Source organism: Acidobacteriota bacterium (assembly GCA_016715115.1).
Classification (GTDB): domain Bacteria; phylum Acidobacteriota; class Blastocatellia; order Pyrinomonadales; family Pyrinomonadaceae; genus JAFDVJ01.
The window spans coordinates 922744-980414 of the sequence record JADKBM010000011.1 but is presented as its reverse complement, the minus strand read 5'-3'; the positions used below and the strand labels follow the sequence as shown (position 1 = coordinate 980414).

Here is a 57671-nt window from a genome sequence, read left to right as displayed (position 1 = left end):
TGCAGAACGCGGAGCAGTTTGACCTGCATCGCCGGCGACATTTCGCCGATCTCGTCGAGAAAGATCGTGCCGCGATGCGCCGCTTCGAATAACCCCTTGCGGTTGGTGTTCGCGCCCGTGAAGGAGCCTTTCACGTATCCGAACAGTTCCGATTCGAGCAGTGTTTCCGTGAACGCGCCGCAGTTGATCGAAACGAAGGGCTTTTCGGCCCGCGGGCTGAGGTCGTGGATCGCCCGCGCGACGAGTTCTTTTCCGGTTCCGCTCTCGCCGGTGACGAGCACCGTCGATTGAACCTCGGCGACGGTCTCGATCATCTGATAGACCGCCTGCATCTTGTCCGATGTGCCGATGATGTTGCGAACCGAACCGCGCTCGCGCTGGGCCCGCTTGAAGGCGCGGTTTTCGTGGATCAGAGCCTGTTTCTCGAACGCCTTCTTGACGATCACTTTCAGCTCTTCGACATCGAACGGCTTTTGAATGAAATCATCGGCGCCGAGTTTGAACGCTTCGCGCGCGGTGTCGACGGTCGCAAAGGCCGTCATCAGGACGAATCCGACATCCGGAACCGACTCGCGAACGGCGTTGAGCAGTTCGATGCCGTCCATATCGGGCATCTTGACGTCCGAAATGATAACGTCGGCGGCCTCATCCTCCAGCATAAACAAGGCTTCGCGCCCGTTCATCGCAGTTCGGATGTTGTGGCCGTCGCCCTCAAATACCAGCTTCAAAAGCTGTCTGTAGCTTTGCTCATCATCGACGATCAAGAGATTTGCCATAGGAAGTTCCAGGTTGTGTTTATTGCCTGCGCGGGATTGGAAGAACGGTCGCGGCAAAAGCCGTACGATTATTTTGACAGAAAACGCGCGTCATTATCAAGAAAGAATATTATTCGTCGTCCGATCCGGCGATTAATGTCATTCCTTGATATTCAAAAAGCCCTGAAGTCTTGACGATTTGTATTCGCGATCGTTTTCGCCGCCCGGCGTCGCTTGACGCTCCGGTTCGGTCGGAATTTCAACGGTGATCGACGTTCCTTCATTCTCGCGGCTGCGGACGTTGATCGTGCCGTTATGATCGCGAACGATCTGATAAACGATCGAGAGTCCGAGCCCGGTGCCGCCGGTCGTCGATTCGGCAAACGGCTCGAAGAGCTTTTCGACCTGTTCGGGAGTCATCCCGCAGCCCGTATCCGAAAAAACGATCCGAACCCGGTCGTTCGACGATCGTTCGCTCGTCACCGTCAAATCGCCGCCGTCGGGCATCGCGTTCAACGCATTTCGCGACAGGTTCCAGAAGATCTGCTTGAGCTGCGTCGGGTCGGCGGAGATCTTGATCGGTTCGGCCGGCGGGACGTAAACGAGCCGGTGACCGTCCTTCACATCCGGGGAGTGTTTCAGGAGCAGAAACGTCTCTTCGATCGCTGCCCGGACATCGACCTCCGAGAAGTTGTTCACCCGGGGCCGTGCGTAGGTCAGGAAATTCGTGATGATCTTGTTGAGGCGGTCCGATTCGCGCAGGATGATCTCCATCAGGCTCGCGTTGGACGATTCAGGCGGCGTGTTGATCTGCATCACCTGGATCGCGCCGCGCATCGCGCCGAGCGGATTGCGGATCTCGTGCGCGAGTCCGGCGGCGACGCGTCCGACGGCCGCGAGCCGGTCCTTTCGCCGCACGCTCTCCTCCATTCTCCGGATCTCGGTCAAATCCTGGAACGTGATGATCAGACCGGGCTTCTCGCCGGTTTCGCTGATCAGCGGCGTGATCGTATAGCCGATCCGGACGAACAATCCGTCCGGCGTCGTTAGATCGGTCTCAAATCGGGACGGGTGTTCGAGCGGATCAACCTGATCGATCGACGTAGAGATCTGCGCGTCGATGTCGCCGAGGAGTTCTCTGATCGAACTGCCGATCACCTTTTCCGAGGAAAAGCCCGTGATCTCGGCCGCCGCCGCGTTGAATGTGAAGATTCGACCCTCGAGGTCGGTCGTGATCAGACCGGAACGAATCGATTCAATTATCCGTTCGTGCTGAACCTGGAGTTTTGCCAGCGACTGCTTGGCCTCGAGGAGTTTTTCACCGGAAGCCTGGCGGTCCGATAATCTCGACGCGAGCAGCCCGACGAGCAAGAATGCGATGTCATTGAAGCTTATGATCTGGATCGCGCGACGCGTCTCGGGCGTCGCGCCGAACGTCGACAAAATCTCGTTAGTCGTCAGGATCGAAAGAAACGTGAAAAGCAGGACGCACCAAACGGCCGAAAAGATCGTCTCCATCGACGACAGGAAAAAGCCGGCGACGCTGATGAGGACGATGTAGAGCATTATGTACGGCGAAGTCAGATCGCCGGTGCGCCAGACAAGCCAGGTGATCAAAAGGGAATCGAGAAAAAACTGAACCCGCACCTGCCAGCGGTAGTTCTGGCTCATCCGAAGGACGAAAAAATACACGATCGTCAGGCCGACCGAGATCAGGAAGACGAAAAAGAGCCCGCGCGGAAACTCGTCGAAGGACAATTTCAAACGGCCGCTGTTCCAAACCCAGCTCGCGACGAGCAGCAGAAAAGTCGCCAGCAACCGGCCGATGATGAGATTCTGAAGCTTGCGCGTCATTTTGCCTTCCGTCAGCCAGCTTGTTGCTTCGTCGAACATTGTTTCGCCCTCTCGAGTGACGCTGATTTGACAATGCAAACCGCGTTGACTGATAAATGTTTAGTTATGAATAATTCCGACCAACGCCCCTGGGGAAGTTACACGATCCTCGACGAAGGCGACGGGTTCAAAGTTAAGCGTATAGAAGTTTTGCCGGAAAAGCGCCTGAGCTATCAAAAACACGCGCGGCGTTCCGAGCATTGGTTCGTCGTCCGCGGCACTGCTAAAGTAACACTAAACGGCAACGAAATTCTAGTCCGATCGGGCGAGAGCATCGACATCCCGGTCGGCGCGGCCCACCGGGTTGAGAACCCTGCGGCAGATCTTCTCGTATTCATCGAAGCGCAAACCGGAGATTATTTCGGCGAAGACGACATTGTCCGGCTCGAAGACGATTACGGACGCACCAACTAACGACGGATTCCCCCAAACGGTTCAGCAATTATGTCAATCGTTTTGGAAAAAACACTTCCGTGGATATTGATCTTCGCGCTTCTGATGCTGGCGATGATCGGCTATCTCGCGCATCAGAATGCGCTTTCGCTCGAACAGGCAATCAACTGGGAGAAGAAAACGCAATCGATCCTCCTCGGGCTCGACGAGACGCTCGCCGGCACGATCGATATCGAGACCGGCGGACGCGGCTTTCTGCTCACCAAGAACGACGAGTTTCTCCGCCCGTTCGAGAACGGGAAGCGCTCCGCGCTTGAAAAGATCCAGGAACTGCGCGATCTCTTTCGCGACAGTCCGCAGCAGGACGAGCAGCTTTCGGAACTTGACCACGGGGTTCGCGAGAAGATCAGATATACAGAGCGCTACATCGCATACCGCCGAACGCTTGATCTCGAACGCACCGTAGCGGAAATGCAAAAGGTCGAGGAACGCGACCTGATGGACCGCATCCGGGCGACGGTCAACGAAATGAAGTCCGAGGAATTGAGGCTTCTGAAGACCCGTGAGGACAATCTCCAACTCACGCTCAAAAACAATTACTGGATCATGATCGTCGGCACGGCAGCCGGCACTGCGACGCTCGGACTTGCGATCCTCGTCGTATTGTTCGAAATCCGGATGCGGAACCGCGCGGAGCGCGCCCTGCGGGAAGTGAACGCCGGTCTTGAACTGCGCGTCGAAGAGCGCACCGACGAATTGCAGCAGGCGAATGTCGAACTGCTCAAGAACGCCGCGGAACGCGAACTTCTGCTTTCAAACGAAAAAGGCGCGCGCCACGAAGCGGAGATCGCGAATCGCCAGCGCGATGAGTTTATGGCGATGATCTCGCACGAACTTCGAACTCCGCTCAATTCGATCCTCGGCTGGGCGCAGATCCTCAAGACCGGCGAGGTTGACAAGAAAACGCACGAGAAAGCGATAAATACGATCATCAACGGTGCCGAGAATCAAAGCCGCCTGATCAAGGACCTGCTGGACGTCGCTCGAATAATCTCCGGAAAGTTGACGCTTGAGACGGTAAGTGTCAATCCGGCCGAGCTCGTGCGCAGCGCGATCGAGACGGTCAAACCGGCGGCCGAACAAAAGCGGGTCGCGCTCAGCGTCGAGATCGCGGACGCGGCGAAGAACTGCCGGATCGACGGCGATCCCAATCGATTGCAGCAAGTATTGTGGAATCTCCTCGCGAACGCGGTGAAATTCACACCGGAAGGCGGCCGGATCGATGTCGCGATGAACGCGGAAGACGGGCGGCTTTCGATCGAGGTCAAGGATACGGGAATCGGGATCAAACCCGAATTCCTGCCGTACGCGTTCGAGCGATTTCGGCAGGATCGGATCGGTACAGGGCAGGCCGGAGGGCTCGGGCTCGGGCTCGCGATCGTTCGGTATCTGACCGAGATGCACGGCGGAACGGTGAGCGTCGAAAGCGCCGGCGAAGGTCGCGGTGCGACGTTTCGGGTGAACCTCCCGCTCGCGTCGGTTCGCTCAGTCGCGGTCTGATTCGAGTATAAACGCCACCACCTCAAGCAGGTTTTCGGCAATTATGTCGGGTTCACGCTCAAGATCGGCGCCGTGAACGATTCCGTAACCGGTCTTGACCATCGCCGTCCGTATCCCGGCATTGAATCCGAGTTGCACGTCTAGCAGTTTGTCGCCAACCATCCACGAGTTTGCCAGATCGATCGCGAATTCGGTCGCGGCTTGCTCGATCATTCCGAGTTGCGGTTTGCGGCAGGCGCAGCCGGCGTCGGGCAAATGGGGGCAAAAATAGAATGCGTCGAGCTTTTCGGACAACTCGTCCTGTATTCGGTCGTGAATCGCGTGCATATCGTCGGCCGTGTAAATGCCGCGCCCGATGCCTGACTGGTTCGTCACGATGACGACCAAAAAACCGGCTTGTTTGAGCCTGCGCACGGCCTCGTCCGTGTAGTCGAAAAAGCTCAGGTCTTCGAGGCGGTGAAGAAAGTTCACTTCCTGAATGAGCGTCCCGTCGCGGTCGAGGAAGACCGTCTTTTGTCCTTTCGTTTCCTTCATTCGGTATTGGTTCCGAGCATTTGCACGGCTTTCGCAAAAACTTCCTCGGGCGTGATCGACGTCATACAACGATGGTCGATCGGGCACTCTCGAAGCATACACGGCGCGCAATCGAAGGGCTTGCGGATGATCTCCGAGCCGATCGGGCGCGTTGTCCGGTCGTTCGTCGGACCGAAAATGACGAGAGTCTTCGCGCCGACCGCCGGAGCAAGGTGTGCGAGTCCCATATCGTTCGAAACGACGAGGTCGCAAACGCTCAGGATCGCCGCCGCTTCGGCGAGACCGGTTTCGCCGCTCAAGATCAACGGACGCCGATCCGAAAGTCCGGCTACCTCGGCGGCGACATCGACCTCGTCCCGTGTCCCGAGCAGAATCACCTCTGCGTCGAGACGGGTTTTGAGCAGATCGTTGAGGCGCGCATAACTCGTCGCCGGCCAGCGCTTGGCATTCGAGTTCGTCGAACCGGCGCCGAACGCGATCAAAGGTTTCGACCGTTCAATTCCGCGATTTCTCAACGTTTCAATCGCTGCCTGACGCCGCGACCCGGCGATCGGCAACGCCGTCGACTCGTCAAATTCGGACGGGCCGCCATCACACAAACGGACCGTTTCGCGGACCAGATTCAAGTAATACTGTACCTCGTGCCGTTCGTTTTTCCATTCCGGGATCGGAATCGCGTCGGTGAGGAGGATCCCGCGGCCCTCCTTCGCGTAGCCGATGCGGCGCGGAATCCGGGCGAGACTCACCGCGAGTGCGGACTCGAACGAATTCGTGAAAAGAACCGCGATGTCGAAATCCTCGCCGCGCAACAAACGCCTTTGAGACGCAAGATCGCGACGTTTCGAAGGCGTCGCGTCAAACGTGATGATGCGGTCGATGAAATCAGCATCCCGAAAAACGCCCTCGGCCCAGGACCGCGTCAAAGCACGATCTCCGCGTGCGGAAACGCGACGCGCAACGACCGCAAAGCGGGAATCGTCATCACCGCGTCGCCTACCCAATTTGTTCCGCGAACGACGATCTTCATCAGTGGAAAAGCGTGATCAGCCCGTCTTCGAGCGAAATCGTCGGCTGCCAGCCAAGCTCCTGGCGGACAAGACTCAAGTCCGAAATGAAATTCATCGGCACCGGCATCGGCAGCGAATTGTCCTCATCCACCAACGCCTGAAGCCCGGAAACCTCTTCGAGTTTCGATACCAGTTCACGCAGCGTCAAAGCGTTTTGGACGCCGCCGCCGAGATTGTAAAGTCCGTGCCGAATCACCGATTCCGAGAACGCTTCGCACGCGAGCGCGACGTCGCGAACGTGAAGCAGATCGCGGCGCGGGGTTCCTTTTCCGGGGAGCCTGATCGGCTCGCCCTTATTGATCGCTTCAGCGTAACCGGTCACGAAATTCGGTGTGTTTCCCGGCGTATTCTTAACGTACGGCGACGAAAGCCTGAAAATGCACGAACGGAAATGATTCAAATGCGCGTAGTACTCGACATAACGCTCAGCGATCAACTTCGACCACTCAAGCGGAGATTGACCGGCATAAAGCGTCGGACAGGTTTCTGGAACCTCGGCATAATTGTCCGCGAAGCGCCCGTAAACGTCCTTCGTCGAGGCGAAGATAAACGTCGCGCCGGAACGCATCGAACGCAGAAGATTGACCGTTCCTTCAACGTTGGTCAGGAATACGGACTCCGAGTTCTCCGCCGATTTGTCCATTTCCGCAGCGAAATGGATAACCACGTCGTAATCGGCGGCGATCTGCGCGTCCTGCATATTCAGAACGTCGCGCCCCGAGCGGCGCGAAAGATCGTCGGCATTGAAATAATCGCGGACGTGCGAGCCGAGATAGCCGCTGCCGCCGGTGACGAGTATTTTCATCTGTCGTTACTTGTTGCTTTCCACCAAGGCCTTCATCGAATCGGCCTTGCCGACGACGATCAACAGATCGCCTTCCTCGATCATCGTGTCGCCGACCGGATGAAAATGCAGATGTCCAGACTTGCGCCGGATGGCAATGACGATGATGCTGAGTTCGCGGCTCAGATTCGTTTCCTTCAGTTTCTTTCCGGCGATCGGGGAATGCGACGTGACCGACACTTCCTCGAAAGCGAGATCGAGGGTCTCGGCGACGATCGAGTCCATAAAATCCGCGATCGCCGGTTTAAGCAACGCGCGGGCCATCGATTGACTGCCGATGATAGTCGGCGCAACGACGCGATTCGCTCCGGCGCGGATCAACTTCGGCTCAGCCTCTTCCTCGACCGCCCGCGCGACGATATGCATATCTTCGTTCAGGCCGCGCGCGGTCAAAACGACGTAAACGTTGGCCGCGTCGTCCGCAAGACAAGTCGCAAGGCCCTGCGCGTGACGCACGCCGGCCTGGATCAGGTTCTCCTCGAGCGTTGCGTCGCCGACCAGTATGTGGTGATTTTCCGTATCGAGATCGACGAGCTTTCTTTCGTCGTTTTCGATTATCACAAACGGCAGGCGTTCCTTTTGAAGGTTGCGGATGATCCTTCGTCCGACGCGCCCGGCGCCGCAGACGATGAAATGATTTTTGAGCTTTTCCATTTGCTTAGACTTCCGGCGGATGTTCAGCGCCTCGAGGATCTGGGATTCAACGATTGACTGGACGAGGTTTGTCAAGGCAAAAAGCACGGTGCCGACGCCGAGCAACATAAACACCATTGCAAAAAGTCGTCCGCCCGAACTCTTCGGAGGAATATCGCCATAGCCGACGGTCGTGACGGTCTCGATCGCGATGTAAAAACTCTCGAGCCACGTCCAGCCCTCGAAGTACCTGAAACCGACAGCCCCAAAAACGATCATGAACAAGATCGCGGCCGAGGCTATCCCCAAGCGCCGCCGCGTCGTGTTTTCAATGTTTGCTAAGGTCGTCATCTCTGTCCGATCGGCGAAAAACGCTAGACATCAAGCTGTCAAATTAACTAGAATCTATAGGGCAACCACAGCGTGCAGGACCTACACTAATTCTCATACAAATAAGCGCAAAATGCCAAACCGGATATCATCACAGAGCCGCAAACCGCGAAAACCGCCGAAGTATTGGCGCGAACGTCATCCGATCAAGACGATGGCGGCGCCAAAACCGCCGTTTTACAAACGAATCTGGCGGATGATCTTCAACGCGTACACGCTTTCTTTCGCCGGCTTGGCCCTTCTTTTGTTCTTTCTCGCGGTGGCGTTCTTCTGGTTCGAATACTCCGACATAATTGACCGCAAACTGTTGAGCGGCGACGTGTTTACGCGAAACGCCGGGATTTACTCGGCGCCAAAAACCCTGCGCAACGGCGAGGTGATCGCGCCCGAGGAATTGATCGCATATCTCAGATCCGCCGGCTACATCGAAAAAAGCAATCAGGCCGATCCGTCCCGCAGCCGTTTTACGGTCAAGTCGGATCTGATCGACATCGAACCCGGAATCACCGGGTTGATCGATGGCGCGAAGGTCTTTCCGGCGCTCGCCGTAAGATTCGACAAGGAACGAAAGCAGGTCGCGGCGATAATCGATAAGGACGCGTCGAAGGAAGTCCCGAGCGCAAAGCTCGAGCCGAAACTGCTCAGTTCGATCGCCGAAGAGTCGAACGCCCGCCGCAAGGCTGTCGCGTTCACCGATCTGCCGGCCCACCTGGTCAAATCGATCACAGTCACCGAGGACCGGGCGTTTTTCGAGCATTACGGCGTCAACCTGCGCGGCATCGCGCGTGCGCTTTGGAGGCGGTACGAGAAAGACGAGGACAATTCGCCGATCGCCAATCAGGGCGGGTCATCCATCACGCAGCAGTTGGTCAAGAACTTGCTGCTCTCGAATGAGCAAACCCTCGAACGCAAGGCAAAAGAAGCGTTCATGTCGGTGATTCTCGAAACGCGTTTGACGAAGCAAGAGATCTTCACGCTGTACGCAAATCAAATCTATCTTGGCCAACAAAACGGCATTTCGATCTACGGGGTCGGCGAAGCGTCAAGCGTCTATTTCGGCAAAGACGTGACCCAGTTGACATTGTCCGAGGCGGCTTTTCTCGCCGGGATCATCCGAAGCCCGAACCGCTACAACCCCTTCAAGAATCCGGAACGCGTTGCCGAACGACGGAATCAGGTGCTCGATTCGATGCTCCAGGCCGGAGAGATCTCAGCGCAACAGGCCGAAGAATCAAAAAAAGCGAAACTCGAACTCAAACCCCTGACAGCGGCGAGGGACCTCCAGGGAATGCCGTATTTTTCGCAATACGCGATCGAAGAATTGCCGAAGATCGTCAGTGATCCCGAAGCCCTCCAGCATCTGCGCGTCTACACGACGATCGACCCCGACTTGCAGAAAAAGGCTTACGAGATCGTCAGCAAGCGTCTCGAGAAACTGGACAAGAGTTTTCCGAAGCAGCCGAAAGGGAACCTGAACGCCGCGCTCGTCGCGATCCGTCCGAAAACCGGAGAGATCGTCGCGATGGTCGGTGGCCGCGACTATCTGGACAACCAGTTCAACCGTGCGACGAGCGCGATGCGTCAGCCGGGTTCGGTCTTCAAGCCATTCGTTTACGCCACCGCGCTCGGCACCGCATACGAGGCGAACACGCGTGTACTGACCGCGGCGTCGATCTTCAAAGACGAAAAGAAGGTTTTTATGGTCGGGACGGAAATGTATGCTCCCAACAACTATGGCGACACATTTTCCAACAAGGAACTGACGCTTCGCGAGGCGCTCGTCAAAAGCAAGAACACGATCACCGTCGGACTCGGAATGGAGCTGAACATCGGGAAGGTAATGAATCTTGCGGCAAAGGCGGGTTTCCCGAAGGTCGAGAAAGCGTATCCGTCGATGGCGCTCGGAACTGCCGAGGCGACGCCGCTTCAGGTTGCGACCGCCTATACGATGTTCGCCAATCTCGGCGAGCGGGTGCTGCCGGCGCCGATTGGTCGCGTCACGACCGGCGACGGGCGGACGGTCAGCGAACCGGTCGCCGACAAAAAGTCCGTCATCCGGCCCGACGTTGCCTATCTTATGGACGACATTATGAAAGATGTCGTCAACAAGGGAACCGCCGCCGAACTCCGCGCCTGGGGCTTTCAGAACGTGGCCGGCAAGACAGCGGTCGCGGGCAAGACCGGAACCTCGCGGGACGGTTGGTTCGCCGGTTTTACTCCGGATCTCGTATGCGTAGTTTACGTCGGGTTTGACGATAATGCCGATCTCGGAATGAAAGGTTCGGATTCCGCAATGCCGATCTGGGCGGACTTTATGCGCGCCGCGCTTGATCAGCATCCCGATTGGAACGGCGACTGGCAAATGCCGCCGAGCATCAAAAAGGCCGAGATCGACATCCGCAACGGAAGTTTGATCCGCGAGCTTTCGAACGAGGAAGCGGACAACGTAAAGGCGCAGCAGGACGCCCTCAAGAAAAAGGCGAATTCCAACTCGAATTCGAGCCTCAATCCGGATCCGAACGCCGAAACCCAGGAAATGCGCGAGATCTACGTGACCGACGTCCCGTTCGAGTTTCGGCGCGTCGAACTCTTTATTTACGGTACATTGCCGACCAAAGCGCTGCTCCCGACCGACGGTGATCTTAGCGATCTGCCGAAACCGACGCCTTCACCGACGCCGTTCACAACGTGGCAGGAGGAAGGGGCGACCAATCCGTCGACGGTTCCGCGAGAAGAAAAGAACGACGGCGATCTGGAAAGCAAGATCACCTTGATGATCTGTCCCTTGTCCGGAATGCGCGCAACGGTCAACTGCCCGAATAAAGAAGCGAAGGTCTTTTCCCAAAAGCAGGAGCCGAAAGAGTTTTGCAACCTCCATCGCGGCCAATGACGGGGTTCGGGAAACGATGAACAATGATTTCCGATTCGCGTCGAGAACGCGGACAGAACGGACAGGACTGGTTTTGCACGCGAATTCTCGCGAATGAACGCGAACCGTTGGCTGCGAAATTCGGCAGTTCTCGTTTTTGAACACGGTGCGCCGGATCACCCGGAGGATCAAGAAAGACAATTCGCGTCGATTCGCGGGCAATGCGGGCTAACCTCTAATCTTGACGTAAACCGAAAATAGCGCCATTCCGATCATCGCTCCGCAAATTCCACCGATCGCTCCCGCAAACGGCCCGGAACCCCCGAACACGAACATCATCAGCGAAAGTCCGATCACGATCCCGACGCCAAAACAGGCGGCCTTGATATATTTCAATTTGGTTTCTTCGTCTGCCATAGCTTTCCTATTTTCGGCCGAGTCGCCGCAAAGCCTCGACCGCGAGCGGGAGAATTTCCATCACCCGGTCGACGTCCGCGTCGTCGTTTTGCTTTCCAAAACTGAACCGAACGGCGCCGCGCGCCATTTCGTCCGTCACACCAAGCGCGCGGATAACGGGCGACGGTTCGATGCTGCCGGAACTGCAGGCCGAACCGGTCGATACCGCGACGCCCTGCATATCGAGATTTATCAGCAGGCCCTCGCCTTCGATGCCCGCGAACGATATGTTCGCGATGTTCGGCAGACGTTCCGCGCTCTGCCCGTTGACGTGCGATCCCGGGATGCTTTCGCAGATCGCGGTTTCGAACCGGTCGCGAAGCGTTTTGAGCCGGCCGCCCAGTTCATCGACCGATTCGCCGGCCATCTCGCACGCCCGCCCGAGCGCGGCGATGGCCGGCAGGTTCTCGGTTCCGCCGCGTATTCCGCGTTCCTGGCGACCGCCGAGGTTTTGCGAATGCAAACGCGTTCCGCGCCTGACGTAGAGGAGACCGGCGCCTTTCGGGGCGTTGATCTTGTGTCCGGAGATCGAAAGCAGATCGCAGCCGATCGCCTCAACATCAAGTTTCAACTTTCCCGCCGCCTGAACCGCATCCGAATGAAAGCGGATCTTCGATCCCGCGTCGCGGCGGCTTTTGACGATGCGGCCGATTTCGCTGACCGGCTGGAGCGTTCCGAGCTCGTTATTGGCGGTCATTATCGAAACCAGGATCGTCTCGTCGGTGATCGCGTTCAAAACGTCCGCAACACGCACGACGCCGTCCGACGTGACCGGGACGATCGACACACGAAAACCGCGCGCCGCGAGATCGGCGCAAACTTCCCCGACGGCCGGGTGTTCGATGTTCGTCGTGACGATGTGATCTCCGTGTTTCCGGTTCGCTTCGGCAAATCCTCTGATCGCGAGGTTGTTCGATTCCGTCCCGCCCGAGGTGAAGACGATCTCAGCCGGCCGCGCGTTGAGGAGATGCGCCGCCTGATGGCGCGCGCGGTCAAGCGCCGCCCGGGCTTCCTGACCGAAATGATGAATGCTCGACGCATTGCCGAACTTCTCGTTCAGAAACGGAAGCATCGCCGCGAGCGCTTCGGGGTCGACCGGCGTCGTTGCGGCATTGTCGAGATACACTCTCCGAAACATAGTCTGCTATTGTAGCGAAGTTCGCGAGCGATTTGCGAATCCGATCTTCGGTGTTGAGACGCCGTGATAAGATCACGGACAGTCGAATCGACGCCGAAACCATCTTATGTTTGAACTCTTCGGGCGCAATACGCTAAAGTAAGTTAGTGACGCGCAAATGCGCCATTTTAAGGACAAAACAATGGATTTCGTAACCAAGGAACTTTTCAAGCGATACGCGGGTATGGTTGTGGGCCGGCCGGCATCGCCGGTCTTTTTGAATATTCTCGTCACGAGCGTCTGCGATATGCGCTGCACGCATTGCTTTTTTACTGAAGAGCTTGACGACCGGCCGCGCAAGAAACTGCAGATGAAAGCCGAAGAACTCGACAAGATCTCGCGTACTCTCGGCGGCAATCTCGGTATCCTCGTACTCGCCGGCGGCGAGCCGTTCACGCGCAAGGACCTGCCGGCGATCGTTCGGTCGTTCTACGAGAACAACAAGCTGGACTCGGTCTATCTGATGAGCAACGGTCAGATCCATCCGCGAATTTTCCCGGACGTGACGCAGATCCTCGATGAATGTCCGAATTTGAACGTGACGGTCGCTCTCGGCATCGACGGTATGAAAGAAGCGCACGAGCAGATCCGTCAAAAAGAGGGAAGTTGGGACAAGGCGATCCACACCGCGCGGACGTTGCAGCAAATGAAGCGCGAACAGTATCCGCGGCTCGACATTCAGACCTGCACGTGCGTGATGAATTCGAACCAGGATACGATCTTCGAGTGGTACGATTTCCTGAAGTACGATCTTAAGCCGGACAAGGTAAACATCAACTACATTCGTCCGCCGTCGAAGGATCCGAAGGAACTCGACTTTGATCCGGCAAGGTACGCGAAGCTCTCGGCGATGATCCTCGACGACGTGAAGAACGCCGCGTTGAAGAACAACTATGGCGGCAAGTCGGGCTATTTCAAGGCCGCGGTCGATATGTATATGCATGACCTGATCTCGAAGACTGCGGAAGAGAACAAAGCGCAGCTCAAATGCTATGCCGGCAGCGCCGGCGCGGTGATCTACGACAACGGCGCGTTGTCGTCGTGCGAGAACAAGCCGGATGTTCTGAATCTTCGCGACTACGATTGGGATTTCCAGTCCGCCTGGCGTACCGACCTGATGAAGGATCGCCGCAAAGAAGCCGGCGCGGGCTGCTACTGCACCCACGAGTCGAATTGCTTCTACCCGAGCTTGCCGTTCAATTTGAAGCACTTGGTCAAGATCAAGAAGCTTGAGAAGGATATGAAGAAAGCGGCGAAAAGCCTTCACACTGGCGCGACGAGTCAGGAAGGCGTCGCCGTGAAAGTCTGAACGGAACGTTTGATCGCTGATCGGTAACGTTTGCCGGAGCGAACGGTTTCACCGGGAGGCCGCTCGGTCCTTCGCGGTCGGATTCCGGAAAAGCCATTCGATTCGGCTGACGACCTTGACATCCCAATGCCGCAAAACACCCCCAAGATCCTGATAATTTCGTCCGACACCGGTGGTGGTCACCGGTCGGCGGCGCAGGCGATCTCCGACGGACTCCACAAGTTCTGGCACGGCAGGTCGGTCGCGGTCAGGATCATCAAAGCGGTTGAGGAATCGCATCACGTTGTCGAGAAACTGGTCGGGGTCTACAACTGGATCCTGCGCAACCGGCAACATTGGATGAAGTACCTCTACTGGGTGATGAACAAAGTTCGTCCCGAAACGCGGGAGTTTTTTCAAAAGCGATGCATCGGCTACGTTCGCAATATCTTTGAAAAATGGTGCCCGCACATCGTCGTCAGCGTTCATCCGTTGACCCAGCATATCTTTGCGAGAATCCTCAAGGAACTGAAACTGTCGGATCAGATTCCCCTCGTCACCGTCGTTACCGACCCCTGTTACGGTTTCTGGAAAGGCTGGGCGTGCGACGATGTTTCGCTCTATCTCGTCGCCAATGACGACGCGCGTCGGCAGTTGATCGATTACGGGATCAATCCCGAAAAAATCAAGATCTCGGGAATGCCCGTCAATCCGAAATTCCACGAAGTTACGGAAAAGGACGCGCAGAGCGTTCGCCGCGCATTTGGCCTGAATCCGGACAAGTTTACGGTGTTTGTCAATGCCGGTTGGATCGGCGGCGGCAACATTCCGCAGATCTTTCGCGAACTGGTCCGCGGCGATCTTGATGTTCAGGCGATCTTTCTCGCCGGTAAAAACGAAGAGCTGTTGAAAGAGGCAGAAGAACTTGCGAAGTCCGCGAAGTTCCCGGTCAAGGTCATCGGTTATTCGGATGAGATCGAGAAGCTTATGCAGTCCGCGAATGTGATGGTCAGCAAACTGGGCGGGCTGACGACATTTGAAGCGCTCGCGTGCCGACTGCCCATCATCGCTGATGCAACGACGCCGCCGATGCCGCAAGAGGCGGGAACGGTCGCGCTTCTAAAGTCGCGCGGCGCTGGGATCATGCTGGAGAATTCATCGGATATCGTGCCGACGATCCGGCATTTATTGGCCGATAACGGGAAATACGCAGATATGAAGGCTGCGACCGAAGGGCTTACGATTCAGAATTCCACGCGCAACATCATCAATGAGATCGCTGCTTTGCTTCCCAAAGAAACTGCGCGTGCGGGCACTTAGAGATCGGGCGAGACGTTGATGCCGGCCCGCGAGAGATCGGCCATCGGACGCCCTTCCGAGTTGGTGACGATAACGGTTTCGATTCTTGACGGAGCCGGAACCGAGACCAACTTACTGATCGCGCCGCGCTTCTCATCGTCGGTCAGAGTATCCCAGGATTCCTTCGTGATCACGAAAAGCGTCGTGCTGTGACGGTATGCTTTGAGCAAATGCTCGCTGGTCGGCAATTCGGCAACGTTCAATTCCTCAAAATCCTGTGATTTAGGCACGAATTCTTCAAGCTGCCCGGCGAGGAAATATACTCCCCCACTCGCAAACGCTACGAGCACTGTCACCAACATCAGCCATCGGCTGACGCGATGCGGTTTGACTGCCTTGACCGCCGTTTGCGCCGTCACCGCTTCGGAGACCCGGCTGTCCTCTTTCTTTTCAGCCCTTTCGGTCTTGATCAAACCGAGATGATGGTTGCTGAAACGAACGATCGTCCGTTCTAGCCTTAAACGCGTTTCGAGGAATTTGTTCGAAACGACCAGGAGCCGGTTCTGAAGAGTACCGGTATGGCATTCAAGCAGTTTCTCAAGGCAATCGCCGAGTTCGAGCGACTTCTGGAAGACGTCAGAAAGTTCATCGAAGATCACCTGCCGAATGTCCTTCGGTTGATTCAGTTCGTGCGTGCAAAGTTCGTCCGCGATCAGAATGACACGCAGTACATCGCGGCAGAGCCGGTCGAGTTCCGGCTCGTCGTTGCGAATGAAGTCGTTAAGGTCGATTGTCCAAAGTGACTTCGACCTCTGTGTGTATTCGCGGAGCATCCGGACGTCAGGCTCCGTTTCGTCCAATGTCAGAAGCAGCGGCGCGATGCGTTCGGACGGGGTCAACTGCTCGAACTCAGGAGTGAAAGATGTATCGACTCCCGCCTCGTCGCCTGAAGCCGGCGAGGTTTCGGAGACAAGGCCGAGGAGTTCCCAAATATGCTCAACTTCCTGCCCGCCCGCCTTCGAATCGTGAAGTTCGGCTTCAGTCCGGATCTGATTCAGAATCTCCGAGACGTGAGCGCGTGTTTGCGGCGATGTATCGTGAAAAGCCCCCGCGAAATCGAACGAGGCGCTAAGCTTCTCGCCAAGATTCTGGTTCGCGCGAGTCAAAAGTTCGTTGAAGATGTTTCCCAGTACGAGATTGGATTCGACTGAAACTGCAACGACTTCAGGCTCGAAGAACAATCGTCCGAGTTCGCGTTTGAAGGCTCGGAGCCTTTCGAAGATATTGCTTCGGATTAGCCCCTCGAAGTCGACCAGCGTTTCGGCCTCGAACATAAATTCATCGAGCCGAACGACGGCGTCGCCGGTTCCCGGCAATGACGGGGCGGCGTTCCCCTCATTGCCGTCCCAGCGGGCGAACATCGTCCTCAGTTCCTGCGTTCGTTCCGCTCGGCTGAGACGGGCCTCGCGTTGGTTGTGCGGCCCGAGACTGTAGAGCCGGGTCGCGACGAGGTCAAACTTGCTCAGATGAGCGATCTGAGACGCGGAACTGCGATAGAAGTAAGCGAGGGCGATGAAGATCGCACGGTCAAACGTTTGATTCGCAGAATCGAAGAACCGGCGCAAGTGGTACGTCTCGATCTTTCGGTCGCGTTCTTCGAGCAGTCCGCGCCAAAGATTGAATTCCTGATCGAGTGAGAATTCGATCTGCAGAAAATCGTCGGACGATGTCTCCGGCGGCAGGCTTTTGAGTTTTTGGAGGTTGGTCCGGACGAATTCGATGTCGAACGGCGTCTGATCGGTTGTAAAAAGACGCTTCTCGATCTCGGTCAGGATCTTCTCCGTCACCCGAAGATTGATAGCCACGTCACCGACGCGATTCAGGAATGAACCGGCGGTGGTCTGCCCAAAGGTAAGAGACGCTTTCATTGCGAAATTCATTGTTCAACCTCGAGATGTCTACGGAAGGAGCGCTTGAATCGCTCCCGACTGATTCATAAAGAATGTTGGATAATTGATGCGGTTGTCGATGCGATACACAACGATCTGGTAACCGTTGACGAGGCTCGCATCGGTCGGCGACGGTGACATCAGGAACATGTAGTTCCCGCGGTAGATTCGCGATCCGACGGTCGTGCCGAAGGTCTGGTGGAATTCGGTATTCAGCTCACTTAGCCGCGCGTAGCGTCCGACGCGTGTAAAGTACATCAGCTGGTCGGTGTGCATCGTGCGGAGGATCCCGACGGCGGCGCCCTTCTCGGCGGCTTTGCGCGACTTGAGCGCCGACGGCACGGCGACGGCGGATAGGAGTCCGACGATGACAACGACCAACAGTAATTCGATCAACGAAAAACCGCGGTTTGTGCGTTTGGGGTACATGATCAATCTCCGATGTAAAGGGCCGAGTCGATGGGGAAGTGCTAAGATTTGTCAACGATCGACTGACAAAACTTAGTACATTTCGGGCAAATGACTGTTCGGCGCGGCTACGGAACACAGCGTTTTCGGTAGTCTGATGCCGATCGGGCGCCGGGTCACACTTCTCATAAAGCAAACCGCGTGCCAGTTTGCCGGTCGCGCGGATTTCAGGAAAAATAATCCGGTTCGCAACTTGTCAGTTACTTTCAATTTCATTAACCTTCTTGTTTGACCTTTTTTGAGGTTCATTTGGGTGACCGGGGGAATCAGTTTTGACGTTATTGCTTGAGGGAAAACGGGCGTTTGTGACGGGTGGGACGCGTGGCATCGGCGCGGCGATCTGCGAGGTTTTCGCGCGCGAGGGTGCTGATGTCGCGTTCAACTATAATTCGAGGGACGATCTGGCCGAAGTGGTTTCGAAAAAGATCGAGGGCTACGGGCGACGGGCGCTGAGCTTCAAGGTGTCGGTAACCGACCGTTTGGGAATGAAACGGGTGGCTCGTGAGATCCTCGACAAATGGGGCGCCATCAACGTTCTCGTGAACAACGCCGCGGTCAACAAGCCCGACAATTTTGCGACCACTACAGACCGCTCTTGGGATTGGGTGGTCGATACCAACGTCAATAGCCTGTTTGCGGTGACGAAACCGTTTTACAAGCAAATGATCCGAGAGCGCGGCGGCTCCATTCTCAACGTCACTTCGGTCGGAGCGATTCGATCGCTGCCGACCTCGGTGCATTACGCGACTTCGAAGGCCGCAATGATCGGTTTCACGAAGTGCCTTTCGCGCGAGGCCGCGAATTTCGGAATAACCGTCAACGCGATCGCCGCCGGAATTTTCGACACGGACCTCGGTCAGACCCTCCCGCCGCGGCTGCTTCAGATGCACGACTTTTGGGTTTCGAAGGGGCGCGTCGGGCAACCTGCTGAACTCGCTGAGTTTGCGGCGTTTCTGACGAGTGACCGGAACAGTTTTATGAACGGCGAGATCGTTATTGTGGACGGCGGGGCCGTCACTTAATTGGCTCGCTAATTTTGAAAAGCCTGTAATCAGGTAAGGAGTTTGAGATTATGGCAAGGGGTGAATTGATCGAATACCTGAACGTCGCGCTTTCGTATGAGCTGGCCGGCGTGATTCAGTATATGCAGCATAGCTTCCTCGTTACCGGCGAGGATCGCGAGGTTTTCAAAGCGTTCTTCCGCGGGCAGGCGAACGAGGCTCATTTGCACGCTGAGATTCTCGGTGACAAGATCGTCGCGCTCGGTGGGACGCCTGCGGTCGAGCCGGCGATCGTCCGGCAATCGTCGGATCTGCTTGAGATGCTCAATCAATGTCTGCAGCTTGAGAGGGAAGCGATGGCGGCTTATATGAAAGCCTGGAGTGCCTGCGACGAGGTCGATCTGCCGCAGAAATTTTGGGTCGAAGGCCATATCGCGGAAGAGCAGACGCATATCGAAGAACTCGAAAAACTGACTTCGGATCGCCAGGCTCGCGCCGCGAGATGATCGCATTCCAAGTGAACAAAAAGCCGCGGACGATGTTGACGTCCGCGGCTTTTTTCTTTGCCAAGAAAACTATTTCTTGTTTTTCCATTCGGCGAGCGTCTTTTCAAAAGCTGCCGTATTGGCCGGCGGAGTTTGCGTTTTGCCGACCGCGACGGCCCGTTCGCCGGCCTCAATGGCTTCGGCGACACGGCCCATTTCTGCCAGAACGCGGGCCTTGGCCGAAAGGTTGCCAAACGTCTCGCGCGTCTTGATCGAGGCCTCAAGCCAGGTCAGAACCTCAGGAAATGCCGCGGTCATCTTCTGACCGAGAACGTAGTTCGCCAGTTGAACCGGTTCGGTCGTCATTCGTCGGCGCATATCACCGACGAGTCGTCCGTTCATATCGCCGACGTCGACGGTGAAAGGAACCGCGATCTTTTCCCAACGGATCGCGACCTTTGCCGCGGTCGCCGTAACATCGTCGATCGTGATCGTCATCGTTTCGAACATTCCCCCGGCCTCGGGTTTGGCCTTAATGCGAAGCGCGTCTTCCTTGACGTCGTAGTTGAAACTGCCCCATTGGTTCCAGGTCTTGTTGAAGATGATCGTCCATTCGTCCTTGTCCGGAATCGAAAACAGAGCGTACTTGCCTTTCGGGAGTTTTTGTCCGTTGATCATCAAATCGGTCGTCGTTTCGAAGACGGTGGCATCGTTTGCGCCGGTTCTCCAAACCTGTCCGTTCGGCACGAGACAAGGATACGTAACGCCGCCTTTCGGGATGACGTCGGTCGATGTGCAACCCCAGAGTACGCGCCCTTTCGAATTAGGGCGAAAGTAAGAGATCGAGATCTTCGCGTCGCCCACCAACTGCGTGATCTCCTGTTTCGTGCTTTCGCGCGGGATCGTCAGTTGCGCCGATGCGACTAGTGTCATAAGGCTCGTCGCGAGCATCAAAAAGAATAGTTTTTTCATTGTTACCTCTCAAGTTTTTCCTTCGCTTTGTTAATGAACAGTCTGATCATTCCGGCGACGTGCTTGGTCATTTCCGCACTGATCATATTCTCGCCGGCGACGCCGGCAAGCAGATGGAGTTCTTTGGCCGAGCGTCTTCTGAGTTCGACCATTTGCATATAATTGACGAGCGTCGTACTCGGGTTTCGTTCCAAAAAATCCGCCGAGTACCGCAGGAAATTGTGGGTTTCGTTCAATGCCGGCATCCATTCGATGCGTTCCGGCGCGTCTTCCGTCTGCGTCACCGCGAACCTCTGGGAAAAGTCGCCGATCAACGGGACCTGAACCGCGATCTTCCAGTGATTGACGCCTTTCGTGTCGGAAAAAACACTCTCGACGCCGGGCATTAGTTCGACAAAGTTGCGGATATCGGCAAAGAAGCCGCGAACATTGTCGAGACTCGAACGAACTTCAATCGTATCAACGCAACGCGCGCGAATTGTGAACACTGCTCTCCCGGGTGCGTGGCGATCTCCGCTTCACATCGCCGACGCGGTTCTGAAAAAGAAAAGATAAAGTTGAATTGATTGTAAAGAGCCGAATCGCGAACCGTCAAATTTGAAAAAAACATTGACGCAATAAACACTTAGCGTTTAGAATTTACGTTGGATTCAAGGCGTATGCATATCTTCCGGGGCATTTCTCAGCGTCTCGTTCAGGAAAACAATCTATGTCGAGCAGAATTGACGATTTATTGCGGATGACGGTTAGTTTTGGTGCGTCGGATCTGCACTTGCGGGCCGGCGCCTTCCCGATCATTCGCGTCAACGGCGAACTTCGGCCGTTGAGCGGAGTCGAACGGCTCGGACAAGAGGAGACCCTCGAAATGGCGTTTTCGATGATGTCGAACCGCCAAAAGCAGCATTTCAAGGAAGCATACGAAGTCGATATCGGATACGGGATTTCGGGACTCGGCCGTTTTCGCGTCAACATCTTCCAGCAGCGAAGTTCGATCGGCCTTGTCGCGCGCGTCATTTCGGACACGATCAAGAATTTCAACGAACTTGGGTTGCCGCCGATCCTGAACAAGGTCGCCGAAGAGCATCGCGGGTTGATTCTCGTGACCGGAACCACCGGGTCGGGAAAATCGACTTCGCTCGCGGCGCTCGTCGATTACATCAACCAGACGCGCAACTGCCACATCGTCACGATCGAAGATCCGATCGAATTCCTTCACAAGGACAAGAAATCGTTCATAACGCAGCGCGAGGTCGATGTGGACACACGCAATTTCGCGGAAGCGCTGCGCGGTTCGCTGCGCCAGGACCCCGACGTCATTCTGGTCGGCGAAATGCGCGATCTCGAAACGATCGAAACGGCGTTGGTTGCGGCCGAAACCGGCCATTTGGTGCTTTCGACTTTGCATACGCTTGACGCCTCGGAAACGTTGACGCGGATCATCTCGGCGTTTCCGCCGTACCAGCAGAAGTCGATCCGGATCCAGCTTGCCGGACTGCTGAAGGCCGTTGTCTCGCAGCGTTTGATGAAGTCCGCACGCGGGAATTCCCGCGTCCCCGCGGTCGAGGTCCTGATCTCCACGCCGCTCATTCGCGATTATATTTTGCACGAGGACAAGACCTCGTCGATCCGCGACGCCATAGCCGCGGGCACGTCGCAGTACGGAATGCAGACGTTTGACCAGTCTCTCTTCTATCTTTATCAATCCGGTCTGGTTTCGCTTGAGGAGGCGCTCCACGGCTCGACGAATCCTGATGAGTTCCGCCTGCGCCTGGCCGGGATCCAGAATACTTCGACGATCGCGAAAGAGGAAATGGAGCGTTCGAGCGGCGTCAATTCGATCAGCGATATGATCACGCGAAATTAGCGGTCGGACGTTGATTGGGTTTGGCGCGCATCCGGCCGAACCGAAAGTCTCCGGAATAGCTTCAAAAGCGAACCTTTGTCTTGACAGATAAGCGTTTTCGCCTGTAAATTTAAGTTTTGTTTGGTCAAAGGTGCGAGTGTGGAATTAAAGCAGAAATAGGTTGTCCTTTGTTCTCTCTTTTCTTCTCATTATCTTAGAAAACTTTCGACGAGTTCGATCTTCTTTCCAACCGCACCGTTCAGGGCTATAATTGACTGACCCGCGCTGTCAATTACTATTACGTCCGATCAGGCAGATGCGGGGCGCGCTTTAAGTTAAGCAGCTTTATCGATAAGGAAATTAACACAAACATAAATGTCAAACGAGGCTATTAAAGAGACTGAAGAAAACGCTATTGAAAGATCTTCGGTTTCTGAGGTTGAAACAAATACGGCTTCCGTCGAAAACGCGGCGGATGAAACTTTTACTGAACCGCAAATGTCGGCCGAAGAGGATTTCGGCTCGATTCTTGAAAAGTTCGAACAGGATCAGGTCGTCGTTCATCCGGGCGAGATCGTGACCGGTAAGGTCATTGGTGTCTCGGAGCATGGCGTGGTCGTCGATTTCGGCTACAAGGCCGAAGGCATCGCGCCGCTTGAAGAGTTCACCGCACCTAACGGAGAAGTGACGGTCAAGACGGGCGACGAAGTCGAGGTCGTGATCAGGCATATTCCGTCGGGCGACAACCCGCCGGTGCTTTCTTTTCACGACGCGCGGCGCCGAAAGATCTGGGAAGATCTTGAACTTGCTTTCAAGGACGGCACACCTGTAAAAGGCGTCGTTGTCGATAAGACGAAAGGCGGACTCAATATCGACCTTGGCGGAATCGAGGCGTTTATGCCCGGATCGCTGGTCGATTCGCGTCCGGTTTCAAATCTTGACTCGTTCAAGGGACAGGAGATCGAAGCTGTTGTTATCAAGTTCAGCCGCAAGAAGAACAATATCGTTCTCTCGCGCAAGGCTCTGACCGATGAGGTGATCGGCGCTCAAAAAGCGGAGACGCTGGCGAAGCTCGAACCCGGATTCGTGGTCGAAGGGGTCATCAAGAATTTGACGGATTACGGCGCTTTCGTCGATATCGGCGGAATCGACGGCCTGCTTCACGTCACCGATATGTCTTGGGGACGCTTGCAGAATCCGTCGGATATGTTCAAGGTCGGCGACACGATTCAGGTCAAGGTTTTGAAACTCGACAAAGCGAAGGAGAAAGTTTCGCTCGGATTCAAGCAACTGTTGCCGGATCCCTGGTCCGCGGTTGTCGAGCTTTACTCCGTCGGTTCGCGTATTCCCGGCAGAATTTCGAGCGTGACCGAGTACGGCGCGTTCGTTGAACTCGAACCCGGTGTCGAAGGTCTCGTTCACGTTTCCGAGATGTCCTGGTCAAAGCGCGCACGCAGTCCGAAGACTTTCCTTAAATCGGGTGACGAGGTCGAAGTTCAGGTTCTCGGCGTCGATACGGACGACCGCCGCATCAGCCTCGGGATGCGTCAGCTTCAGCCGAATCCGTGGGACAACGCCGCGGCGCTCTATCGCGTCGGCACGACTGTCACCGGAAGCGTCCGCAACCTGACTGATTTCGGAGCCTTTATCGAACTCGAGGAGGGAATCGATGGTCTGGTCCATATTTCCGATATTTCGCGCTCGAAGAAGATCAAGCATCCGAAAGAAGTTCTGAAGAAGGGACAGGAAGTTCAGGCGGTTGTTACCAGTCTTGACGTCGAAGCGCAGAAGATGTCGCTTTCGATCAAGGAACTTGTCCCGAGCGTTTGGGAATCGTTCGTCGCGAGTCACCGGACGGGCGACACCGTCAAGGGCAAGATCTCGCGCTTCGCCGGATTCGGCATCTTTGTCGAGTTGGAAGAGGATCTGGAAGGACTTTGCCACATTTCGGAACTTTCGGACGAACGGATCGAGAATCCGGAGAAGATCTTCAGCGTTGGCCAAGAGCTCGATTTCAAGATCCTCCGAATCGAAAGCGACAATCACAAGATCGGTCTGTCGCATCGTGCGGTCGGCAAGGACGACGAGCCCGTCGTCGATTACAAGAGCTATACGACCGAAGCCAAGGGTGGAATGGCGTCGCTCGGCGAACTCGCGAATTTGAAGTTCAGTTCGGCTAAGGTGGAAGAGCCGAAGGCGGAAGAACCGAAAGCCAAGGAACCCAAGGCTGAGGCGCCGAAAACTGAAGAGCCGGCGGTTGAATCCGCGCCTGCGGAAGTTGAAGCTCCGGCCGCGGAGGAATCTGAAGTTCCGGCGGCGGAAACGGAAGCGCCGACGGCGGAAGAAGTTGAGGCACCAACCGCGGAAGCTGAAGCTCCCGCAGTTGAGGAAGTTGCTTCGGAGGTTTCCGCCCCCGAAGCCGAAGCGGAAACGGGTGAAGTCGCGGTTAAGGAACCGGTTGCGGAGACGGGCGACGCGGAAGCGGCATCTTGATACGCGGCGCATTCCGGGAGCAGTGGGGATTGTTTTTTGAGTTCCAATTTTGTTAAGGGTCTGAAGAGGAGAAAAACATGACGAAGGCTGATTTGGTAGAACGAGTCGCTAAAGAGGCGGAGCTTACCAAGAAGGACGCGGAGCAGTTGGTCGAGATCGTTTTCGACAGCATTGTCGATTCGCTCAACGAGGGCGAGAAGATCGAACTTCGCGGCTTCGGCAGTTTTCGTGTCCGCCAACGTAATGAACGCAATGGCCGAAATCCGAAGACCGGCGAGGCGGTCAGCATTCCGGCCAAACGAGTCGCGTATTTCAAACCCGGAAAGGAACTCAAAGAACTGATCAACAAGAGCAAATAGAGGTTTACTCCGTGGATCTTTTGTGGAGTCCGTGGCGTTACGACTACATCACCGGCGATGTCTCGAAGGACAACGGCGAATCCGTCGGATGCGTTTTCTGCACGATACTTAGAAGCTCGGCCGACGATAAAGAGAAGTTCATTCTTTATCGGGCCGAGCATAATTTTGTCATCCTGAATGTCTATCCGTACATCACGGGCCACCTGATGGTGGTCCCGTTCGAGCACTTGGCGAATCTCGACGACCTCTCAACGTCAGCATCCAACGAAATGACCGATTTGACGAAGCGAAGTCAGGGGATTCTCCGCGAGGTCTACCGTCCCGAAGGGTTCAATATCGGAATCAACATCGGAAAGGCCGCCGGCGCAGGAGTTGCCGGCCATCTCCACCAGCATATCCTGCCTCGTTGGACGGGTGATTCCAACTTTATGACCTCGATCGGTCAGACTCGAACGATTCCGGAAGATCTCAACGTGACATTCGAAAAGCTTGTGTCGAGATTCCAGATCTCTTCATTGCAATAGTCTACAATGCAACCGCGTACCAAGCGTCAAAAGGAAATTCTTGAATACATTACGGGTTTCATCGAAACGCGCGGGTTCAAACCTTCGTATCAGCAGATCGCCAAACACTTCAATCTCGCGTCGAAAGCCGCGGTCGCAAAACACATCGAATCGCTCGAGAAGCAAGGACTGATCACGCGGCGACGCGAAAACGGCAGCTTCAGCCTTGAATTGATGCCCAAGGAGGCCGCCACCGACCTCGTTTGCGAGATCGAATGGCTTGAAATGCCTCGCGAATTCCTGACGCTCGACGACTATCTTGACGAAACCGTTCTCGTCCCGATTTTCCTGCTCGGGTTTTACAAGCCGGAAAAGCTGAACGTATTTCTTGTTCAAAACGATTCGATGCTCGAAGAGAGTATCCGCGAGGGCGACATCGCGATCGTCGAGCGCCGTTCGTTTGCGCGTGACGGCGACATCGTCGTTGCGATCATTGACAACGAACGGGCTGTTCTCAAACGAATCTACCGGCGCGGCGCAATCGTCGAACTTCGTCCGGCGAACAAGAATTACGAATCGCTTAAACTCGACGCCGACCAGGTTGAAGTTCTCGCTGTTTTTCGCGGGCTGCTGCGCCCGCTCTCTTGACGCGTCCGTTGGTCGATCTGATTATTTGAGGCCAAAACTTGCTCTTGCGCCAAACACGACGGGACGCGATTTCGGGAATTTCAAACTTCCTTGATCCGAAAAACGAACGGGTTTGATTCGAGGTATCGCAAGGAGTATCCTTATTCCTTTGCAAATATGTCCACTAATCCAACTCCAAATGCCAGTTACAGCTTGACTCTCCGCGTCAAGATCCAGAATCGCCCCGGAAAGCTAGGTGAGATCACGACCGCGATCGGTCTTACGGGCGGCGATATCGGCGCCATCGATATCGTTTCGGTCGGACGGGATTTCCTGATCCGGGATATCACTGTCAACGCGTATTCCGAACGTCACGGCGAAGAGATCGTCGCGACGGTTCGGCAGATCGACGGTGTCGAAGTCGTACATTCATCTGACAAGACGTTTCTGATGCATCTCGGCGGAAAGATCGAGATCGTCTCGAAAACGCCGCTCAAGACGCGCGCCGACCTGTCGATGGCGTACACTCCGGGCGTTGCCCGCGTCTGCGAGGCGATCCATCGCGATCCCGAAAAAGCCTACAAGCTGACGATCAAGCGAAATACCGTGGCGGTCGTTTCCGACGGGACCGCGGTCCTCGGGCTCGGCGATATCGGTCCGGCGGCGGCGATGCCGGTGATGGAAGGAAAAGCCCAGCTGTTCAAGGAATTCGGCGGCGTCGATGCCTTTCCGATCTGTCTCAATACTAAGGACCCGCACGAGATCGTTGAAACGATCAAGAACATAAGCGTCGCATTCGGCGGAATCAATCTCGAGGATATCTCGGCGCCGCGCTGTTTTGAGATCGAGGATAGGCTCAAGAATGAACTCGACATTCCGGTCTTTCACGACGATCAGCACGGCACTGCGGTCGTCGTTCTCGCGGCGTTGATAAATGCGCTGAAGATCGTCGGGAAGAAAATGGAAGACATCAAGGTCGTCGTCAACGGAATCGGCGCCGCCGGCGTTGCCTGCAGCAAGATCGTGATGGCCGCGGGAGTTCGGAATCTTATCGGTTGCGACACGAGCGGCGCCTTGTATGAGGGGCGCCGCGAGAATATGAACTGGGTCAAGGACTGGTTCGCCCAACACAGCAATCCGGATAAAGAAAAAGGATCGGTCCACGACGTCATCAAAGGCGCCGACGTGTTTTTTGGCCTGAGCGCTCCGGGAGTGATTACTCAGGACGATCTGAAAAATATGGCTGCCGATCCGATCGTTTTTGCGATGGCGAACCCGACGCCGGAAATCATGCCTGAAGAGGCCGAGGGACTCGTCGCGGTGATGGCCACGGGCCGGAGCGATTATCCGAATCAGATCAACAACGTCCTCTGCTTCCCGGGAATTTTCCGTGGGGCGCTGAACTGCCGCGCTTCGCGGATCAACGAAGCGATGAAACTCGCGGCGGCGCAGGCGATCGCGGGCATCATCGGCGACGACGAACTTCATCCGGACTACATCATCCCGTCCGTTTTCGACCGGCGCGTCGGTGAAGCCGTCGCGCGGGAAGTCGAACACGCAGCGCACGATAGCGGCGTGGCGCGGCGCGAACGGGCGACTACCGATTCGATGTTTTAAGCCAGCACCTCGCGATCATCGCTATCTGAGTACAGGCACCGCACGCAAAAGCGGTGCCTCTTTCTTTGTTCGGGCGCGATCCGTGCGGTCCGCGGGAAACGTTCGAAGATCGTCCTCTCCTCCGGCGTGAGTTCGTTCCAGGACTTCAGGCCAGTGGTCAGACAGCGCGGACATATCGTTTCGTGAATCAATTTTCTCATTCCGGTTTTGTCGCTTTTCACTTTAGCATCGAAATCAACCGATCAAGCCGGCTTGTTTCGATTTCGAGCTTGATTTGATGACGAATAAACGCCCCGTGCTTACCGTTCTTTTTTTACCGGCAACCAACCCCGGGCGTCGATCAACGAAGCCCGTACCCGCACGGGAGAGAAACCGCTCGATACAAACAAGTTCCCGTTCGCCGACGCGCCCATCATCACCGCGCCGCGGCTTGCCGCCCGGATGTGCGGTAAGGCTCGGCCTTTCGCAGGTCGCCGGGTAGAGCCGCGGCTCCGCCGCACGCTTTTAAGCGGACGAACCCTCGAGCGACAAACACGAAAGCGCAGCTTGCAATCGTTCATCCGGCATCTCCGACTCAGTATGGAGGCGAAATTGCAACGATACAAGACACCTCTGGACAAGCTGTTCGACCTGTCACAATCTTCACTTAATTCAGACTGAAACAGAATCGGCGCCGGGAAGCGGCGGTTCGCCGGATTCGAAACAGTTGTTGTCGAATCCGAGAAGAAGATCCAAAGTTGCATCGGATGCCATTAATGATGAGAAAGCCGACATTGGGATTTTTGCCACAAACGGAAGTGCTAGTGTTCGGTTTGCGCAAGGAAGGCTAAATGGTACGGATTCGAACGGACGATCGAGGAATGTGATTGCGATCGACTTTGATGACTTCAAGAAATTGAGCGGTGGGAAACCTATCCGTCGCTTCGCGTCATCAAAAATACAGTGAATCAGGACGGCGAGCTATCGATGGTGCAGAGCAAAAAGAACCCGGACTTCGGGTTCTACGCCTATGCCTTCGGATTCAGCTACGACACGAACGGCGCGATCAAGAAACTCCGTCTCGGGAACGGCCGCTGGGAGACCTATTCCTACAACAACCGGATGCAGGTCGAGAAGATCGGGCTCGGCACGACCGATTCGACCGAGAACATTGACATTCTGAAACTTGAATTCGGATACGGCAAATGGGAAAGCGGAACGCTCAACACGGACAAGAACAATGGCTCGATGGCGCAGCAGAAGATCACGGTCCCGACGGTCGGGGGCACGTCGGGCTTTACCGCCGACCAGCAGTATTTCTACGACGGACTGAACCGGCTTGAATCGGCGACAGAGACGATCTCGAGCACGGAAACCTGGAAACAAACCTTTGCTTACGACCGATACGGCAACAGACGGATCGACGCCGCGAACACCACGGCCCCGGCAAACTGCACTTCGGCCATCTGCAATCCGACATTCTCGACCGCGACGAACCGCATCTCGTCGAGCGGGTATGCATACGATGCCGACGGAAATCTGACGCAGAATGCCGCCGGCGAAAGGTTCGGCTACGATCAGGAAAACCGACAGAAAGAGTTTTACGTCAACGGCAACAACGGAACGACGCCCGATGCCACCTATTATTACGACGGCGAGGGCCGCCGCGTGAAGAAGATCTCATCGACCGAGACGACCATTTTCGTCTATGATGGAGCATCAAGGCTTGTCGCCGAGTATTCGACGGCGCTGGCCCAGACGCAGCAGGTAAGCTATTTGACAACCGATCACTTGGGCAGCCCGCGGCTCATCACGAACGAGAACGGAGCGGTCACGAAGCGTCAGGACTTCGGCGCGTTCGGCGACGAGACGCTGACCGCCCAGCGGGCGGGCGGACTCGGGTACACGAGCACGGACGTGATTTACGATCGCAATTGGCTCGTAACGGGCGGGCAGGATGCTGTTCGCAGGGAAATAACGACACATGTCGAGTCTCTGTTGAACACACAGGGAAAAAGCCCGTCCAGTAAAGTCGGCCGAGCGAATGCTTTTCCCGGCGGTCGGGGACGCTGGGAGTAATTAGGAATCAGAAATGACAGTATCGGAGCTAATCGAGGATCAAAAATGAGACGTTTTACATCGATTTTTGTTTTGTTAGGTCTTGTTCTTTCAGCGATTCTGATGAGCGAATCGCAAGAATCACGACGGCAATCGTTTGAGAGAATCGACAGCCGTCGACCGAGTGTGTTCCTATCGTTCGAGCGACTAGAGAGTAACGAAGGAACTCTTGTTTGCGAGCGTCAGGAAAAGGAATTTGCGATTTTGAAATTTCACAACAATACTCGTGAACTGATTAATCTAGATGCGAACTTTGACGTTCGGGAAGTCAATGAAGTTCCGCTAAAGCTCTCCGATGGAGCATCTGGCATCGCCGTAAAAGATGGCTCCAAGGTTAGCCTTTGTTACGACGTCGAGCCCGTCCTTATGACGCAGACCATCATCAAACGCGACGCGGACAACCGAATGGTGATAACCCAAGGTGTCCGGGTTCCGGTGGAAGTTCCTGATCAGAATGACGCGTGTAGCTGCAGATCGAGTGCGCGAAAGCGCCGATCCTATCCCGGAATATGGGTCGGGCCAGGGGAATCTGTAACCTTTCCTGTTCCCAAACGCTTTCTGTCCGACACACTTCAAATCTCAACCGCATTCAATTTTGAGTTTGAGAGCAGCGAAGGATGGATCCGAAACGATGAGCCACGGCACTTTGTGTATTTCACGGCTGACAGTACAATACGCCGCGATAGCCGGTAATCTGCAAGGAATTTTTCGTAATTTCTATCAATCGAGACGAAATGCAAAACTCTGCATCAATCATCGGCAACATCTTACATGAGTCTGTTCATGTCGGAATGGGAGCATATGTTCTGGCTAAGTGGAGCGGCGGAGACTCGAAGTTTGACGTCCGCGGCTACGTGGAGGAATTCACTGCGAAGACAACTTCGACAACGGGACTTCAAGCTCTTGGGGGCGTGTACACCCAGTACGCAAGATCACTTTCCTTTGTACTTCCGAACGGTCAACAGAATACTCCGCTTTTTGATTCCCTCGCGAAAAAGTATGAAGCGGATATCCCTTCGGTGGGCGATTGGCTGAAGTCTTATAAGGTAGAGGTCCCGTAATCAATTTGCATAAGACGCCGGAGGAGTTATGACAATCAACAACAGAGGGCGAAGATCGGTTCTTTGTATCGGACTTATTATTGCGGTTCTGTTTTGTGCAACGAATTGCGCGATCGAGCCCGCAGATATCTCGCCAATATCAAATCAAAACGCGGGAACGGATGACTTGAACAATGGAGCCGAAATGATTCCGCTGACCGTGGAGCTTCTTGAAAAGAAGCGGGCCCTTTGGTCTTCCAAGAAAATTCGTGACTACCAATATCAACTTCAGCTTGATCAACATGGTTTTCCAATTCCCGGAATACGAGTTAGCGTCGTCGACTCAAAAGCGAAGTCGATAGAGCCGATCGGGACAACAGATCGGAGACATTTGGGGAGATTTGAGAACGTCACAAATTTCGATGACATTTTCAATTTGCTCGTTGATTCGAAACGGGACGGCTTAAAGGTCGTAGGTCAATTCGATAACGATTATGGCTTCCCGACGAAATTCCGTACCGTAGATATTCGAATTAGGTCGATTAATTCATACACAATTGAAGATTTCAAGATTACATCGGAACGACGTTGAATGGTCAGGTGCCGGAAATCAATCTTTAGGCCGCCTCACATTGCGAATCGACCGCGGGATTCCTACTTATGACCAAAGCAAAAGCGAGTTGTATAGGGGTGTACTATCGCGATGAAAACCACGTTAGTCAATTGTCTGTCTCTTTTCTTTGTAATTGCAGCTTTCAATTTTGTGGGATACCCGCAAAACGTCGAACCACGGAGTTTTACCGTCGAGCTGCTGGCCTCCAAACTTTGTCGGAACATGGATAACGAAGCTACTGTTCGCGTCAAAACCATAGGCGCCGATTCGATCAGGATTGACGCGAACAGACTTGGTCGGTTTGCGGAATTGCGGAAAGTTTCGCGACGGTCATCGGGGAATCCGTCCCTCATCGACAGCTTTGCACGGATTTCGCCAAAATATGTTCGAATTGCGCCGTTAACCGAACGTCTGTTCCTTGTCAGAATCTTTTTGCCAAGAATCCCGTTGGGCCGCTACCGATTCAGGCTGGGCTATGAGCACTTGTTAGATGCCGAGTTTGAAGGCGGCTCAGTCTGGAAGGGCACCTTTTTTGCGAAGTCGAAAATCATCCGGGTTATAGATTGCAATTAGTGCGGAGACGCCATTGATATTGATATGGCAAGTCAGTACATACCAACTGCACGGTCAATCTCTGGTTGCTCGATGGCCGAGCAGAAAATCACGGTCCCGACGGTCGGGGGCACGTCGGGCTTTACCGCCGACCAGCGGTATTTCTACGACGGACTGAACCGGCTCACAAAGGCAAAGAGACGATCTCGGGCACGGAAACCGGGAAACAAACCTTTGCTTACGACCGATATGGCAACAGACGGATACGCCGCGAACACGACGGCGCCGGCAAACTGCACGTCGGCCATCTGCAATCCGACGATCTCGACCGCGACCGTTTCGCGCTTGAACCCGCCGGGCCGTCAACTGCAACTCCTGAGCAGGATCAGAGAATTCCAACCGGTGTGTATGAACTTTCGCGCTATTCCAGTCAGAAGTTCCCGAATACCTACTTAGTCTCGAATTCACAAGTTCCGGCAGGTCGGGGAATCTTGTTTCATTCGGGAAATCAGGGCGGGAACACCACAGGATGCATTACCTGGCTCTGTTAAAGGGCGCGGAACTGTTTCAGGGAGTGGGGCGAAAACTAAACAGCTACTGAATTTCATCAAGCAAAATCAATCAGGAGGAAGAAATGTTGTTCTCATCATTCGCTCAAATATTTAGGATTGATCGGTGGATCCTCCTTATCATTATGACGGACGTCCTTCTCTGCTCCTGCAACGGACAGGCCGTCGTGCCGAAGGTCGAGAGCGTAAAACCATCTCCTGCGATGACATTGCCATCGGAGGGGCGGCAGAAAGCCACCAAGCTGACCGAGCTTTTCGACCGTCGCGATTGCCGGAACTTTTTTCTTGAGTTTCCGTCAACTTTTGTGGGATTAAATGAACTGTATGGCTTTGATGACGAAAAAGGCGAAGCTCCGTTGTATGGGAAGTACGAAACGCATATTCCATTCCTTTTCCGTTGTTCGGCAGTTTCAATGAAAGAACAAATCGAAAAAACGGTCGGCATTATGATCGAAGGAAAATGGGACGCGGATGCGATCGGAACATTTCAGGATTTGGCAACTGAACTCATTTTCGCCAACCCCGAAGAATTCAAGGCAAAGCTTGCCGGGCTTAGTGAATCGCAAGTGTCGTCGTTCTGGTATTTTGTTCTTGATGGTCCGGAATTTCAAGATCCGGAAGTAGTGAAGACGTACAATCGACTACGCGCATTGTTTGCCGATCAACCGAGAATGGTGAAACTGATCGACAAGCAACGCGAACGATTCGTTGCGCTTGGGCATTGAACTGCAATTCTGAACAGGCCCGCAAGCTTTAACATCCAGACAATTAAATTTCCCGAGTAATTATTATGCTCATCGGAGTCGAAGTCCGATGAGCATTTTGCATAAAGATCACAAAACCGACGAATCCGAGATCAAATTCAAGTTCCTTTCGGACTCGGTACTGAAGGCCTTCGAAAAGGACATCGGGATTTTGGATTTTCGATTTGCAATTGGTCGAAACTGCGAGCTTCGATCGGGCCCATCGGCGGAACGGTGATCTCCGAAATTCCGAAACTTGCGGCTTGGATCTAGGCGTCGCCCGCCCGCTGACGCAGGCGGTACTGACTTGCTGATCGTCGGGTTGGCGCGTTGCCGCGGCCACCCGAAAGTCCGAAATATCCCAAATCTCGGACCTGACGCCAATTGTCCGTGTATTCGCATCTTCAGGTTGATCCGCGTCATCCGCGGCAAGGCAATTGTTTTTTTGCAAGTTGTCAGGTTTTTCAAAGAACCCGATTCCTGAAAGTCGCAAACGGGACAACATAGTAGTGTGCGGCAAGGCGAACGAAACGAGCGTGGCCCTTTGTTGAACAACGCGTCATCAAGATGCTGCAATGGTCGCACAGTCAACGACTTACCTTCGACCCCTTCAGGGTCGGCTGCGTCCCGTCTGACTGAAATCCTGGGGTTACGCTCCGGTCACCCCAGGCTATTATCTGATTCGCTTTCAGCGAATTCATACAGTTGTTGAAAAAGTCTCAGGGCCGCCGCGCCGCAGATGCCCGGACCCGATGAACCGGAAGGGTTGTGCAGGCAGATGGCCGAAGCGGAAACGCGAGAAGGGATTGATCGACGTCGGACGAACGCGTCTGGTCGCGGGCTTAACGTCCGAAATTCATTGCCCGGAAATTCCCACACAGTCTATAATTGATCGGTGGAGATCGCTGAGCCGACCGATTGATGACTTTCGAAACTTTTTTCAGACTAACCTCATATGCCGTAGTAATTTGCGGTTTTTTGTCCTTGTTCGTCACAGGCGGGGTCGGAGTTCTGTTCGGAGTCGGGTTCCTCGCGCTGGTTGCGGTCGCCTGGTTTTTCGAGGACTCGCGATGGCAGTTGTCCGACCGGCTGGGCACGACGCTTGTGGTCCTGGCGATCCCGGCGTTCTATCTCGTTTGGAAGTTTCGCCTGATCGGCTTCGGCGGCGGAGAAGCCGCCGTCGCGGGACTGCTTTCGCGCTTTATTCTTGGGCTTTCCCTCGTCAAGCTATTTCAGAAAAAGCGGGATCGCGACTGGCTGTTTCTTTATTTGATGGCGTTCTTTGAGCTTCTGCTGTCGGCGGCGCTCAGTATCAGCCCGATCTATCTGGGTGTTCTCGTTCTCTACCTTCTGATCACCGCGGTCGCGGTCATCACGTTCGAGATCGGCAAGTCCGCGAGGAGCGTAAAGGGAGAAACGGCCGAGAATGACAACTCTTTCGAGCGTTTGAATCAGACGCCGTTTCGCCGTTTGCCGTCGACTGCGATCGTCCTGATCGTCGCGGTGATGATCTGTGCGGCGCCGATATTTTTTCTCCTTCCGCGCGTCGGCGGTGCCGGTTTTGGCGCGAATCAGAACGGATTGACGGGAATGACCGGCTTTTCCGAGCGAGTCCGCCTCGGTGAGATCGGCCGCATTCAGCAGGGCGAAGAAACGGTGATGAGGGTCAAGGTCGAAACGGCCGAAAGATCCATCAGCGGTCTGCGCTGGCGGGGCATCGCGCTTGACCAGTTCGACAACAGATCCTGGAAACAGTCGCGGACGCGGCGCCAGAGTTTTGTGCGGAGCGAGCGTGAGACATTTCTCGTCGGATCGCGATTCAGCAAACCGAAACTCGTCTTTCAGACATTCTATATGGAACCGATGGATACTTCGGTTCTATTCACGTTGCCGCATCCGATACTCGTTCAGGGGAATTTTCCGGAGATCCGCAAAGACGAGGACGACGGGCTGTCCGCGGTCCGGTTCGGTATGGAGCGGATCAACTATTCCGTCCAATCGGACCAGAGCATGCCAAGTCCGGAGCAACTCCGGTCCGACGGCACGGCGTACGCGGCGGACGATTTCCGAAAGTATCTGCAACTGCCCGACGATCTTGACCCGAGAATCGACACTCTCGCGTCGGACGTGATCAAGAACAAGTCGAACCGTTACGATCAGGCAAAAGCGGTCGAGGAGTTTCTTCAGACGCGCTTCGGCTACACGCTCGAACAAAAGGCATCGGGCGAGCAACCGGTGGCGGATTTTCTATTTAACGTAAAGGAAGGTCATTGCGAGTATTTCTCGTCGGCGATGGTCTTGATGCTGCGCACGCAGGGAATTGCGGCGCGCATCGTCAACGGATTCCAGCAGGGCGAGTATAACGAAACGGCCGGCGTGTTCGTCGTAAAACAGAAAGACGCACATTCCTGGGTCGAGGTCTACTTTCCGAAAGACAAGGTATGGGTAACGTTCGACCCGACTCCGTTTGCCGGCCTCAACGGCGACGCTGCGGGCGCCGGACTTCTGGGAGCGCTGGGCAAGTATGTCGAAGCTCTTGAGACCTTCTGGATCCAGTATTTCGTCGCTTACGACGACCAGGGGCAAAAATCCCTCTTCCGGTCGGTGAAGGACGGTTTCAACGATGTTCAGACATCGGTTTCGACCGGCGCCGTCGATCTGCAGACCCGAATCCAGCAATGGTGGGCCGAGGTCCGGGGCGACAGCGGAACCCAGGCGAGTCTCCTCGCCATCGGTTACGGCACCGCCTATCTGTTCGCCGGAATTGTCGGCTTCTGGCTCTTGATCTACGCATATCGCGGACTGCGCGATCTCAAACTCCTGGAAGCGATCGCTCGTTGGCGTGGCCGCAAGCGGCAACAGGGAATCGTCGAATTTTACGACAGAATGGTCACGATGCTTTCGCGGCGCGGCCTGCGGCGCGAGACATCGCAGACGCCGCTTGAGTTTGCGTTTGCGATCGGGATTCCGGAGGCGGTTGCGATCACTGAAAAATACAACCGCGTGCGTTTCGGGGGCAAGGACCTTTCGCCGACGGAAGCGGATGAGGTCGAGGCGCTGCTCGGGCGCATCGATGTCCGGGACGAGCCGTCCTGATCCTCCGGCGTCTGTGTTATTCTTACAACTTCGTTTGTTTTTATGAAGAAGGTGGGATTTGTCAGTTTGGGATGTCCGAAGAATCTGGTCGATTCTGAGGTTATGATGGGGCAGCTTCGCGACGCGGGTTATGAGATCACCAACGACGCGTCGGAAGCGGAGACCATCGTCGTCAACACGTGCGGCTTTATCGAGTCGGCGAAACAGGAGTCTGTCGAGGCGATCCTCGAAGCGACCTCGATGAAAACCGCGGGCGGCGCGAAACGCGTCGTTGTCGCAGGTTGCCTCGTTGAGCGCTACCGCGACGATCTCGTCAAGGAACTTCCGGAGGTCGATGCGTTCATCGGGACGAACGAGATCGGAAGGATCCTCGAGGCGGCGGATGAAAAGATCGATTTTCGCTCGCTTCCGCTTCTTCCGATCGGAAACAAGTCGGCGACATATCTTTACGACTTCGACACGCCGCGTTATCGCGCGACCGATTCGTACACGGCTTTCATCAAGATCGCGGAGGGCTGCGATCGCCCGTGCGCGTTTTGCTCGATCCCGTCGATGCGCGGATCGTTCCGGTCGCGTCGTTTTGGGTCAATTCTCAAGGAAGCGCAGGACCTGGCGTCGCAGGGCGTGCGGGAAGTCGTCCTCATCGCGCAGGATTCGTCGCGGTTCGGCGAGGACCTCGGCGATGTCGACGCGCTCGCCAAACTCATTCGCGCGCTTGGCGAGGTTGACGGACTTGAGTGGATCCGCGTGATGTACGCCTATCCGACTCATATCAGCGATGCGTTCCTCGAAGCAATCGCCGAAACGCCGAAAGCGGTCAAGTATCTCGATATGCCGTTGCAACACGGGTCGCGAAACGTCCTGAGACTGATGAAGCGCGGGGGAACGCGCGAAAGTCTCGAAAAACTCATCAGGCGCGTTCGCGAAAAGGTCCCCGGAATTACCATCCGGACGACCTTCATCACCGGATTCCCGGGCGAAACCGACGAAGATTTCGAGGAATTGATGACGTTCGTACGCAACTGCGAGTTCGACAATGTCGGCGTTTTCACGTACTCGGACGAGGAGGGCACTCCGGCCTACGAACTCGATGCGAAGGTCGATCCTAAAATTGCGAAGCAGCGCCGCGCGCGTTTGATGAAGGAACAGGCAAAGATATCGAAACGGAAGAACAAGGCGAAGATCGGCCAAACCTTCCGGGTGATCTTCGAAGGGTTGTCGAGCGAGTCGGATCTGCTGTTTCAGGGACGGACCGAGGGCCAGGCGCAGGAGATCGACGGATATATTCTGATCAACGATATGCCCGAAGGGTTTGATCCGAAGCCGGGCGAGTTCTACAATGTCCGCGTCACCGAAGCTCTCGAATACGATCTCATCGGCGAGATCCTCAGTTGAAGGGCGCAAAAGGGAAAAGGCAAAAAGGAAAAGGCAAAAAGGAAAAGGCAAAAGGGAAAAGCCAAAAGGGAAAAGGCAAAAGAGAAAAGGCAAAAGGGAAAAGGCAAAAGGGAAAAGGCAAAAGGGAAAAGGGAAAAGGGAAAAGGCAAAAGGGAAAAGGGAAAAGGCAAAAGGGAAAAGGGAAAAGGTAAAGGGAGAAAGGAAAAGGGAGAAAGGAAAAGGGAGAAAGGAAAAAGGAGAAAAGGCTATTCTCCCTTTTCCTTTCTCCGGGGCTGATCTTGTGTTAGGCTTGCCGTGTTTTTTGTTGCCGCCTGCGGCGCGTCTCAACATTGGAGGAGAAATCGCTTGAAAAACGTTGTTCGAAACGTTATCGCTTTCATCGCCGGCCTTATCGCCCTGATGATTGCCAAATACGTGGTGACAAAGATCGGCGGGGCGCTGATCCCGCCGCCGGCAGGCGTCGATCTTTCAACTTTGGAAGGATTCAAGGCGGCGATGCCGCTGTTTGAGACAAAACACTGGGTGACTCCGTTTATGGAGCATTCAGCGGGTTCGCTTGCCGGCGGACTCGTTGCAGCGCTGATCGCCGGAAGCCACAAAATGAAACTGGCGCTCGGCATGGGTGCCCTTCACCTGATCGGCGGGATCACCGCCGCGGCAATGCTCCCGGTGCCGGTCTGGTTTTCAGTGCTTGACCTGATCGTCGCCTATATCCCGATGGCCTGGATCGGGGGAAAACTCGGCGACCGGAGTTAATTAAACCCAGATTACTCATTAAAAGCAATTTCCCGCGAAATACGCGAAAAGCAACATCAAAAATTGCATTTTTCGCGTGTTTCGCGGGCAAGAAATTTTCTATTACGTGATTTGGGTTAAACCTATTCTTCGGCGAACGGCAGTTCGGTGTTGGCCGATTTGCGGCTGACCGCGTAGAAACGAAGTCCGATTGAGATCATCGCGATCGACAAAAGAATCCACACGAAGACCCAGATCAGCGACGGAATGCCCGTGGCCGCAGCCATATTCGCGGCGTCCGTCTGGGCGTTGGTGCTCGCCGAAAGTACGAACAGATCGCGGAGATGAAACACTGCGTTCAGCAAGCACTGGACGGCGAGAAAGGCGAGTGCGAAGTCACTCCATTTGACGGTAGCGAAACGGGCTGTCGCGAAAAGTCCGGCCGTTAGGATCGTGCCTGAAAAAACGGTAAAGAACATTCCGCCGACTGAAACATTTGCAGAGAAGATATTGAATATCGGGAACATCAATCCGAAGACGAGCGTCATAATTCCGACGAAACCGGCCGCGAAATAGAGGGCGATCCGCGACGAGAATCCGTAGCGCATCCAGATCAGAAGCATTGTTCCAAAGACGGTCGTCCCGAGATAGCCGGCGCTCGAAATAAACAACTGTGCGAACCAACCGTTCGGGCGCGACCAGACGACGCCGCTAGCGTCCGCCGAGATTGCAAGACTCTCAACCGCGCTGCCGGTGACGATCGCCGCCAATACGTGGCTGCCTTCGTGAACGAATGTCGCGAACAATTGCAACGGGTAGAACAAATAATTGAGCGATGGCACGAACCAGGAGGCCAAAAGCCAGATCGCGACGCTCATCACGGTGGCGATCAGAAGTAACTTGAACTGCGGTCTGACGTCTTCAGCGATCTGGTAACTCATACTTATATCTCTCCTTAATACTTGCTCCTGAGAAGGTTACGATACAGTTTAACGCAAAGTTCGGTTAACTGAAAGAATTTCCTTGTCCGTCGTGTCCGGCGCGTGAAAACGCCCCCGATTTGCCCCCGGTTTTGGATTCAAGTCGAATATCCGAGATCACGATGTCCTTCTGGGCCGCCTTGCACATATCGTAGATCGTCAAAGCGGCGACCGAAACGGCCGTCAGCGCTTCCATTTCGACGCCCGTCTGCGATTCGGTTTTCGCCTCGGCGGTCAAATGAACGCCGAAATCCGTCAATTTGCAAGTGACGTCGACCTTCGACAGGTTGATCTGGTGGCACAGGGGAATTAGTTCCGAAGTCTTCTTGGCCGCCATTATTCCGGCGATGCGCGCGATCTCGAGCGGATCTCCTTTCGGGTTCGAGCCGGAACGGAGAATCTCGAGCGTCGATTCCGACAGCAGAACCCTGGCCGAGGCGATCGCCCGGCGTGCCGTGGCTTCTTTTCCGGAGACATCGACCATCCGGATGTTGCCCTGATCGTCAAAATGCGAAAGTTTGTTCATTTCATTTCCTCTCCAGGCGTTCCGCCTCGAAGATCAGCGTGTTGCCTCCAAGCAAAACCTCGTCGGAATTCAGTTCGTCGGCCCAGCGCGCGCGGCGCTTAGATTCGTGCGAAAGTTTTGAAAACAACCGTATCAGACCGGTGATTGGCCGAAACGCCCAGATATTCTTTTTGCGCGCGTCGGGGACGACGCGTTTCAGCGCAAAACCGCTCTTCTCGAGAAGGTATCTGACTTCCGAATAGCCGATCGGATTGATGTGCAGCGCGATCTCCGGCATCTCTCCGAATTCTTCTGAGATCGCCGCCAACGCTTGCTTTGACAACGGCTTGAAATGCGAAGTGTACCCGCTGAAAAGCCAGCGCAGCCGTTCCTCAACGTTCATTATGTTCGGTACCGATACGATCAGCGTCGCGCCGCTTTTTAGGATCCGAGAGAATTCCCTGATCGCGTTCGCCGGATTCTCAACGTGTTCGAGTCCTTCGACGCAAACAACGAAATCGAACGAATCATCGGCGTAGGGAAGCCGGGAATCAAGATCGGCCTGTTCAGCTGTCGCCCCGTCGAGCCTGAAGATGGCCGGATAAAGATCGGCGCATTTGACGTCATAGCCGATGGAGATAAGCCGCTTCGCGAGGGCGCCTTCGCCCGTCGGCACATCGAGAAGAACCCCGCGTGTACGGTTCGCGAGCAAGTTTTCGACGGTTTGGTGGATCGCTTCGTGCGCAAGCGCGGCCGGTTCATTCATATTGGATCAAAGAAAGTATACTTCGACGATCTCTTCGGGCGCGATCACTTTCCCAATCGGGACGTGCGCGAGCGCATCCGCACCGGAAAAAGCGATGAAGTTCGACGAGCCCGCGAACCTGACCGATTCGATCATCAAACGACCGTTTTCGTCCGTATCGAGCGAAACCGGCAGCAGGCAATCTCGTTCCCGCGCACCTTTGATCGCTCGTGTCGCCACGGCCCGGCCGCGTTTCAACTCGGGCCGTGCGGCATCCTGCATCAGCATCACCGCGAATCTGACGAACAGGTAAAACGTCACGGCGACCGAAACCGGATTGCCCGGCAGGCCAAAGACCAGCGTCTCGCCGTGTCTGGCGAAAACGGTCGGTTTTCCCGGTTTGAGCGACACCTTTTCGAAGAACAGCGATGCGCCAAGCGTCTTCAATGCCGGTTTCGTAAAGTCGTAGTCGCCTACCGAAACGCCCCCGGTCAGTATCAGAATGTCCGGTTTCGACTCAATGATCGTCCGGATCGAAGCCGTCAGCGACTCGAGATCGTCTCCGACGGCCGGATAGACCGTGGCTTCGATCCCGAGCGATGCCGCGAAGGCCCTGAGCATCGCCGAGTTCGAATTTCGAATCTGGTCGCGTTCCGGCGTGGTCGCGATATCGACGATCTCACAGCCGGTCGCCAGAATCGCCAGCGAAGGTCTTTTGCCGACCGCGACTTCAGCGCATCCGAAGGACGCAAGCGCCGCGATCATCTTATCCGTGATGACCTCGCCCGCGCGGAAAACGACGTCGCCGACAGCCGTTTCCTGGGCGCGATAGACAATGTTTTGACCCGGATCAGTCGATTTCAGGATCTCGACGAATCCGTCCGACTCGGAAGTCTTTTCAACTTGCTGCACAGCGTCGACGCCTTTCGGGACGCGCGCGCCGGTCATGATCCGGACCGCATCGCCGGATTTCAAAACTCCGTCGAAACCCTTTCCGGCGACCGACTCGCCGACGATTCGAAGCCGCGCGGGAACAGCGTTCGTGTCTGAACTCAAAACGGCGAAGCCGTCCATTTGGGATCGGTCGAACGGCGGAAGATCGAGATCCGCCGAGACGGTTTCCGCGAGGACGCGTCCGACGCAGTTCTCGAGCCGGACCGTTTCGGTTCCGAGCGGTCGGGCCTCGCGGCCGATGAAAGCCAATGCTTCGGAGATCGGAATCATTTGATCAGATAAAGCGCGGTTTGCCGCGGCCTGAAGAATTCAAAGCCTTTGGCGGTCATAAATGCGTCGTCCTCGGCCATAACGGTGACCTTTTGATCGTTCCATTCGGGGACGACCGTCGATGTGTTCAGCTCGATCGACGTGTAGGAACCGAGTCTGAACCTTTCCTGCGACACCCCGAGTGCGCGGCGAAAGTCGATGGACGGTCCGAGTCCGTGTCCGTGTGTCCCGATGGGGTGCGAATAGATCATCGCCTCGATGTTCTGACGCTTCATCTCGACCATCGCCGCATCGTAAACCTCCGCTCCGGTCATACCCGGGCGGGCGATCCTGAAGATCGAGTCCTGCAGGAGATTCGTGTTTCGCAGCGCAGCTTTCAAGCCCGCCGGCGCGTCGCGTTCCCCCGGCTTGAGAAGATAGCCGTGCTTTTGCCAGTCGGTCGAGAGCCCCATATAGATGAGCCCGCAGTCGATATGAATCAGGTCGCCGGGTTCGAGCACGAGCGATTCGTCGGCGACCGAAAGAAATTGCTGCGACGAAGAGTTCGATTTTGCCGCGCGCTGGACGCGCAGGTCCGGTTGGAACCAGGTCGTCAGGCCGAGGTCGTTCAACTGCTGCAGGAACCACCAGCGAACGTCGCCGACGGTCGTCCTGCCGGGCTTTATGACCTCGTTGGAGAATGCGCGCCGCGTCAGAATATCAGTGACGGCGACCGCGGTTCGGTAATGCTCCGATTCTTCCGGAATTCGCGTGTCTAGGTAATCGGTGACGAGGTTTCCCGCTGAAATGAAACGCTTTTCAAGGTCGGAGCCAAGCGTCTCGGCGAGGAATTTGTATGCGTCGTGCGTTATTCCGTCCGTCTGTCCGCGGCCGTAACCCATATTGAGCGCGATCGTTTTCGGATCGCGTTCGGCGACGATCTTTCGGATGGTCTCACCGATCTTGTCTCGCGGCGGACTAAGCATTTGATAGTGTTTTTTGAGCTGCTCTTCTTCGTAACGGACGACGGCAAACCGTTCGAGTTCGCGGCCGTTGTCGAAGAAGATGAAAAAGTCGCGGCGTCCGACGATCGGGATCGGCGGAGCGATCGACTCGATCACGGGATCCGAGTGAAACTCCTCGTTCGTCACGATCCACATCGAAACTCCGTGTTTGCGCATCATCGGCAGCAGAATCGTTTCAAAACGTTTCTTGAGCCAGGATTGGCGAACGTTCAATTGCTCGCGCATTGAAAGCAACTTCGGCATCGCCGGGATCGGGGTCGCGGAACGCTGCGCAAAGGCTTGGGAAGTGAACCCAAGAACCAGGAGAAGCCAAACGAATCTTGTTGATCTCATAGGATTTCCGGTCGCCCGCGCTTCGTTGGAACAGGCGCAAGATGTTAAGCTTGAAGCAGGACGAATTGCCTGAATTTTATCATATTAATAATTTCAGAGAGGTAAATTAAACACCGTGATCGACTTTCAATTAACCGAAGAACAAGTTGCGCTTGAAAACACCGTGCGCGAGTTTTGCGCCGGCGAAGTTGCGCCATATATCAAAGAGTGGGACGAAAAGGCATTTTTTGAACCCAGGGTTTTCGAGAAAATGGCTGAGCTGGGATTGCTCGGGGTTTGTATCCCCGAACAATACGGCGGGGCCGGTTTCGATTATGTTTCGCTCGGACTCGTTTGTGAGGAACTCGAAGCTTGCGACACGTTCCTGCGCGTCGCGATGAGCGTCCACGTCGGGCTCAATTCGCTTTCGGTTCTGACGTGGGGCACCGAAGAGCAAAAGCAAAAGTATCTCGTGCCGCAGGCGAAGGGCGAGAAGCTCGCGACGTTCGGTTTGACCGAACCGAATGCGGGCAGCGACGTCATCGGAATGCGCTCGTACGCCCGCCGCGATGGCGACGATTGGATCCTGAACGGCGAGAAAATGTGGATCTCGCTCGCGGATGTCGCCGATCATTTTCTGTTCTTCTGCTGGACGGACCTTGAAAAACAAAAGGTTCGCGATCATTCGGGGCTGAGCTGTTTCATCGTCGAGCGCACGATGCCCGGATTCTCGTCGGGAACGATTCACGGGAAGCTCGGAATCAAGGCCGGCAACACCGGTTACTTTTCGCTCCAGGACGTCCGCGTTCCGGCGGCGAATATGCTTGGCAACGAAGGCGAGGGCTTCAAGATCGCGATGTTTTCGCTCGAGAACGGCCGTTACACCGTCGCATCGGGCGCGACCGGCGTGATCAAAGCTTCCCGGGATGCTTCCGTTTCATACGCGAACACGCGCGAAGTGCAAGGGCAGACGATCGCGAATTTTCAGCTCGTGAAGCAGAAGATCGCGGATATGGAAGCCGACTATCAGATGTCGCGTCTGCTCTGGCTGCAATGCGGCTGGATGAAGAATATGGGAATGCCTTCGGCGAAAGCGGCAAGCCTCGCGAAATGGCAGGCGACGACGCGTTCGGAAACGGCGGCGTCAATGGCGATCGAGGTCCACGGCGCGAACGGCTACACGAACGATTATCCGGTCGAACGGTATCTTCGCAATTGCAAGGCCGCGGTCATCTATGAGGGAACGCGAGACATTCACACGCTGATGCAGGCCGACTGGGCGCTTGGACTCAAAAAAGAACCGAAGGCGCGCGTCGTTCTGCCGCCTTACAAGGCTGACGCCCAATCTGCGTAGTTTCCTGATCGACAATAAAAAGAGGATGGCGCGAATTGCTCCATCCTCTTTTCTGTTGATCAAAATGAATCAGCGGGTTCGTCCGACGAACGGCACGAAACGATCGAGCGAGGCGTTGATCTGAAGATATATCTGGGTTTCCCTCGGGATAAGATTCCTCCAATTCGCTCCGCCGCGCTTGATGTAGCCCGCGAGTTTCGCCGGATTCGAGTTGTACCCGGCCGAGAGAAGTTCGAATTCGGTCGCGAGGCCCGTCTGCAGAGCGTCGACGATCGTCGGGCTCTTCAGCAGATCATCGTACGTTGACTGAATGTAAAGGAGCATCGCTTGTGCCGCATTCGGATGGTCCTGCATTCCGGCAACGAAATCCGGCATCAGCCCTGCGCCCGGAAAGCGGTTGCGGATCATACGGTACGTCGAAGGAATCATCTGGACCATTCCGCCGGCCCCAGCGCTGCTCACCGAATACCTGTAGGTTTGGCCTTCGTTGAGCGCATAAAGCGTAAAGACATCGTTGTATATGTTCGGATGATATTCGGTGCGGAAACGATAATGGTCGACGTGCTCGACGATGCTCAAACGCTCGGCGATATCCGCGGCTCTCGGCGAGATGCTGAGACCGCGCTGCCGCAGTTTCTCGCGCGCGACGTCGATCGTGTTGCGCACGTAGTATTTTCCGGCGCCGATCACCTCCGGCGTGACAAGTCCCGGATGGGTCGACATATAATAAGCGGTTTCGTAATAGATGCCGTTCCGGACGACCGGATACTGGACCATCAAGGGAACGTGTGATTTTCCGGAAAGTCCGTTGATGGAAACCGGAGTATTGACGCCGTTTGGACGAAGGATTCGAAACTTGACCATCTTCATAGTCGAAGTTGACAGCACATACTCCGCGTCCTTCGTCAGAAAAGCATCCTTCGACAACGCCAGATAATCGATTTGCCGCGTTTCAACGTCGTAAAAGGCAACGCGGACCATTTCAAGCGGAGACACCGGGCTGACGCCTTCGGTCATCGCGATGGTAATTGGCCGGGCAGACATTTCGCGTTTCGCCTCGGCCAGTTTCTGCCGGATCTGTGCGAGCGTCAGAATCGTCGCGCTGATATTCGAACTATTGTTTGTATTTCCGATAACGATCGGCGATTGGGCCGGGACCGGCCGGGTGTTGGTCACAATAACCGTATTGGAAGGCGTCGGCGTCGGATTCGATCCCACGACGATAACCCGCGGACGAGTTTGCGCCGGCGTCGGGTTCGTGACTTGTGCTGCGACAGCTAAGAAACTTGACGAAACGACGACGGCGGCACAAAGTAGGTATTTCATAAACTCGTTTTCCGGTTACTGGATTAAATTGTATTTGCGAATTGGAGCGCGAAGCGGCGATCGGTGTTCGCCGAGTTAAGATTCGCTTAATTGCCGAAGAGTTGTCAAGTCAATTGAGCAATTGTTATGGTTTCTACAAGAAATAGTTATGAGAAATTGATTAAACGGACGAAGGTCGTTAAATTTGATTGAGACGCGAATGGGGAATTCTGAACTCCGGGATAATTAAAGGTTTGATTGAAACGTATGAATGAGCTTTTTGGGACTGACGGAATGCGGGGACACGCCGGGGAATTTCCGCTTGATGAATTGACGATCGAGAAGGTCGGCCGTTCGCTGACACGCCATTATTCGGAATCGCTAGGGCGCGCGCCAAAGTTCATCACCGGTCGCGACACCCGGGAGTCAGGAACCTGGATCGAAGAGGCGATTCATCGGGGCGTTATCGCCGAAGGCGGAAGCTGTGAATCCGCAGGTGTGATGACCACGCCGGGCGTTGCGTTTCTGACCCGCGAATTCGAGTTTGACGCAGGGATAGTCATCAGCGCGTCGCACAATCCTTACCTCGACAATGGGATAAAGGTTTTCTCGCCCTCGGGCAAAAAGATCTCGTCAGAGATCGAGCGTCGGATCGAAGGAGACATCGGCAACATCAACCCGGAAGGGCTGACTGCCGAAATTCTCGTCGACGAATCGCATTCAGCCTTCTATTTTCAACGGTATCTCGACTATCTTGAGTCGGGTTTTCCGACACTTTCGCTGGCCGATCTGCGAATCGTCGTCGATTGCGCGAACGGCGCGGCATTCCAATTGGCGCCGCAACTGTTGAAACGTCTCGGCGCGGAGGTTGTTTCGATCTATGACGAGCCCGATGGGAAGAACATCAACGAGAATTGCGGCTCGCTCCATCTCGATCAGCTTCGGGAACGGGTATTGGCCGAACGGGCCGATCTCGGGATCGCGCTTGACGGCGATGCGGACCGCGCATTGTTCATTGACGAGAAAGGAAACATCGTTGACGGCGACGCGGTGCTTTGGATTATGGCCCGTCTTCTGTCCGATCACGGGAAACTTCACAACCAGACGGTCGTCGCGACGGTAATGAGCAATCTCGGACTCGAGGTCGCGCTCAATTCGCGGAACATCAAGTTGGTCCGCACGGCCGTCGGCGACAAGTACGTGCTCGAAGAACTCCTGAGGACGAATTCCGTCGTCGGCGGCGAACAGTCGGGTCATATCATCTTTCCGCAGAAAAGCCTCGTCGGCGATGGAATAATGACCGCCCTGTTCGTTTTGGAAGCCATTTGGGAGAACGCGAAGTCCTTGTCAGAGATCACGTCAGGTTTCACACGATTTCCGCAGATCTTGATAAATGTGAAGGTGCGCGAGAAGCGACCTTTCGACGAAGTCTCCGAGATCTCGGACGCCGCGCGGTCGGTCGAACAGAGGCTCGGCGCGAGCGGACGCCTCTTGCTCAGGTATTCCGGCACGGAGAATCTCGCCCGTGTAATGATCGAAGGCGAAAATCAATCGGACATCGATCTCCACGCCCGGGAACTTGCGGACGTCATCCGCGCCGCGCTTGGATAATAGGAAAATAAGCTTGCCAAACCAGTTGCGGAGTTGTATAGTTTTATCAACTGAGACGGTTGGTGAATCCACCGTCTCTAGTGGTAGCTGGGGTGAGGACAGTTACTACGCATTGGCAGGTGCGGTACACTTCCACGTTGCTTCGCCTGCTTTAACTTCTAAAAAGATCTGAGCCGTGAGTTTTTATTCACGGCTTTTGTCGTTTTTGCAATTTTGGGAACGAAACCGCACAATTCAAGGATGCTGAACCCGCTCGATCCGGTGATCGTAAACACCAATTCGCAAGCAAAGCGCTATCTGATCAGCGTCGGCGAAGGACTGCTGGATTCCGTCGGCGATTGGGCGCGCGAGTCGCTTGGGAACAATCCGCGGAAATTGATGATCGTTTCGAATCGGCGGGTCTATCGATTGTACGGCGAGCAAACCGCTGAGAGTCTGCGGAGTTCCGGATTTGAAGTGTGTGTCTGGCTGATGAAGGACGGTGAGCGCTACAAGAGCCTTCAGTCGACCGAGAACCTTTTACGCGCGCTTGGGGCCGCCGGCTTCACGCGAAGCGATTCTTTGTTGGCGCTTGGCGGAGGTGTGGTCGGTGACCTTGCCGGCTTTGCTTCGGCGATATACCTGCGCGGGATCAGATTCCTTCAAGTTCCGACAACGCTCCTTGCAATGATCGACTCTTCGGTCGGTGGAAAGACAGGTGTCAATACGGAATTCGGCAAGAATCTGATCGGCGCGTTCCACCATCCGTCAGCGGTACTTGCAGATGTTTCAACACTCCGGACCTTGGCGCGGCGGGAGATCGTCGCCGGACTGTGCGAGGCAGTGAAACACGCGGCCCTCGCCGGTGGGGAATTGTTCGACCGAACCAAGGGTTTTCTCGAAGCCAATGCAAAGAGCGGCGTCGCGCGAGGATTCGGAATTGACGGTTTCACGCGAGAGATTTCCGAACTCATCGTCAGCCAGATTTCGTTCAAAGCCGCGATCGTTTCCGGCGATCAGTCCGAAGAGACGGGGCGAAGCGATTCGAAGTCGAGGAAGATCCTCAATTTTGGACATACATTTGGGCACGCGCTGGAAAAGGTTACGAGTTTCAGGCACTTCAAACACGGCGAAGCGGTCGGACTGGGAATTCTTTTTGCGGCTAGACTGTCGAAATCCCTTGAATTTCTTGACTCAAATGAAATAAACTTGTTAAACGATGTTGTGCGACTTGTCGGAAAGTTGCCCGACACCCGGATGATCGACTTGGATTCGGTCATCGAATCGTTCGGATCCGACAAAAAGAACATCGCCGGAGACCTGCAATGGATCTTGCTGAAGGGGATCGGCAAGCCGGTGATCGTGTCCAGCAATGAAATCCCGGATATGTCCATCCGGTCCTGCCTTGCCGAGTTCCTGGTTGATTCTGATTGACAAGAGTTTGAGTGTGGAGTAGTTCAAAATGATAAATAAACCAAACAGCGAGCGGGGAAGCGCGACCGTCAAGCTGCTGGCGGTGTTAGGCGTGTTGTTGATCGCCGGCAACGCGCTTTTGAATCTTGTTCCGGTGGCATACAACGGCGAGAATTTTAAGCAGGAAATGCAGACGGCCGTCGTCCAGGGAATGGTGGTTCCCGTTTCAGTCGGGAATCCGTTGGAAGTTACGAAGAAGCGGTTGAAGATCGCGGCGGCCAAGAACCAACTGCCGGCCGACGCGTTCATTGACGTGAAGATGCAAAACAATGTCCTTCAGGTTCACGCGAGCTACAGTCAGCCAGTTCCGATAATCCCTTTCGGCATTTACAGTTACACGTATACATTCAATCATACGGCAACGCCGAGCGGATTCTTTACAAGGGAAGACTAAACGTCGGCCTGAGCGCTGAGGATCTCGCGGATCTTCAAGGGTTGGATGCGAACCATCGATTCCGGCGCGTCAGCGAGCCACGTGCTCGGGCAAACTCCGCAAGTCGTACATTTTTCAACCGCAGGACAGGGTTTCGATGAGAGGCTCGCCTGCGATTTTTCGTGCTCGGTTTTCAAAAACTCGAACGAAAGTCCCGAATCGACGATCGACCACGGGAGGAATTCGTCGTAGGAGCGATCGCGCGATATGTGAAACTCGTCGTTGAAGCGAAGGTCGCGAACGGCATCGCGGATCGAAATGCCGCGCGATGCGGCGTGATCGATGACCTTTGAAACGGTGCGGTCGCCCGACGAAAAAAGCGCCTGCTCGTGGGCGATTCGCGCCGACATAAAACGAACTTCGACGTTCGGGATCCGCGACAGACCTTTGCAAACGTACTTCAAACGCCGTTTGAGTTCTCTTTCTTCGCAGATCGCGTCCCACTGGAGCGGAGTATTCGGCTTCGGAACGAAGCCGTTCAGGCTCGGAATGATCCTTCCGGCGCGGCCGAATTTCTTGCCCGCCTCGAGCATTCGGTCTTTGATCCGCTCGACAAGAACGAACATCTCGTCAAGATCCTCGTCGGTTTCGGTCGGGAGCCCGACCATCAGATACAGTTTCAGCGTCAGCATTCCGCGATCGAACACGGAGCCGCATATGTCGACGATCTCGTCGTTCGTCAGATTCTTGTTGATCACGCGGCGCAAACGGTCCGAGCCCGTTTCGGGGGCAACGGCAATTTGCTGGTCCTTGGATTCGACGAGCGCGTCGAGCAATTCGTCCGAGATCTGATCCAACCTGAGCGACGAAACCGAGATCCGGTAGTCCATCGCACGGAGTTCGCGGAGAATCGTCGAGATCTCCGGATGATCGCAAACCGCCGTCGATACCAGGCCGATCTTGTTCGTGCGGCTGCGCCATTCGGCGGCTTTCGCAAGAATATCCTTTGCCGGCACGACGCGCGGCGGGTAATAGTTGTAACCCGCCCAGCAGAATCGGCAGCCCTGCGAGCACCCGCGTGAGATCTCGACAAGCAGCCGATCTCCCATTTCCGCGCCCGGAGACCACACCGAGGTCGACGGGCAGAAGACGTCCTGGCCGAGAAGGAAATCGTGCAGTTCGGTCTCGCCGCGCTTGATCGCACGCCGGAGGGTTCCTTCCTTCGGATTGATCGCCGCCAGCGCACGTCCGACCCGCTTAGGAACGCCTTCGTGTTTCGGCAAATAGTCGAAAATCGTGCCGTCGTCGTTGTAAATCACCTCGTAGAAGTTCGGGACATAAAACCCGCGGCCGATGCTTGCGAGGTGACGCAGCGTTTCGTCGCGCGAATCGTGTTCGAGGATCGCGTCGACGAGTTGGAACGCGAGGATCTCGCCCTCGCCGACGGCGATGACGTCCGTAAAATCGGCGATCGGCTCGGGATTGAGGAACGACGCCGCGCCGCCCATCACGACCAACGGGTGAAAATGATTCCGATCTTTGGCCCAAACGGGAATCTTGGCGAGTTTCAGCATCTTCGCCATATTCAGGTAGTCGGTCTCGAACGAGATCGAAAAAGCGACGACATCGAAATCACTGATCGGGGTTTGCGTTTCGAGGCTCAGAAGCGGCGTTCCCGTCTTTTCGTATTCTCTCAGATCGGCGTCATCCGGCAGAAAGACGCGTTCGCAAGCGACCTCGGGAATGCGGTTGAAGAGTTCATACATCGTGTGCAAACCGAGATTCGCCATCCCGACCGAGTGCGTGTTCGGATAACAAAGTGCAACGCGCAATTGCGCGCCGCGATTGATCGTGTAACCGTCTTCACGTTCGAGGATCTTCTGATAGCTTTGAACGATGCGTTTGCTCATAGAACGAACGGAAAGTTTACCAAAAAGTAATGATTCAAAGCAATCACGATATTGATTCTACGGCCTTTATGAAAGCGAGGTCAGCGGTTGAATCCCCGCGAACTTGATCCCGAACCGTCCTTAGGCCGAACTTCCGAATGCGTTTTTGTGCGATAAGTGTTAAAAGTGAATAACGATGAAACAGATTATCCGAATAACTATTGCGGTGCTTTTTTGGGCGACCCTCAATGGAACGATGGCGCAGTCAAATCCGGTGATCTCGCAAAGCGGATTTCAGGTCGATATGCTTTTTCCCGACGGCAAGTCAAAAGCGTTGATCCTCAGTTTTGACGACGGGCCGATCGCCGACCGAAGACTGGTGAAGCTAATGAACCAATTCGGCCTCGTCGGTACTTTTCATCTAAATTCAAACAAACTGGGCGAGAAAGACTATCTCACAAAGGAAGAGATAAGCGGACTTTTCAAAGGTCATGAAGTATCGGTGCACAGCGCGAACCATCCGCCGCTGACGAAACTGCCCAAACTCGACGTGGTCTATGAGATCGTTGAAGATCGAAGGGAACTCGAGAGGTTGACGGGTTACAGCGTTCGCGGAATGGCGTATCCGTTCGGAAATTTCAATGATCAGGTCATCGATGCGATCAGGGGCTTGGGCATCGAATATGCGCGGACCGTTCAGGACACCGGCGAATTCGGAATTCCCGACGATTTTCTAAAGTGGCATCCGACGATCCATCAATTCGGCGGCGCGTATTTCCGCCCGAACGACCCCGCCAACGACAAGCGCGAACTCGAGCGTTTCTACGGAGTCATTGCCAGGTTCCTTAAGGCGGATGCTCCGGCACTGCTGGACGTTTGGGGGCACAGTTGGGAAAACAACGGCGAGGGCGACCGTTGGACCGAACAGGAGAAGTTCTTCAAGATGGTCGCGAACAACCCCGACATATGCTACACAACGCACATCGGTTTGGTCGATTACGTTAACGCCTTTCGGAACCTGAGGTTTTCGGTCGAGAAGAAAATCGTCACGAACCTCAGTTCGGTCGACGTCTTTGTAAGGGCGGGCGGAAAAACGCATAAGATCGCCGCCGGTTCGACGATTATTCTGAAATAGAACAGTGTCACGATAACGCAAATCGTCGGGTTCTCGAACCATTTGCGTCCGATCTCGTTTCGAAGTTTCGCCGGTTCACAAGAAAACACTGAGTTTTATTGGATTATCAGGCCGTGGCACGATAATCGCCGTTCCCGGAAACGGAGGCCAGGGTTTTTTATGAAACAGAATAATTTACGACGCAATTTACGGATCATCGGGTTGGCATTCTCGTTGGTGTTCGGATTCATCGTGATCACGGCGACGTCCGCGAACGCGCAGAATCGGAACGATCGCCGGAACGACGACCGGACTGAACGGCGCGACGACCGCGACCGGACGGACCGCAACCGAAACAACCGCAACGATGACTACGACAACAACGACCGTTATGACAACAACGGACGTTACGACAACAACAACGGTCGTTACGACAATGATCGCTACAACCGGAACGGATACATCGTCCAGCAGGCGTACCGCGCCGGAATGAGTCAGGGGATCGAAGACGCGCGCGACGGACGCAGATACAATGCCAACAAAGCGGCCGGTCGGGCGATGGGACAGGTCAGGGTCTACAATTCGCGCAATCAAGGCGAATACAAGCGTATCTTTCGCGAAGCGTTCATCCGTGGCTATGACGAGGGTTACAACCGTTACGACAACCGTCGCAACGACCGCCGGCGTGACAACCGGGATCGGCGTGACAACTATTAACTCGAACGCCCAAATTCGAAACACGCGCCGGTTTTCTGACCGGCGCTTTTTTTTGCGGGCGTGTTTGTCGATCCCGGTTAACCCAGATTACGCAAAAGAAATTCTGGCCGCAGATTACGCAAAAGAAATTCTGACCGCGAAATGACGCGAAAAAGCGCGAAACTGTCTTCTTAGTACAAGAGTCCGCGTCCGAATAATCTCCGGACGCGGACTTCTGTGCAAAAGACGAGATCGCAAATCGCAAATCCCAAATCCCAAATCCCAAATCCCAAATCCCAAATCCCTCTACTGTTTTCCTTCGAGGAACGCCTTCAAGCGGCGTGAACGCGACGGGTGACGCAATTTTCGCAGCGCTTTCGCTTCGATCTGGCGGATACGCTCGCGGGTCACGGCGAAGTGCTGGCCGACCTCTTCGAGCGTGTGTTCCGAGCCCGTGTTTCCAAGTCCGAAACGCATCTTGATGACCTTTTCCTCGCGCGGCGTGAGCGTTGCCAGGACTTCGTCCGTGATTTCCCGTAGGTTGCCGAAGGTCACTGATTCCGCCGGATTCATAATCGAGCGGTCCTCGATGAAATCTCCGAGATGCGAATCTTCCTCTTCGCCGATCGGCGTCTCGAGCGATATCGGTTCCTGCGCGATCTTCAAGACCTTGCGAACCTTCGAAACCGGGATATCCATCTTCTTCGCGATCTCTTCGCTCGTCGGTTCGCGGCCGAGTTCCTGCACCAGCTGGCGCGAGGTGCGAATGAGCTTGTTGATCGTCTCGATCATATGGACCGGGATGCGGATCGTGCGGGCCTGGTCGGCGATCGCGCGGGTGATGGCCTGGCGGATCCACCAGGTCGCGTACGTCGAGAACTTGTAGCCGCGGCGCCATTCAAACTTGTCGACGGCCTTCATCAGCCCGATGTTGCCTTCCTGGATCAGGTCCAGGAATTGAAGTCCGCGGTTGGTGTACTTCTTGGCGATGGATACGACGAGCCGCAAGTTTGCCTCGACGAGTTCGCGCTTCGCCTGATTCGTCTGCTGTTCGCCGATAAGGATCGACTGCAGCGAACGCTTGATCTCGATGACCGAGAGATGAAAGGACTCTTCGATGCCGGCCAAACCGTGTTTCGCATCGACGATCTTCGCGTGCAGGTCCTTTTTCGTTTCGCCCGGGGTCTTTTCCTCGATCTTTTCTTCCGAACGCCGGATTTCTTTCTCGAACTTGCGGATATCCTCGGCGACCTTCCGGATCGAGCCGATCAAAACCTGTTTCGCATACTCCGTCAGGTTCAGGTTCTTGATCTCTTGCGAGATCTCAAGACGCGCGCGGGCCGTCTGACGTTTCAGTCCGAGGACCTTTTTCGTCGCTTTGCCTTTTGCTTTCGCCTGTTCGGCACGCAGATCCGCGAAAGACCTGAGCGCGCGTCCATAGTTGGAGCTTATGTTGGAAATGCCCTCGAGCGTCCAACGCAGATACTCGTCGACCTTATCCTCTTCACCCGTCAATTCGGCTTGCTCCGAGAAATTGACGACCTCGCGGATGCTCGCTTTGCCTTTCTCCAGTTCTTCACCGAGTTTGATCAGTCGCGCGACGGCGATCGGCGAGCGGGAGATCGACTTCTGGGTCTTGATCTGTCCGCGCTCGATTCGTTGCGCGATCGCGACCTCGCCCTCGCGCGTGAGCAACGGAACGATTCCCATTTCGCGAAGGTAGAGGCGGACCGGATCGTTCGACTTGTCGAGCGTTCCGGCCGAAAGGTCGAGATCGAGTTCGTCCTCGTCGAGTTCCTGTTCGTCGTCAAGAGCCAGGCTCGCGGCCTGTTCAAGCAGTTGGGAATCGGAATCGGTGACGGAGATGTTCGCGCCTTCGAGCCGTTCGAGAACGTCCTCGATATCCTCCGGCGACATCATCTTGTCGGGCATCTCGCGGTTAAGATCGTCAAAGCTGAGGAACTTTTTGCCGCGGCCCATAGCCATCAGCCGATCGACCAGGTCTTCCTTTTCATCGTAATCAGTCATATCAATTGATAAAAAACTTCGATTAAAACAAATGTCTTATCGTTGTCATTAAAATATCTGTTAACGCACCAGGCCCCGGTTTTGTTTCAACCGGCGCTTATTCGGGACATAAAATCCTGCTTCACGCGAGCCAGCGCGAGCTGTTTGTCGACGAGTCGCGCGAGTTCGCTCGCATCTCCCGATTGCTCGGCTGCGACCAGTTCACGGCTGATCTCGAGAATGCGATTCGAGATCGCCATCGAGCGTAATGAAAAGACGCAATTCTCGGCCTCGTGCAGCACTTCATCGATCGCATCGCCGACTTCGCGCGGCGGTTCGATCATCATCAGCATCGGAAGAACGTCGCCGGCTATCTCGTCGGATTCGACCAACGCAAGCAAACTTTCAAGTGTAACCGCGTCACCGGTCTTTTGCAATTCCAGCAATGCCCGAAAAATCTCGGCGGTGGCGAGCATTTCGTAATCGGTTTCCTCGATCTTCGGCAAAATTAGGCCGCGCAGTTCCTCGTCAGAGACAAGAAGTTCCAGCAAGCGCTCTTCGGCGATCGTGATCTTCGCCGCCGTTTGACGCGCGACCTGGCGGCGAACCGCGTCGGGCGCGAACTGTCCGCCGAGTTTGACCGTTTTCCAAAGATCGCGCCGCAGTCCGTCATCGACCCGAAAATAGGTCATCGCCTGATCGAAAGACTCGCGTTTCTGGATCGGATTGCGAATAGCCGACAGCACGGGCATCACATCCTCGATCGCCTCGGCTTTGTGCTTCGGCGTCGCGAGGTTGCGTGCCTCGACCGCATTTTCCAAAACAAATTGAAGATAGGTGATCGCGCGTGATTCGTGCTGCTTTTTGTATGCCGCGTAGCCGTTAGCTCTGATAAAGTCGTCCGGGTCGGAACCGTCAGGTAATACGAGAACTTTTATTTCAAAATCTTCAGCTAACAGTGTCTCGATGGCTCTTCGTGCCGCTTTTACACCTGCCTTGTCACCATCATAGTTGACAACCACTTTCCGCGCAAATTTCCCAAGCAGCCGCGCCTGGTTTTCGGTGAACGCCGTTCCGAGACTCGCCGCGGCGTTGGTCACGCCGGCCTGTTGGAGCGCGAGAAAATCGAGATAGCCTTCGACAAGGATCGCGTATTTCATCCGACGGATCTCTTCTTTCGTATTGAACAGTCCGTAGAGATGATCGCCTTTCGTATACGCCGGGGTTTCGGGCGAATTCAGGTATTTCGGCTCCCCGTTTCCGAGAGTGCGCGCGCCGAAAGCGACCGGATTGCCTTCGAGGTTAAGGACGGGAAAGATGAGACGCCCGCGAAAACGATCGTAGATGCGATCCTTTTCCTCGCTTTTGCTGACGAGTCCCGAAAGTTCGATCAATTTGTCGTCGGCGCCCTTTTCGCGCAGAAGTCCGAGAAGCGCGTCCCATTTGTCGGGCGCGTAGCCGATCCGAAACGTCTCAACCGTTTCCGGACTCAGTTCACGGCGTTCGAGATACTCCCTCGCCTCGCGCGCGTGGGCGTTGCTTTGCGTCAGTTCGTGCTGCCAGAATTCAAGCGCGTAACGGTTCAGCTCGATGATCTGTTCGGCGACCGCCTTTTTTTCCTTTTTGCGCTTTTTGTTTTCCTCGTAGCGTTTGTCGTCGATCGGTTCCGGCAGCGGAACTCCCGAGATCTCGGCGACGCGCTCGATCGCTTCCGGAAACGTCAGACCCTCCATCTCCATCAGGAAATTGTAGGCGGTCCCGCCCTTTCCGCAACCGAAGCACTTGTAAAACCCTTTCGCCGGGTTGACCGAGAATGACGGCGTCTTCTCTTGATGAAACGGGCAGCACCCCATCCAGTTCGCGCCCTTTTTCTTGAGCGGCGCGTACGGTTCTATGATCCGCAGCAGATCGGCGCGGTTTTTGAGGTCATCGATGAAGTATTGGTCGTAGCGCATCAACGAAAGGTCTCTCTGTTATTGTTAAACGACTTTTCCAACGCTTTTGGAACAAGCCAAAGTTCGACCTCGGGTTCCTTTCGCGTCCCGCCGTAAACGGATCGCAAACGGGATGGCGAAAACTTGGCCGATTCGCGAATCGACCTCAAGATGTGTTTCGCAACCTGATCCGCGCGCTCGGGACCTCGTTTTGGTGCAGTGTAAATCAGCACGTAGCCGACGACGTCCCCCGAAATGGCGATCTTCGTAGCGAAGTCAGAGATGTTCGGCGAGAAATCACAACCGAGGTCGAGAAAAGAATTATTGATAACCGCTGTCCGTCGAGTGTATTCATCGCGATGCACGTCCGCCCAACCGCGATCGAAGAGTGTCGGTCGATCGATCGGTTTTTCGAGAAAATCCGGGATTGCCCGAATGATTCTTTCAGAGTCGACCGTGGTCTGGATGCGAATCCGGAAATTTTGCTGATTTGGGCCTCGTACGACCCGAATACGATCGGCCACCGAGTACTTCCGTATCCGCGGGTAGTCGTTCAGCCATTTCAGGTAAGAGAGATTGCGCCCTTCAAGCGTGTCACCGATAAGGGTGATAACACCCGTTAATGACGCGTCATTGACAAGCTGCAATGCCAGACCATCGTATATCGCAGAAAGCTCTTCGTTGCAGGCCAGACCAATTTCGACAACCGGGGAACCCTCCTCGGTCTGGGCAGTTGCCGAAAGAACGCAGGAAAGTGACAAGAACAGTGGAATTAGGAATTTAGCCTTCACTGCTTCAACTCCGCGATCGTCGCGCCCTGGCCGCCTTGGTCCTGCGGCGCGAAGCCGAAT

Annotated in this window: 52 protein-coding genes (2 of these 52 only partly in view); 29 read left to right on the top strand and 23 right to left on the bottom strand. The window is 55.2% G+C overall.

Annotated features, from left to right (window positions below; all coding sequences use genetic code 11):
• Positions 1-788 carry the 5' portion of a sigma-54-dependent Fis family transcriptional regulator gene (locus IPN69_12905; GenBank protein ID MBK8811617.1) on the bottom strand. It extends 622 nt beyond the left edge of the window, so the window shows 788 of its 1410 coding nt (coding positions 1-788); it begins with the start codon at positions 786-788; its stop codon lies off the left edge, out of view.
• Between the two features lie 126 nt (positions 789-914).
• A complete protein-coding gene (locus IPN69_12900) occupies positions 915-2648 on the bottom strand; it encodes a PAS domain S-box protein (protein ID MBK8811616.1) in 1734 nt (577 codons plus the stop codon).
• Between the two features lie 33 nt (positions 2649-2681).
• On the opposite strand from IPN69_12900, the gene IPN69_12895 reads away from it, so the two are divergent.
• Together IPN69_12895 and IPN69_12890 are read left to right on the top strand one after the other, a co-directional pair.
• The gene (locus tag IPN69_12895; protein MBK8811615.1) at positions 2682-3062 is read left to right on the top strand and encodes a phosphomannose isomerase type II C-terminal cupin domain; all 381 of its coding nucleotides are present in this window, start codon (positions 2682-2684) and stop codon (positions 3060-3062) included.
• A 42-nt stretch (positions 3063-3104) separates the two neighbouring features.
• Positions 3105-4601, top strand: coding sequence for a CHASE3 domain-containing protein (locus IPN69_12890; GenBank protein MBK8811614.1), 1497 nt, complete (start codon positions 3105-3107; stop codon positions 4599-4601).
• Here the strand turns inward: IPN69_12890 and IPN69_12885 are convergent.
• From IPN69_12885 to IPN69_12870, 4 genes are all read right to left on the bottom strand, one after another.
• The gene (locus IPN69_12885) at positions 4587-5135 is read right to left on the bottom strand and encodes an HAD family hydrolase (GenBank protein MBK8811613.1); all 549 of its coding nucleotides are present in this window, start codon (positions 5133-5135) and stop codon (positions 4587-4589) included. The genes IPN69_12890 and IPN69_12885 overlap by 15 nt on opposite strands.
• Positions 5132-6058, bottom strand: coding sequence for a lipopolysaccharide heptosyltransferase II (waaF, locus tag IPN69_12880; GenBank protein ID MBK8811612.1), 927 nt, complete (start codon positions 6056-6058; stop codon positions 5132-5134). Before waaF ends, IPN69_12885 begins: the two co-directional genes overlap by 4 nt.
• A 103-nt stretch (positions 6059-6161) precedes the next feature.
• On the bottom strand, positions 6162-7007 hold the full coding sequence (locus IPN69_12875; GenBank protein ID MBK8811611.1) for an NAD(P)-dependent oxidoreductase: 846 nt from the start codon (positions 7005-7007) through the stop codon (positions 6162-6164).
• A 6-nt stretch (positions 7008-7013) separates the two neighbouring features.
• Positions 7014-8030, bottom strand: a complete 1017-nt coding sequence (locus tag IPN69_12870) for a potassium channel protein (GenBank protein ID MBK8811610.1) — start codon at positions 8028-8030, stop codon at positions 7014-7016.
• 112 nt (positions 8031-8142) lie between these two features.
• Here IPN69_12870 and IPN69_12865 point away from each other — a divergent pair, with 112 nt between their 5' ends.
• Entirely contained in the window at positions 8143-10959 is a 2817-nt protein-coding gene (locus tag IPN69_12865; protein ID MBK8811609.1) for a PBP1A family penicillin-binding protein, read from the top strand.
• 207 nt (positions 10960-11166) lie between these two features.
• Here IPN69_12865 and IPN69_12860 read toward each other — a convergent pair whose 3' ends face one another.
• Together IPN69_12860 and IPN69_12855 are read right to left on the bottom strand one after the other, a co-directional pair.
• Entirely contained in the window at positions 11167-11355 is a 189-nt protein-coding gene (locus IPN69_12860; GenBank protein ID MBK8811608.1) for a hypothetical protein, read from the bottom strand.
• Positions 11356-11362: 7 nt separating this feature from the next.
• Positions 11363-12532: a cysteine desulfurase gene (locus IPN69_12855; protein ID MBK8811607.1), complete on the bottom strand. Its 1170-nt coding sequence runs from the start codon at positions 12530-12532 to the stop codon at positions 11363-11365.
• Between the two features lie 181 nt (positions 12533-12713).
• Here IPN69_12855 and IPN69_12850 point away from each other — a divergent pair, with 181 nt between their 5' ends.
• Together IPN69_12850 and IPN69_12845 are read left to right on the top strand one after the other, a co-directional pair.
• Complete coding sequence (locus IPN69_12850) at positions 12714-13880, top strand: radical SAM protein (GenBank protein MBK8811606.1); 1167 nt, start codon at positions 12714-12716, stop codon at positions 13878-13880.
• Between the two features lie 30 nt (positions 13881-13910).
• A complete protein-coding gene (locus IPN69_12845) occupies positions 13911-15179 on the top strand; it encodes a glycosyltransferase (GenBank protein ID MBK8811605.1) in 1269 nt (422 codons plus the stop codon).
• On the opposite strand, the gene IPN69_12840 is transcribed toward IPN69_12845, so the two are convergent.
• Together IPN69_12840 and IPN69_12835 are read right to left on the bottom strand one after the other, a co-directional pair.
• A complete protein-coding gene (locus IPN69_12840) occupies positions 15176-17098 on the bottom strand; it encodes a hypothetical protein (protein ID MBK8811604.1) in 1923 nt (640 codons plus the stop codon). The genes IPN69_12845 and IPN69_12840 overlap by 4 nt on opposite strands.
• A gap of 18 nt (positions 17099-17116) precedes the next feature.
• A complete protein-coding gene (locus IPN69_12835) occupies positions 17117-17503 on the bottom strand; it encodes a hypothetical protein (GenBank protein MBK8811603.1) in 387 nt (128 codons plus the stop codon).
• 344 nt (positions 17504-17847) lie between these two features.
• On the opposite strand from IPN69_12835, the gene IPN69_12830 reads away from it, so the two are divergent.
• Entirely contained in the window at positions 17848-18597 is a 750-nt protein-coding gene (locus IPN69_12830) for an SDR family oxidoreductase (protein MBK8811602.1), read from the top strand.
• A gap of 50 nt (positions 18598-18647) precedes the next feature.
• Positions 18648-19082 (top strand): ferritin-like domain-containing protein, encoded by a 435-nt coding sequence (locus IPN69_12825; protein MBK8811601.1) that lies wholly within the window; start codon positions 18648-18650, stop codon positions 19080-19082.
• 69 nt (positions 19083-19151) lie between these two features.
• Here the strand turns inward: IPN69_12825 and IPN69_12820 are convergent, their stop codons facing one another.
• Both IPN69_12820 and IPN69_12815 read right to left on the bottom strand, forming a co-directional pair.
• Positions 19152-20033 carry a DUF2911 domain-containing protein gene (locus IPN69_12820; protein MBK8811600.1) on the bottom strand — a complete coding sequence of 294 codons (882 nt, stop codon included), beginning with the start codon at positions 20031-20033 and terminating at the stop codon, positions 19152-19154.
• A gap of 2 nt (positions 20034-20035) precedes the next feature.
• Positions 20036-20521: a hypothetical protein gene (locus tag IPN69_12815; protein MBK8811599.1), complete on the bottom strand. Its 486-nt coding sequence runs from the start codon at positions 20519-20521 to the stop codon at positions 20036-20038.
• A 221-nt stretch (positions 20522-20742) separates the two neighbouring features.
• Here IPN69_12815 and IPN69_12810 point away from each other — a divergent pair, with 221 nt between their 5' ends.
• From IPN69_12810 to IPN69_12735, 16 genes are all read left to right on the top strand, one after another.
• A complete protein-coding gene (locus IPN69_12810) occupies positions 20743-21897 on the top strand; it encodes a type IV pilus twitching motility protein PilT (protein MBK8811598.1) in 1155 nt (384 codons plus the stop codon).
• A gap of 354 nt (positions 21898-22251) precedes the next feature.
• The gene (locus tag IPN69_12805) at positions 22252-24369 is read left to right on the top strand and encodes a 30S ribosomal protein S1 (GenBank protein ID MBK8811597.1); all 2118 of its coding nucleotides are present in this window, start codon (positions 22252-22254) and stop codon (positions 24367-24369) included.
• 77 nt (positions 24370-24446) lie between these two features.
• On the top strand, positions 24447-24728 hold the full coding sequence (locus tag IPN69_12800; protein MBK8811596.1) for an integration host factor subunit alpha: 282 nt from the start codon (positions 24447-24449) through the stop codon (positions 24726-24728).
• Positions 24729-24739: 11 nt separating this feature from the next.
• Positions 24740-25252, top strand: a complete 513-nt coding sequence (locus IPN69_12795; GenBank protein ID MBK8811595.1) for an HIT domain-containing protein — start codon at positions 24740-24742, stop codon at positions 25250-25252.
• Between the two features lie 6 nt (positions 25253-25258).
• Complete coding sequence (gene lexA, locus IPN69_12790) at positions 25259-25879, top strand: repressor LexA (protein ID MBK8811594.1); 621 nt, start codon at positions 25259-25261, stop codon at positions 25877-25879.
• Positions 25880-26035: 156 nt separating this feature from the next.
• Positions 26036-27475 (top strand): NAD-dependent malic enzyme, encoded by a 1440-nt coding sequence (locus IPN69_12785; GenBank protein MBK8811593.1) that lies wholly within the window; start codon positions 26036-26038, stop codon positions 27473-27475.
• 966 nt (positions 27476-28441) lie between these two features.
• Positions 28442-29533: a hypothetical protein gene (locus tag IPN69_12780; protein ID MBK8811592.1), complete on the top strand. Its 1092-nt coding sequence runs from the start codon at positions 28442-28444 to the stop codon at positions 29531-29533.
• 45 nt (positions 29534-29578) lie between these two features.
• The gene (locus IPN69_12775) at positions 29579-30265 is read left to right on the top strand and encodes a hypothetical protein (GenBank protein MBK8811591.1); all 687 of its coding nucleotides are present in this window, start codon (positions 29579-29581) and stop codon (positions 30263-30265) included.
• Positions 30266-30661: 396 nt separating this feature from the next.
• Entirely contained in the window at positions 30662-31204 is a 543-nt protein-coding gene (locus IPN69_12770; GenBank protein MBK8811590.1) for a hypothetical protein, read from the top strand.
• A 111-nt stretch (positions 31205-31315) separates the two neighbouring features.
• Positions 31316-31798: a hypothetical protein gene (locus tag IPN69_12765; protein ID MBK8811589.1), complete on the top strand. Its 483-nt coding sequence runs from the start codon at positions 31316-31318 to the stop codon at positions 31796-31798.
• Positions 31799-31870: 72 nt separating this feature from the next.
• Positions 31871-32233: a hypothetical protein gene (locus IPN69_12760; protein ID MBK8811588.1), complete on the top strand. Its 363-nt coding sequence runs from the start codon at positions 31871-31873 to the stop codon at positions 32231-32233.
• A 280-nt stretch (positions 32234-32513) separates the two neighbouring features.
• Positions 32514-33071, top strand: a complete 558-nt coding sequence (locus IPN69_12755; GenBank protein MBK8811587.1) for a hypothetical protein — start codon at positions 32514-32516, stop codon at positions 33069-33071.
• A gap of 996 nt (positions 33072-34067) precedes the next feature.
• Positions 34068-36185: a DUF3488 domain-containing protein gene (locus IPN69_12750; protein MBK8811586.1), complete on the top strand. Its 2118-nt coding sequence runs from the start codon at positions 34068-34070 to the stop codon at positions 36183-36185.
• A gap of 42 nt (positions 36186-36227) precedes the next feature.
• Entirely contained in the window at positions 36228-37580 is a 1353-nt protein-coding gene (rimO, locus tag IPN69_12745) for a 30S ribosomal protein S12 methylthiotransferase RimO (GenBank protein ID MBK8811585.1), read from the top strand.
• The gene (locus tag IPN69_12740) at positions 37525-37929 is read left to right on the top strand and encodes a hypothetical protein (protein MBK8811584.1); all 405 of its coding nucleotides are present in this window, start codon (positions 37525-37527) and stop codon (positions 37927-37929) included. Before rimO ends, IPN69_12740 begins: the two co-directional genes overlap by 56 nt.
• Positions 37926-38336, top strand: a complete 411-nt coding sequence (locus IPN69_12735) for a hypothetical protein (protein ID MBK8811583.1) — start codon at positions 37926-37928, stop codon at positions 38334-38336. Before IPN69_12740 ends, IPN69_12735 begins: the two co-directional genes overlap by 4 nt.
• A 122-nt stretch (positions 38337-38458) precedes the next feature.
• Here the strand turns inward: IPN69_12735 and IPN69_12730 are convergent, their stop codons facing one another.
• The 5 genes from IPN69_12730 to IPN69_12710 form a co-directional block, all read right to left on the bottom strand.
• Positions 38459-39256, bottom strand: a complete 798-nt coding sequence (locus IPN69_12730; protein ID MBK8811582.1) for a M50 family metallopeptidase — start codon at positions 39254-39256, stop codon at positions 38459-38461.
• A gap of 64 nt (positions 39257-39320) precedes the next feature.
• Entirely contained in the window at positions 39321-39821 is a 501-nt protein-coding gene (gene moaC / locus IPN69_12725; protein MBK8811581.1) for a cyclic pyranopterin monophosphate synthase MoaC, read from the bottom strand.
• Between the two features lies 1 nt (position 39822).
• Positions 39823-40566 (bottom strand): class I SAM-dependent methyltransferase, encoded by a 744-nt coding sequence (locus IPN69_12720; protein MBK8811580.1) that lies wholly within the window; start codon positions 40564-40566, stop codon positions 39823-39825.
• 6 nt (positions 40567-40572) lie between these two features.
• The gene (locus tag IPN69_12715; GenBank protein MBK8811579.1) at positions 40573-41769 is read right to left on the bottom strand and encodes a molybdopterin molybdotransferase MoeA; all 1197 of its coding nucleotides are present in this window, start codon (positions 41767-41769) and stop codon (positions 40573-40575) included.
• Entirely contained in the window at positions 41766-43106 is a 1341-nt protein-coding gene (locus IPN69_12710) for a M24 family metallopeptidase (GenBank protein ID MBK8811578.1), read from the bottom strand. Before IPN69_12710 ends, IPN69_12715 begins: the two co-directional genes overlap by 4 nt.
• Positions 43107-43221: 115 nt before the next feature.
• Between IPN69_12710 and IPN69_12705 the strand changes: the two genes are divergently transcribed.
• On the top strand, positions 43222-44439 hold the full coding sequence (locus IPN69_12705; GenBank protein MBK8811577.1) for an acyl-CoA dehydrogenase family protein: 1218 nt from the start codon (positions 43222-43224) through the stop codon (positions 44437-44439).
• 69 nt (positions 44440-44508) lie between these two features.
• Here IPN69_12705 and IPN69_12700 read toward each other — a convergent pair whose 3' ends face one another.
• Positions 44509-45765, bottom strand: coding sequence for a hypothetical protein (locus tag IPN69_12700; GenBank protein MBK8811576.1), 1257 nt, complete (start codon positions 45763-45765; stop codon positions 44509-44511).
• A gap of 246 nt (positions 45766-46011) precedes the next feature.
• On the opposite strand from IPN69_12700, the gene glmM reads away from it, so the two are divergent.
• The 3 genes from glmM (at position 46012) to IPN69_12685 (ending at position 49201) form a co-directional block, all read left to right on the top strand.
• Positions 46012-47355, top strand: a complete 1344-nt coding sequence (gene glmM / locus IPN69_12695; protein MBK8811575.1) for a phosphoglucosamine mutase — start codon at positions 46012-46014, stop codon at positions 47353-47355.
• A gap of 240 nt (positions 47356-47595) precedes the next feature.
• Positions 47596-48768 carry a 3-dehydroquinate synthase gene (gene aroB / locus IPN69_12690; GenBank protein ID MBK8811574.1) on the top strand — a complete coding sequence of 391 codons (1173 nt, stop codon included), beginning with the start codon at positions 47596-47598 and terminating at the stop codon, positions 48766-48768.
• A 28-nt stretch (positions 48769-48796) separates the two neighbouring features.
• On the top strand, positions 48797-49201 hold the full coding sequence (locus IPN69_12685) for a hypothetical protein (GenBank protein ID MBK8811573.1): 405 nt from the start codon (positions 48797-48799) through the stop codon (positions 49199-49201).
• On the opposite strand, the gene IPN69_12680 is transcribed toward IPN69_12685, so the two are convergent.
• Positions 49198-51090, bottom strand: coding sequence for a radical SAM protein (locus tag IPN69_12680; GenBank protein ID MBK8811572.1), 1893 nt, complete (start codon positions 51088-51090; stop codon positions 49198-49200). The two genes, IPN69_12685 and IPN69_12680, sit on opposite strands and share 4 nt — an antisense overlap.
• Positions 51091-51373: 283 nt before the next feature.
• Between IPN69_12680 and IPN69_12675 the strand changes: the two genes are divergently transcribed.
• Together IPN69_12675 and IPN69_12670 are read left to right on the top strand one after the other, a co-directional pair.
• Positions 51374-52204, top strand: coding sequence for a polysaccharide deacetylase family protein (locus tag IPN69_12675; protein ID MBK8811571.1), 831 nt, complete (start codon positions 51374-51376; stop codon positions 52202-52204).
• A 159-nt stretch (positions 52205-52363) separates the two neighbouring features.
• On the top strand, positions 52364-52900 hold the full coding sequence (locus IPN69_12670; protein MBK8811570.1) for a hypothetical protein: 537 nt from the start codon (positions 52364-52366) through the stop codon (positions 52898-52900).
• A gap of 285 nt (positions 52901-53185) precedes the next feature.
• On the opposite strand, the gene rpoD is transcribed toward IPN69_12670, so the two are convergent.
• The 4 genes from rpoD to IPN69_12650 all read right to left on the bottom strand — a co-directional run.
• On the bottom strand, positions 53186-54907 hold the full coding sequence (gene rpoD, locus IPN69_12665) for an RNA polymerase sigma factor RpoD (GenBank protein ID MBK8811569.1): 1722 nt from the start codon (positions 54905-54907) through the stop codon (positions 53186-53188).
• An 86-nt stretch (positions 54908-54993) separates the two neighbouring features.
• Positions 54994-56841 carry a DNA primase gene (locus IPN69_12660; GenBank protein ID MBK8811568.1) on the bottom strand — a complete coding sequence of 616 codons (1848 nt, stop codon included), beginning with the start codon at positions 56839-56841 and terminating at the stop codon, positions 54994-54996.
• Positions 56841-57611 carry a hypothetical protein gene (locus tag IPN69_12655; GenBank protein ID MBK8811567.1) on the bottom strand — a complete coding sequence of 257 codons (771 nt, stop codon included), beginning with the start codon at positions 57609-57611 and terminating at the stop codon, positions 56841-56843. Before IPN69_12655 ends, IPN69_12660 begins: the two co-directional genes overlap by 1 nt.
• A protein-coding gene (locus IPN69_12650) for a Smr/MutS family protein (GenBank protein ID MBK8811566.1) crosses the window boundary here: on the bottom strand, positions 57608-57671 show its end. It continues 488 nt past the right edge of the window; 64 of the gene's 552 nt are visible here — the last part of the coding sequence; its start codon lies beyond the right edge, outside the window — the gene reads right to left on this strand; the stop codon is at positions 57608-57610. Before IPN69_12650 ends, IPN69_12655 begins: the two co-directional genes overlap by 4 nt.

Coding starts and splice junctions, on each gene's coding strand:
- IPN69_12765 (MBK8811589.1), top strand. CDS start 31,316: ATGAAAACCACGTTAGTCAATTGTCTGTCTCTTTTCTTTGTAATTGCA.
- IPN69_12715 (MBK8811579.1), bottom strand. CDS start 41,769: ATGATTCCGATCTCCGAAGCATTGGCTTTCATCGGCCGCGAGGCCCGA.
- IPN69_12770 (MBK8811590.1), top strand. CDS start 30,662: ATGACAATCAACAACAGAGGGCGAAGATCGGTTCTTTGTATCGGACTT.
- glmM (MBK8811575.1), top strand. CDS start 46,012: ATGAATGAGCTTTTTGGGACTGACGGAATGCGGGGACACGCCGGGGAA.
- IPN69_12805 (MBK8811597.1), top strand. CDS start 22,252: ATGTCAAACGAGGCTATTAAAGAGACTGAAGAAAACGCTATTGAAAGA.
- aroB (MBK8811574.1), top strand. CDS start 47,596: ATGCTGAACCCGCTCGATCCGGTGATCGTAAACACCAATTCGCAAGCA.
- IPN69_12775 (MBK8811591.1), top strand. CDS start 29,579: ATGAGACGTTTTACATCGATTTTTGTTTTGTTAGGTCTTGTTCTTTCA.
- rimO (MBK8811585.1), top strand. CDS start 36,228: ATGAAGAAGGTGGGATTTGTCAGTTTGGGATGTCCGAAGAATCTGGTC.
- IPN69_12660 (MBK8811568.1), bottom strand. CDS start 56,841: ATGCGCTACGACCAATACTTCATCGATGACCTCAAAAACCGCGCCGAT.
- IPN69_12670 (MBK8811570.1), top strand. CDS start 52,364: ATGAAACAGAATAATTTACGACGCAATTTACGGATCATCGGGTTGGCA.
- IPN69_12860 (MBK8811608.1), bottom strand. CDS start 11,355: ATGGCAGACGAAGAAACCAAATTGAAATATATCAAGGCCGCCTGTTTT.
- IPN69_12800 (MBK8811596.1), top strand. CDS start 24,447: ATGACGAAGGCTGATTTGGTAGAACGAGTCGCTAAAGAGGCGGAGCTT.
- IPN69_12685 (MBK8811573.1), top strand. CDS start 48,797: ATGATAAATAAACCAAACAGCGAGCGGGGAAGCGCGACCGTCAAGCTG.
- IPN69_12870 (MBK8811610.1), bottom strand. CDS start 8,030: ATGACGACCTTAGCAAACATTGAAAACACGACGCGGCGGCGCTTGGGG.
- IPN69_12810 (MBK8811598.1), top strand. CDS start 20,743: ATGTCGAGCAGAATTGACGATTTATTGCGGATGACGGTTAGTTTTGGT.
- IPN69_12700 (MBK8811576.1), bottom strand. CDS start 45,765: ATGAAATACCTACTTTGTGCCGCCGTCGTCGTTTCGTCAAGTTTCTTA.
- IPN69_12840 (MBK8811604.1), bottom strand. CDS start 17,098: ATGAATTTCGCAATGAAAGCGTCTCTTACCTTTGGGCAGACCACCGCC.
- IPN69_12875 (MBK8811611.1), bottom strand. CDS start 7,007: ATGAAAATACTCGTCACCGGCGGCAGCGGCTATCTCGGCTCGCACGTC.
- IPN69_12825 (MBK8811601.1), top strand. CDS start 18,648: ATGGCAAGGGGTGAATTGATCGAATACCTGAACGTCGCGCTTTCGTAT.
- moaC (MBK8811581.1), bottom strand. CDS start 39,821: ATGAACAAACTTTCGCATTTTGACGATCAGGGCAACATCCGGATGGTC.
- IPN69_12760 (MBK8811588.1), top strand. CDS start 31,871: ATGGCCGAGCAGAAAATCACGGTCCCGACGGTCGGGGGCACGTCGGGC.
- IPN69_12720 (MBK8811580.1), bottom strand. CDS start 40,566: ATGAATGAACCGGCCGCGCTTGCGCACGAAGCGATCCACCAAACCGTC.
- IPN69_12740 (MBK8811584.1), top strand. CDS start 37,525: ATGTCCGCGTCACCGAAGCTCTCGAATACGATCTCATCGGCGAGATCC.
- IPN69_12675 (MBK8811571.1), top strand. CDS start 51,374: ATGCTTTTTCCCGACGGCAAGTCAAAAGCGTTGATCCTCAGTTTTGAC.
- IPN69_12850 (MBK8811606.1), top strand. CDS start 12,714: ATGGATTTCGTAACCAAGGAACTTTTCAAGCGATACGCGGGTATGGTT.
- IPN69_12710 (MBK8811578.1), bottom strand. CDS start 43,106: ATGAGATCAACAAGATTCGTTTGGCTTCTCCTGGTTCTTGGGTTCACT.
- IPN69_12780 (MBK8811592.1), top strand. CDS start 28,442: ATGGTGCAGAGCAAAAAGAACCCGGACTTCGGGTTCTACGCCTATGCC.
- IPN69_12900 (MBK8811616.1), bottom strand. CDS start 2,648: ATGTTCGACGAAGCAACAAGCTGGCTGACGGAAGGCAAAATGACGCGC.
- lexA (MBK8811594.1), top strand. CDS start 25,259: ATGCAACCGCGTACCAAGCGTCAAAAGGAAATTCTTGAATACATTACG.
- IPN69_12785 (MBK8811593.1), top strand. CDS start 26,036: ATGTCCACTAATCCAACTCCAAATGCCAGTTACAGCTTGACTCTCCGC.
- IPN69_12895 (MBK8811615.1), top strand. CDS start 2,682: ATGCAAACCGCGTTGACTGATAAATGTTTAGTTATGAATAATTCCGAC.
- IPN69_12680 (MBK8811572.1), bottom strand. CDS start 51,090: ATGAGCAAACGCATCGTTCAAAGCTATCAGAAGATCCTCGAACGTGAA.
- IPN69_12885 (MBK8811613.1), bottom strand. CDS start 5,135: ATGAAGGAAACGAAAGGACAAAAGACGGTCTTCCTCGACCGCGACGGG.
- IPN69_12855 (MBK8811607.1), bottom strand. CDS start 12,532: ATGTTTCGGAGAGTGTATCTCGACAATGCCGCAACGACGCCGGTCGAC.
- IPN69_12820 (MBK8811600.1), bottom strand. CDS start 20,033: ATGAAAAAACTATTCTTTTTGATGCTCGCGACGAGCCTTATGACACTA.
- rpoD (MBK8811569.1), bottom strand. CDS start 54,907: ATGACTGATTACGATGAAAAGGAAGACCTGGTCGATCGGCTGATGGCT.
- IPN69_12865 (MBK8811609.1), top strand. CDS start 8,143: ATGCCAAACCGGATATCATCACAGAGCCGCAAACCGCGAAAACCGCCG.
- IPN69_12730 (MBK8811582.1), bottom strand. CDS start 39,256: ATGAGTTACCAGATCGCTGAAGACGTCAGACCGCAGTTCAAGTTACTT.